The sequence below is a fragment of the Pseudomonas sp. Pseusp9 genome (assembly GCF_059491265.1).
In genome coordinates this window covers 4,424,192-4,480,955 of record NZ_CP168500.1, presented here as the reverse complement: position 1 = coordinate 4,480,955, position 56,764 = coordinate 4,424,192, and the positions used below count along the sequence as shown (strand labels likewise).

General features: G+C 60.3%; 47 protein-coding genes and 1 pseudogene (2 of these 48 cut by a window edge). 27 read left to right on the top strand and 21 right to left on the bottom strand.

Annotated features, from left to right (window positions below):
• Window positions 1-2,440: the 5' portion of an aconitate hydratase AcnA gene (gene acnA / locus ACEN8E_RS20285; RefSeq protein WP_495589601.1), read on the bottom strand. The gene continues 302 nt to the left of window position 1, outside the view; 2,440 of the gene's 2,742 nt are visible here — the first part of the coding sequence; it begins with the start codon at window positions 2,438-2,440; its stop codon lies off the left edge, out of view.
• Window positions 2,441-2,738: 298 nt separating this feature from the next.
• Here acnA and rlmM point away from each other — a divergent pair, with 298 nt between their 5' ends.
• Together rlmM and tusA are read left to right on the top strand one after the other, a co-directional pair.
• A complete protein-coding gene (gene rlmM / locus ACEN8E_RS20280) occupies window positions 2,739-3,812 on the top strand; it encodes a 23S rRNA (cytidine(2498)-2'-O)-methyltransferase RlmM (RefSeq protein WP_495589600.1) in 1,074 nt (357 codons plus the stop codon).
• Window positions 3,813-4,004: 192 nt separating this feature from the next.
• Entirely contained in the window at window positions 4,005-4,256 is a 252-nt protein-coding gene (tusA, locus tag ACEN8E_RS20275) for a sulfurtransferase TusA (protein WP_057400193.1), read from the top strand.
• 145 nt (window positions 4,257-4,401) lie between these two features.
• Here the strand turns inward: tusA and ACEN8E_RS20270 are convergent, their stop codons facing one another.
• Entirely contained in the window at window positions 4,402-5,796 is a 1,395-nt protein-coding gene (locus tag ACEN8E_RS20270; RefSeq protein ID WP_495589599.1) for an MATE family efflux transporter, read from the bottom strand.
• 255 nt (window positions 5,797-6,051) lie between these two features.
• On the opposite strand from ACEN8E_RS20270, the gene pdxB reads away from it, so the two are divergent.
• Window positions 6,052-7,194 (top strand): 4-phosphoerythronate dehydrogenase PdxB, encoded by a 1,143-nt coding sequence (pdxB, locus tag ACEN8E_RS20265; RefSeq protein WP_495589598.1) that lies wholly within the window; start codon window positions 6,052-6,054, stop codon window positions 7,192-7,194.
• A 64-nt stretch (window positions 7,195-7,258) separates the two neighbouring features.
• On the opposite strand, the gene ACEN8E_RS20260 is transcribed toward pdxB, so the two are convergent.
• A complete protein-coding gene (locus ACEN8E_RS20260) occupies window positions 7,259-8,221 on the bottom strand; it encodes an IS110 family transposase (protein WP_495589339.1) in 963 nt (320 codons plus the stop codon).
• A gap of 379 nt (window positions 8,222-8,600) precedes the next feature.
• On the bottom strand, window positions 8,601-8,780 hold the full coding sequence (locus ACEN8E_RS20255) for a PA1571 family protein (protein ID WP_413421401.1): 180 nt from the start codon (window positions 8,778-8,780) through the stop codon (window positions 8,601-8,603).
• Window positions 8,781-9,031: 251 nt separating this feature from the next.
• On the opposite strand from ACEN8E_RS20255, the gene ACEN8E_RS20250 reads away from it, so the two are divergent.
• On the top strand, window positions 9,032-10,819 hold the full coding sequence (locus ACEN8E_RS20250) for an ABC transporter transmembrane domain-containing protein (protein WP_495593360.1): 1,788 nt from the start codon (window positions 9,032-9,034) through the stop codon (window positions 10,817-10,819).
• A 99-nt stretch (window positions 10,820-10,918) separates the two neighbouring features.
• Here the strand turns inward: ACEN8E_RS20250 and ACEN8E_RS20245 are convergent, their stop codons facing one another.
• Window positions 10,919-12,847: a transglycosylase SLT domain-containing protein gene (locus ACEN8E_RS20245; RefSeq protein ID WP_495589597.1), complete on the bottom strand. Its 1,929-nt coding sequence runs from the start codon at window positions 12,845-12,847 to the stop codon at window positions 10,919-10,921.
• 213 nt (window positions 12,848-13,060) lie between these two features.
• Between ACEN8E_RS20245 and ACEN8E_RS20240 the strand changes: the two genes are divergently transcribed.
• Window positions 13,061-14,980: an ATP-binding cassette domain-containing protein gene (locus ACEN8E_RS20240; RefSeq protein ID WP_495589596.1), complete on the top strand. Its 1,920-nt coding sequence runs from the start codon at window positions 13,061-13,063 to the stop codon at window positions 14,978-14,980.
• Window positions 14,981-15,168: 188 nt separating this feature from the next.
• On the opposite strand, the gene ACEN8E_RS20235 is transcribed toward ACEN8E_RS20240, so the two are convergent.
• Window positions 15,169-15,609 carry a universal stress protein gene (locus ACEN8E_RS20235; protein ID WP_046041383.1) on the bottom strand — a complete coding sequence of 147 codons (441 nt, stop codon included), beginning with the start codon at window positions 15,607-15,609 and terminating at the stop codon, window positions 15,169-15,171.
• Between the two features lie 104 nt (window positions 15,610-15,713).
• Between ACEN8E_RS20235 and ACEN8E_RS20230 the strand changes: the two genes are divergently transcribed.
• Entirely contained in the window at window positions 15,714-16,151 is a 438-nt protein-coding gene (locus tag ACEN8E_RS20230) for a hypothetical protein (protein ID WP_495589595.1), read from the top strand.
• Between the two features lie 16 nt (window positions 16,152-16,167).
• On the opposite strand, the pseudogene ACEN8E_RS20225 reads toward ACEN8E_RS20230, so the two are convergent.
• A pseudogene (locus ACEN8E_RS20225) lies at window positions 16,168-16,245 on the bottom strand (outer membrane lipoprotein carrier protein LolA); the annotation flags it as partial.
• A gap of 526 nt (window positions 16,246-16,771) precedes the next feature.
• On the opposite strand from ACEN8E_RS20225, the gene fadB reads away from it, so the two are divergent.
• The 6 genes from fadB to ACEN8E_RS20195 all read left to right on the top strand — a co-directional run bounded on the left by fadB (window position 16,772) and on the right by ACEN8E_RS20195 (window position 24,316).
• Window positions 16,772-18,919 carry a fatty acid oxidation complex subunit alpha FadB gene (fadB, locus tag ACEN8E_RS20220; protein WP_495589594.1) on the top strand — a complete coding sequence of 716 codons (2,148 nt, stop codon included), beginning with the start codon at window positions 16,772-16,774 and terminating at the stop codon, window positions 18,917-18,919.
• Between the two features lie 29 nt (window positions 18,920-18,948).
• Window positions 18,949-20,124, top strand: coding sequence for an acetyl-CoA C-acyltransferase FadA (fadA, locus tag ACEN8E_RS20215; protein ID WP_093217731.1), 1,176 nt, complete (start codon window positions 18,949-18,951; stop codon window positions 20,122-20,124).
• A gap of 98 nt (window positions 20,125-20,222) precedes the next feature.
• Window positions 20,223-20,459: a DUF1653 domain-containing protein gene (locus ACEN8E_RS20210; protein ID WP_007986363.1), complete on the top strand. Its 237-nt coding sequence runs from the start codon at window positions 20,223-20,225 to the stop codon at window positions 20,457-20,459.
• A 114-nt stretch (window positions 20,460-20,573) separates the two neighbouring features.
• Window positions 20,574-23,201: a type I DNA topoisomerase gene (gene topA, locus ACEN8E_RS20205; protein ID WP_495589593.1), complete on the top strand. Its 2,628-nt coding sequence runs from the start codon at window positions 20,574-20,576 to the stop codon at window positions 23,199-23,201.
• Window positions 23,202-23,463: 262 nt separating this feature from the next.
• A complete protein-coding gene (locus tag ACEN8E_RS20200; protein ID WP_495589592.1) occupies window positions 23,464-23,988 on the top strand; it encodes a DUF6586 family protein in 525 nt (174 codons plus the stop codon).
• A gap of 94 nt (window positions 23,989-24,082) precedes the next feature.
• Window positions 24,083-24,316 carry a hypothetical protein gene (locus ACEN8E_RS20195; RefSeq protein ID WP_008023011.1) on the top strand — a complete coding sequence of 78 codons (234 nt, stop codon included), beginning with the start codon at window positions 24,083-24,085 and terminating at the stop codon, window positions 24,314-24,316.
• 93 nt (window positions 24,317-24,409) lie between these two features.
• On the opposite strand, the gene sulA is transcribed toward ACEN8E_RS20195, so the two are convergent.
• Window positions 24,410-24,886 (bottom strand): SOS-induced cell division inhibitor SulA, encoded by a 477-nt coding sequence (gene sulA / locus ACEN8E_RS20190; RefSeq protein ID WP_495589591.1) that lies wholly within the window; start codon window positions 24,884-24,886, stop codon window positions 24,410-24,412.
• Between the two features lie 10 nt (window positions 24,887-24,896).
• On the bottom strand, window positions 24,897-25,505 hold the full coding sequence (lexA, locus tag ACEN8E_RS20185) for a transcriptional repressor LexA (RefSeq protein WP_007974043.1): 609 nt from the start codon (window positions 25,503-25,505) through the stop codon (window positions 24,897-24,899).
• 229 nt (window positions 25,506-25,734) lie between these two features.
• Here lexA and ACEN8E_RS20180 point away from each other — a divergent pair, with 229 nt between their 5' ends.
• From ACEN8E_RS20180 to ACEN8E_RS20170, 3 genes are all read left to right on the top strand, one after another.
• A complete protein-coding gene (locus ACEN8E_RS20180) occupies window positions 25,735-26,442 on the top strand; it encodes a TetR/AcrR family transcriptional regulator (RefSeq protein ID WP_057400206.1) in 708 nt (235 codons plus the stop codon).
• 170 nt (window positions 26,443-26,612) lie between these two features.
• The gene (nagZ, locus tag ACEN8E_RS20175) at window positions 26,613-27,611 is read left to right on the top strand and encodes a beta-N-acetylhexosaminidase (RefSeq protein WP_495593359.1); all 999 of its coding nucleotides are present in this window, start codon (window positions 26,613-26,615) and stop codon (window positions 27,609-27,611) included.
• A gap of 12 nt (window positions 27,612-27,623) precedes the next feature.
• Entirely contained in the window at window positions 27,624-28,361 is a 738-nt protein-coding gene (locus ACEN8E_RS20170) for an S-methyl-5'-thioinosine phosphorylase (protein WP_495589590.1), read from the top strand.
• Window positions 28,362-28,500: 139 nt separating this feature from the next.
• Here ACEN8E_RS20170 and ACEN8E_RS20165 read toward each other — a convergent pair whose 3' ends face one another.
• Genes ACEN8E_RS20165 through mfd form a run of 3 tightly spaced genes read right to left on the bottom strand, consistent with a single transcriptional unit; the run spans window position 28,501 to window position 35,244 of the window.
• Complete coding sequence (locus ACEN8E_RS20165) at window positions 28,501-31,194, bottom strand: SNF2-related protein (RefSeq protein ID WP_495589589.1); 2,694 nt, start codon at window positions 31,192-31,194, stop codon at window positions 28,501-28,503.
• Between the two features lie 11 nt (window positions 31,195-31,205).
• Window positions 31,206-31,784 carry a CsiV family protein gene (locus ACEN8E_RS20160; protein ID WP_495589588.1) on the bottom strand — a complete coding sequence of 193 codons (579 nt, stop codon included), beginning with the start codon at window positions 31,782-31,784 and terminating at the stop codon, window positions 31,206-31,208.
• Window positions 31,785-31,794: 10 nt separating this feature from the next.
• Window positions 31,795-35,244, bottom strand: coding sequence for a transcription-repair coupling factor (gene mfd / locus ACEN8E_RS20155; protein WP_495589587.1), 3,450 nt, complete (start codon window positions 35,242-35,244; stop codon window positions 31,795-31,797).
• Window positions 35,245-35,607: 363 nt separating this feature from the next.
• Between mfd and ACEN8E_RS20150 the strand changes: the two genes are divergently transcribed.
• From ACEN8E_RS20150 to sthA, 3 genes are all read left to right on the top strand, one after another.
• Window positions 35,608-37,071, top strand: a complete 1,464-nt coding sequence (locus ACEN8E_RS20150; RefSeq protein ID WP_495589586.1) for a glyceraldehyde-3-phosphate dehydrogenase — start codon at window positions 35,608-35,610, stop codon at window positions 37,069-37,071.
• A gap of 212 nt (window positions 37,072-37,283) precedes the next feature.
• Complete coding sequence (locus ACEN8E_RS20145; protein ID WP_495589585.1) at window positions 37,284-38,309, top strand: FAD:protein FMN transferase; 1,026 nt, start codon at window positions 37,284-37,286, stop codon at window positions 38,307-38,309.
• A 207-nt stretch (window positions 38,310-38,516) separates the two neighbouring features.
• The gene (gene sthA, locus ACEN8E_RS20140) at window positions 38,517-39,911 is read left to right on the top strand and encodes a Si-specific NAD(P)(+) transhydrogenase (RefSeq protein ID WP_007984277.1); all 1,395 of its coding nucleotides are present in this window, start codon (window positions 38,517-38,519) and stop codon (window positions 39,909-39,911) included.
• A gap of 42 nt (window positions 39,912-39,953) precedes the next feature.
• On the opposite strand, the gene ACEN8E_RS20135 is transcribed toward sthA, so the two are convergent.
• Entirely contained in the window at window positions 39,954-40,676 is a 723-nt protein-coding gene (locus ACEN8E_RS20135) for a glycerophosphodiester phosphodiesterase (RefSeq protein WP_495589584.1), read from the bottom strand.
• A 14-nt stretch (window positions 40,677-40,690) separates the two neighbouring features.
• Window positions 40,691-41,272, bottom strand: coding sequence for a PilZ domain-containing protein (locus ACEN8E_RS20130; protein ID WP_495589583.1), 582 nt, complete (start codon window positions 41,270-41,272; stop codon window positions 40,691-40,693).
• Between the two features lie 94 nt (window positions 41,273-41,366).
• Here ACEN8E_RS20130 and ACEN8E_RS20125 point away from each other — a divergent pair, with 94 nt between their 5' ends.
• The 3 genes from ACEN8E_RS20125 (at window position 41,367) to ACEN8E_RS20115 (ending at window position 44,616) form a co-directional block, all read left to right on the top strand.
• The gene (locus tag ACEN8E_RS20125; protein ID WP_495589582.1) at window positions 41,367-42,617 is read left to right on the top strand and encodes a lipoprotein-releasing ABC transporter permease subunit; all 1,251 of its coding nucleotides are present in this window, start codon (window positions 41,367-41,369) and stop codon (window positions 42,615-42,617) included.
• 7 nt (window positions 42,618-42,624) lie between these two features.
• Window positions 42,625-43,308, top strand: coding sequence for a lipoprotein-releasing ABC transporter ATP-binding protein LolD (gene lolD / locus ACEN8E_RS20120; protein ID WP_178076692.1), 684 nt, complete (start codon window positions 42,625-42,627; stop codon window positions 43,306-43,308).
• A gap of 63 nt (window positions 43,309-43,371) precedes the next feature.
• Entirely contained in the window at window positions 43,372-44,616 is a 1,245-nt protein-coding gene (locus ACEN8E_RS20115) for a lipoprotein-releasing ABC transporter permease subunit (RefSeq protein ID WP_495589581.1), read from the top strand.
• A gap of 74 nt (window positions 44,617-44,690) precedes the next feature.
• Here the strand turns inward: ACEN8E_RS20115 and ACEN8E_RS20110 are convergent, their stop codons facing one another.
• From ACEN8E_RS20110 to ACEN8E_RS20100, 3 genes are all read right to left on the bottom strand, one after another.
• Window positions 44,691-45,653, bottom strand: a complete 963-nt coding sequence (locus ACEN8E_RS20110; RefSeq protein ID WP_495589505.1) for an IS110 family transposase — start codon at window positions 45,651-45,653, stop codon at window positions 44,691-44,693.
• Window positions 45,654-45,892: 239 nt separating this feature from the next.
• Window positions 45,893-47,242 (bottom strand): heavy metal sensor histidine kinase, encoded by a 1,350-nt coding sequence (locus ACEN8E_RS20105; protein ID WP_495589580.1) that lies wholly within the window; start codon window positions 47,240-47,242, stop codon window positions 45,893-45,895.
• Window positions 47,242-47,922 carry a heavy metal response regulator transcription factor gene (locus ACEN8E_RS20100; RefSeq protein ID WP_085716743.1) on the bottom strand — a complete coding sequence of 227 codons (681 nt, stop codon included), beginning with the start codon at window positions 47,920-47,922 and terminating at the stop codon, window positions 47,242-47,244. The genes ACEN8E_RS20105 and ACEN8E_RS20100 overlap by 1 nt, the downstream gene beginning before the upstream one ends.
• A 155-nt stretch (window positions 47,923-48,077) precedes the next feature.
• Between ACEN8E_RS20100 and copI the strand changes: the two genes are divergently transcribed.
• Window positions 48,078-48,614, top strand: a complete 537-nt coding sequence (gene copI, locus ACEN8E_RS20095; protein ID WP_495589579.1) for a copper-resistant cuproprotein CopI — start codon at window positions 48,078-48,080, stop codon at window positions 48,612-48,614.
• A gap of 61 nt (window positions 48,615-48,675) precedes the next feature.
• The gene (gene queF / locus ACEN8E_RS20090; RefSeq protein ID WP_495589578.1) at window positions 48,676-49,506 is read left to right on the top strand and encodes an NADPH-dependent 7-cyano-7-deazaguanine reductase QueF; all 831 of its coding nucleotides are present in this window, start codon (window positions 48,676-48,678) and stop codon (window positions 49,504-49,506) included.
• A gap of 173 nt (window positions 49,507-49,679) precedes the next feature.
• Here the strand turns inward: queF and ACEN8E_RS20085 are convergent, their stop codons facing one another.
• Both ACEN8E_RS20085 and pcrP read right to left on the bottom strand, forming a co-directional pair.
• Window positions 49,680-49,943: a DUF4404 family protein gene (locus tag ACEN8E_RS20085; protein WP_495589577.1), complete on the bottom strand. Its 264-nt coding sequence runs from the start codon at window positions 49,941-49,943 to the stop codon at window positions 49,680-49,682.
• A gap of 122 nt (window positions 49,944-50,065) precedes the next feature.
• A complete protein-coding gene (gene pcrP / locus ACEN8E_RS20080) occupies window positions 50,066-50,686 on the bottom strand; it encodes an HAD superfamily inactivated hydrolase PcrP (RefSeq protein WP_495589576.1) in 621 nt (206 codons plus the stop codon).
• Window positions 50,687-50,887: 201 nt separating this feature from the next.
• Here pcrP and ACEN8E_RS20075 point away from each other — a divergent pair, with 201 nt between their 5' ends.
• From ACEN8E_RS20075 to rssC, 3 genes are all read left to right on the top strand, one after another.
• The gene (locus ACEN8E_RS20075) at window positions 50,888-51,577 is read left to right on the top strand and encodes an MlaA family lipoprotein (RefSeq protein ID WP_495589575.1); all 690 of its coding nucleotides are present in this window, start codon (window positions 50,888-50,890) and stop codon (window positions 51,575-51,577) included.
• Between the two features lie 408 nt (window positions 51,578-51,985).
• Window positions 51,986-53,167, top strand: a complete 1,182-nt coding sequence (rssB, locus tag ACEN8E_RS20070; protein ID WP_043302549.1) for a two-component system response regulator RssB — start codon at window positions 51,986-51,988, stop codon at window positions 53,165-53,167.
• Entirely contained in the window at window positions 53,167-53,649 is a 483-nt protein-coding gene (gene rssC, locus ACEN8E_RS20065) for an anti-sigma factor antagonist RssC (RefSeq protein WP_008020659.1), read from the top strand. Before rssB ends, rssC begins: the two co-directional genes overlap by 1 nt.
• A gap of 215 nt (window positions 53,650-53,864) precedes the next feature.
• Here the strand turns inward: rssC and tal are convergent, their stop codons facing one another.
• Both tal and dusA read right to left on the bottom strand, forming a co-directional pair.
• Window positions 53,865-54,791: a transaldolase gene (gene tal / locus ACEN8E_RS20060; protein ID WP_495589574.1), complete on the bottom strand. Its 927-nt coding sequence runs from the start codon at window positions 54,789-54,791 to the stop codon at window positions 53,865-53,867.
• 178 nt (window positions 54,792-54,969) lie between these two features.
• Window positions 54,970-55,980 carry a tRNA dihydrouridine(20/20a) synthase DusA gene (gene dusA / locus ACEN8E_RS20055; RefSeq protein WP_495589573.1) on the bottom strand — a complete coding sequence of 337 codons (1,011 nt, stop codon included), beginning with the start codon at window positions 55,978-55,980 and terminating at the stop codon, window positions 54,970-54,972.
• A gap of 102 nt (window positions 55,981-56,082) precedes the next feature.
• Between dusA and ACEN8E_RS20050 the strand changes: the two genes are divergently transcribed.
• Window positions 56,083-56,764 carry the 5' portion of a tyrosine-type recombinase/integrase gene (locus ACEN8E_RS20050; RefSeq protein ID WP_102698819.1) on the top strand. The gene runs 443 nt beyond the window's last position, so 682 of the gene's 1,125 nt are visible here — the first part of the coding sequence; its start codon is at window positions 56,083-56,085; its stop codon lies beyond the right edge, outside the window.

Genomic DNA, 56,764 nt, shown 5'->3' with positions numbered 1-56,764 from the left:
CGATGACCGCTTTGACTCCCAGCAGGTTGGTGCCTTTGGCCGCCCAGTCGCGACTCGATCCGGTGCCGTATTCCTGGCCGGCGATCACCACCAGCGGGGTGCCCGAAGCCTGATAGCGCATGGCGGCGTCGTAGATCGGCATTTTCTCCCCGGTGGGAATATAGCGGGTGTTGCCGCCTTCCTCGCCGCCGAGCATTTCGTTGCGTATGCGGATGTTGGCGAAGGTGCCGCGCATCATCACTTCATGATTGCCGCGTCGCGAGCCATAGGAATTGAAGTCCCGCGGCTCCACGCCTTTGTTGCGCAGGTATTGCCCTGCCGGGCTGTCGGCCTTGATGTTGCCGGCGGGGGAGATGTGGTCGGTGGTCACCGAGTCGCCGAGCAGTGCGAGGACGCGCGCGCCGCTGACGTCCCTGACCACTGGCGGTGGACCGCCGATGTCGTCGAAAAACGGCGGATGCTGGATGTAGGTCGAGTCGTCCTGCCATATATAGGTCGCCGCTTGCGGGACTTCAATCGCCTGCCATTGCTCGTCACCGGCAAACACTTCGGCGTATTCCTTGTGGAACATCGCGGTGTTGACCTGATTCACCGCGTCGGCAATTTCCTTGCTGCTTGGCCAGATGTCCCGCAGGTAAACCGGTTTGCCGTCCTTGTCATTGCCCAGCGGCTCGCGGCTGAGGTCGGTGCGTACCGTGCCCGCCAGCGCATAGGCGACCACCAGCGGCGGGGAGGCCAGCCAGTTGGTTTTCACCAAGGGATGCACCCGGCCTTCGAAGTTGCGATTGCCCGAGAGCACGGAAGCCACGGTGAGGTCGGCTTGCTGGATGGCTTTTTCGATGGGCTCCGGCAGCGGCCCGGAGTTGCCGATGCAGGTGGTGCAGCCATAGCCGACCAGGGCAAAGCCCAATTCATCGAGGTATTGGGTCAGGCCGGCCGCCTTGTAGTAGTCGGTGACCACTTTCGAGCCCGGTGCCAGCGAGCTCTTCACCCACGGCTTGCGTTTCAGGCCTTTTTCCACGGCTTTCTTCGCCACCAGCCCGGCGGCCATCATCACGCTCGGGTTGGAGGTGTTGGTGCAGGAGGTGATGGCGGCAATCACCACCGCGCCGTTTTTCAGGCGATAGGTCTGGCCTTCGTGGTGGTAATCCGCTTCACCGGCCAGATCGGCGTTGCCGACCGCAACGCCGCCACCGCCTTCACTTTCCAGGCGGCCTTCTTCCTTGCTGGTGGGTTTGAATTGCAGGTCGATGAAGTCACTGAAGGCTTGGGCGACATTCGGCAGCGACACCCGGTCCTGCGGGCGTTTTGGCCCTGCCAGGCTGGCTTCGACGCTGCCCATGTCCAGCGCCAGGCTGTCGCTGAACAGCGGTTCCTGCCCGGGCAGGCGCCACAGGCCCTGAGCCTTGCTGTAGGCCTCGACCAGTTGCACCGTTTCCAGGGGCCGGCCGGACAGGCGCAGGTACTCCAACGTTACGTCGTCTACCGGGAAGAAACCGCAGGTGGCGCCGTATTCCGGGGCCATGTTGGCGATGGTCGCGCGGTCGGCCAGCGGCAGGTCGGCGAGGCCGTCGCCGTAGAACTCGACGAATTTGCCCACCACGCCTTTCTTGCGCAGCATCTGGGTGACGGTCAGCACCAGGTCGGTGGCGGTGATGCCTTCCTTGAGCTTGCCGGTGAGTTTGAAACCGATCACTTCGGGAATCAGCATCGACACCGGTTGCCCGAGCATCGCCGCTTCCGCCTCGATACCGCCGACGCCCCAGCCGAGCACGCCGAGGCCGTTGATCATGGTGGTGTGGGAATCGGTGCCCACCAACGTGTCGGGGAAGGCATAGGTATGGCCGTCCTCGTCCTTGGTCCAGACCGTGCGGCCGAGGTATTCAAGGTTCACCTGGTGGCAGATCCCGGTGCCCGGCGGCACCACGCTGAAATTGTCGAAGGCGCTCTGGCCCCAGCGCAGGAACGCATAACGTTCGCCATTGCGCTGCATTTCGATGTCGACGTTCTGTTCGAAGGCGCTGCTGCTGGCGAACTTGTCGACCATCACCGAGTGGTCGATCACCAGGTCCACCGGCGACAACGGGTTGATCCGCTGCGGATTGCCGCCAGCCTTGGCCATCGCTGCGCGCATGGCGGCCAGATCGACCACGGCGGGAACGCCGGTGAAATCCTGCATCAACACCCGTGCCGGGCGGTACTGGATTTCGCGGTCGGAGCGACGCTCCTTGAGCCAGGCAGCAATCGCCTTGAGGTCGGCGCCGGTGACGGTTTTTTCGTCCTCCCAGCGCAGCAGGTTTTCCAGCAGGACTTTCAACGACATCGGCAGCTTGTCCAGCTCACCCAGGCTTTTGGCGGCAGCGGGCAGGCTGAAGTAGTGGTAGGTCTTGTCGCCGACTTGCAGGGTTTTCAAAGTCTTCAGGCTATCGAGGGACGGCATTGCAATCACTCCTTTAAGTCCGCACGGCTACGGACAGAGGGGACGGGCAGAGCATTAAACCTAGCCCTGTTTTCGGTAGCTGGCTAATAACCGGACTCTATCGACAAGCTCCAGTTCCCGATCTCGGCTATCATGCGCCGGTTTTCGTGACAGGCTTTGCTTCAGGGCAAGCGGTCTCTCTTTGTGGGAGCGCGCCTGCTCGCGATGGACGTAAACGATAACGAGGGCTGCCTGAATGAACGCGGCGCCCTCACATCCATCGCGAGCAGGCTCGCTCCTACAGGGTCCAGGAGTAACAATGAACACCCTATTCATGCATTGCCGGCCGGGCTTCGAAGGTGAAGTCTGTTCCGAGATTTCCGACCTTGCCGCTCGGCTGAACGTGGCCGGTTATGCCAAGGCCAAGGCGGCAACCGCCTGTGCCGAGTTTGTCTGCACCGAACAAGACGGCGCCGAGCGCCTGATGCGCGGGCAGCGTTTCGCCGAACTGATCTTCCCGCGCCAGTGGGCCCGGGGGATTTTCATCGATCTGCCGGAAACCGACCGCATCAGCGTGATCCTCGATCATATGGCGGACTTTCCGCTGTGCGGCAGCCTGTGGCTGGAAATGGTCGATACCAACGACGGCAAGGAGCTGTCGAATTTCTGCAAGAAATTTGAAGTGCACCTGCGCAAGGCGCTGATGGCCGCTGGCAAATTGGTCGAGGACGCGCACAAGCCGCGTCTGCTGCTGACCTTCAAGAGCGGCCGTGAAGTGTTCATGGGCCTGGCCGAGTCGAACAACTCGGCCATGTGGCCGATGGGCATTCCCCGCTTGAAGTTTCCACGGGAGGCGCCGAGCCGTTCGACCCTGAAGCTGGAAGAGGCCTGGCACCACTTCATCCCGCGTGACCAGTGGGACGAGCGCCTGCACAGCGACATGACCGGCGTCGACCTGGGGGCCGCTCCCGGTGGCTGGACCTGGCAACTGGTCAACCGCGGCATGCTGGTGACCGCCATCGACAACGGCCCGATGGCCGAAAGCCTGATGGACACCGGTCTGGTGCAACATCTGATGGCCGACGGTTTCACCTTCAAGCCCAAGCAGCCGGTGGACTGGATGGTCTGCGACATCGTCGAGAAGCCGGCGCGCAACGCCGCGATGCTGGAAGAGTGGATCGGTGACGGTCATTGCCGCGAGGCGGTGGTCAACCTCAAGCTGCCGATGAAGCAGCGTTACGCCGAAGTGAAACGGTTGCTGGAGCGTATTGCTGATGGTTTCAAGGCGCGGGGCATCAAGGTCGAGATCGGCTGCAAGCAGCTGTACCACGACCGCGAGGAAGTGACCTGCCATTTGCGTCGGCTGGACGTGAAGAAACCCAAGTCCCGTTGAAACACCGCAACCCCCTGTAGGAGCGAGCCTGCTCGCGATGGACCTGAGAGCGCATTGGGGTGTCAGGCATCCAGCGTTATCGTTGACGACCATCGCGAGCAGGGCTCGCTCCTACAAGGGGGCGGCGTAATGCCACAGGTGACCGAACGCCCGGCAATGCGCGACAATGCCGGCCAGTTTCAGGAGTTAATCATGAGTGAAATGCTTGATACGCCGGTAGACGGCACCCTCGACGCCACCGGCCTCAACTGCCCCGAGCCGGTGATGATGCTGCACCAGCACATTCGTGACCTGGTGCCAGGCGGCCTGCTCAAGGTGATCGCCACCGACCCGTCGACCCGACGCGACATTCCCAAGTTCTGTGTGTTTCTCGACCACGAACTGGTGGGGCAGCACGAGGAGGAAGGTACCTACCTCTACTGGATTCGCAAGAAGTCTGTTTAAGCTCGCATCATGACGCCACTGTAGGAGCGAGCTTGCTCCGGGCGGCGTTCCGACGATGGACTCGAGAGCGCCGCGTTTAACCAGCAAGCCCGCGTTTTCGTTAACGACCATCGCGAGCGAGCTCGCTCCTACAGGATTGCTGCGATCAACCCAGGCTGTTACGAATCCGTTTGCGCGCACTGAGCGTCAGGCGGATCGACAGCATCAGCGCCGCACAGCTCAAACCGGCAATCAACCCTTCCCACAGCCCGCTCGGGCCGCTGGCCGGACCGAACCAGTCGGTCAGCCCCAGCACGTAACCGACCGGCAGGCCGATGCCCCAATAGGCGAACAAGGTCAGGATCATCGTCACCCGGGTGTCCTGGTAGCCACGCAACGCGCCCGCGCAAATCACCTGGATGGCATCGGAAAACTGATACAGCGCGGCATAGACAATCAACATCGACGCAATCTGGATCACGTTCCTGTCAGGTGTGTAGATCGAGGCGATAGGTTCGCGCAGAAGCAGGATCAGGCTCGCCGAGAACGCCGCGAACACCAGTGCTGCGCCGAGCCCGACCTTCGCCGCGAAGCGCGCCTGCCAGGGATTGCCGGCCCCCAGTGCCTGACCCACCCTCACCGTTACCGCCATGCCCAGCGAGTAAGGAATCATGAACAGCAAGGAGCTGATATTGAGGGCGATTTGATGCCCGGCCACCACGGTGGAGCCGAGACTGCCGATCAACAGGGCAATGACCGCGAAGATGCTGGACTCGGCGAAAACCGCGATACCGATCGGCAGGCCAATCCCGACCAGGCGCTTGATCACCGCCCATTGCGGACGGTCGAAGCGTACCAGCACACGGGTGCGGGCATAGAAGGGCGCCCAGAACGTCCAGCCGGCCATGCTCAACGCCATGAACCACATCACGATGCCGCTGGCCCAGCCGCAACCGACACCGCCCAGGGCCGGTGCACCGAAGTGGCCATAGATCAACGTGTAGTTCAGCGGGATGTTCAGCAACAGGCCGCACAGGCCAATGGCCATGCTCGGACGGGTCCGCCCCATGCCGTCGCTGTAGCAGCGCAGTACGTAATAAAAAGCCATGCCCGGCAAGCCGAAGGCGATACCGTGCAGGTAACCCATGCTCGGCTCGATCAATTGCGGGTCGACTTTCATCCAGTGCAGGATCGGCTCGGCGCTGAGTAGCAGGCCACTGCCGATCAACCCGACACACAAAGCGAGCCACAACGCCTGGCGCACCAGTGGCCCGATCTGGTCAAACTGCCCGGCACCATAACGTTGTGCGACCTTGGGTGTGGTCGCCAGCAGGACGCCGGACATCAACAGGTAGACCGGAATCCAGATCGAGTTGCCCAAGGCCACGGAGGCCAGGTCCCGCGGGCTGACGCGGCCGGCCATCACTGCATCGACGAAGCCCATGGCCGTGGTGGCCAGTTGCGCGATCATGATGGGCAGGGCCAGGCCAAGCAGGCCCTTGAGCTCCAGGCGAACCGGGGTCGTGCGTGAGGCGGCGGTAGTGTCAGTCACGGAATTCACAAGCGAAGCGTCCAGAGGTTTTGATGCGCAAGGCTGCGCATTCTACGCGTTGACGCATCGGTCAGGAAAAGACTGTGTTGGGTATTTGTAATCGCACCGCTCTCCCTGTAGGAGCGAGCTCGCTCGCGATGGATGTGAGGGCGCCGCGTTCATTCAGGCAGCCCTCGTTATCGTTAACGCCCATCGCGAGCATGCTCGCTCCTACACAGGGATGCATTCTGCGCCTACACTGCCAACCCGCCAAAGGAGCCTGCCATGCTGATTGTTGCCGACGAAAATATCCCCCTGCTCGATGCTTTCTTTGAAGGTTTCGGTGAAATCCGCCGGATGCCGGGCCGCGCCATCGACCGTGCCACGGTCGAGCAAGCCGATGTGCTGCTGGTGCGTTCGGTGACCAACGTCAACCGCGCGCTGCTCGAAGGCAGCAAGGTGCGCTTTGTCGGGACGTGCACCATCGGCACCGATCATCTGGATCTGGATTACTTTCAGCAGGCCGGTATCACCTGGTCCAGCGCACCGGGCTGCAATGCCCGCGGTGTGGTCGACTATGTGCTCGGCAGCTTGCTGACCCTGGCCGAAATCGAAGGCGCCGACCTGACCCGGCGTACCTACGGTGTGGTCGGTGCCGGTGAAGTGGGCGGCCGGCTGGTCAAGGTCCTGCAGGGCTTGGGCTGGAAGGTGCTGGTGTGCGATCCACCACGGCAAGCGGCTGAAGGCGGTGACTACGTCAGCCTCGAGCAGATCATCGAGTCGTGCGACGTCATCAGTCTGCACACGCCATTGACCAAACAGGGCCCGCTATCGACCTGGCATCTGTTCGATGAAAAACGTCTGAACCAGCTCAGGTCCGGCACCTGGCTGATCAATGCCAGTCGCGGCCCGGTGGTCAACAACGCGGCACTGCGCAATGTGCTGCTGGAGCGCGAAGACCTGCAAGCGGTGCTCGATGTCTGGGAAGGCGAGCCTGAAGTCGACGTGGCGCTCGCCGAACTGTGCGTGCTGGCAACGCCGCACATTGCCGGTTACAGCCTCGATGGCAGGCAGCGGGGGACTGCGCAGATCTATCAGGCGTATTGCGACTTCTTCGGACAACCGGCCCGCGTCAACCTGAGCGATTTGCTGCCGGCACCGTGGCTGTCGCACGTGACCCTGGATGCGCGTACCCATCCGGCCTGGGCGTTGGCGATGCTGTGCCGTGGCGTGTATGACCCGCGCCGTGACGATGCGGATTTCCGTCGCAGCCTGGTCGGCAGTGTCAGCGAACAGCGTGCGGCATTCGATGTGCTGCGCAAGCAATACCCGTCGCGCCGTGAGATCGACGGGTTGCAGGTGCGGATCGAGGGTGACTCGGCTGAGCTGCGAAGGATTGTGGCGGCGTTGGGGGCGACGGCAATCTGATAGACCGCGGCGGTCTCGCTCCCACACTGGATCTTCATGCACCACAAATCCCCTGTAGGAGATTCTATGTTGCAGGGGAACCCTGTTGCTTTAAATTTGGCTGGTATTCGCTCTGATTTTTCATGAGGGCGAATGCCACCCGACAGAGCTTGCGGGCGAGGATGACCAGAGCCTGAGTTCTGGCCAGGCCTCTTGCCAAGTAAGACTCATAGAGCGGTTTCCAGACGGGAGACCGGCAAGCCGCCATTGCTGCATTGTGCGCAAGACGCCGCAGCTCCCCATCGCCTTTTTTGCTCAAGTGGCGCGGGCTGTGCTTCTTTCCTGAGTCCTTCGGCCTCAGGTCCATTCCCAAAAAGGCAATAAACGCATCGGCACTGGCGAATTGACCACGCATAAAAGTGGCTGCCAGACCCGTGGCCGTGAGCTCGCCAATCCCTTCAATCGCTTGGCAACGTCTGATGTTTTCGGTGATCCCGGCCTCTTGGCTGGCTTTGCGCAGCAATTTCTGAATAGCCTGATCAGTCTGTTTGAAGTGCTCCAGCTCTTGGGCCAGAAGGTCTTTGAGAAGGGGCTCACTCGACCAACTCAGCATGATGCTAACCCGGGCTTTCATCAGTTCTGCACGTTTGTTGAGGAGGCTTTTCAACACGGTGTAGAGCTTCGGAGGTGGATTCCAGATGCGAAGCCGATCCTGCTCACTGGTCAGGTAACGTGCCAGCAAACGCGCATCACAGGGGTCGGTTTTTGCTCGCTGGCCAATGCTTTCGCGGTAGTGGCTCACCCGATAAGGGTCCACAACGTAAACTCGGTGCCCCATGCCATGGGCCAGTTCAGCGGTATCCAGGTGGTAGAGACTGGTGGCTTCCAAGGCAATCGAGCTTTGCGCCGGCAGGGATTTGAGCCAGCGCCCAATAGCTGTGCGATCGTTGTTGATGAACTGAGTGATTTTCAGATCTTCGCGGTAAACGACGATTTCTGCCTTGGCCACATCGACACCAACCACCGTTGGCGAGGTAAGGATTGTCATGACGAATCCTCGGAGCTAGGGTTTAAGTGCTTGTCGGGGTCTACCGTAGCGCTGGCTTGCCTCTATCGTCGGTATTAACCGATGAATTCCTTATCGGCGCTTTAGGTAGAAAGGGCGGAACGAGAAGTCTCCCACGGTCCGTACTGGCTAGAGTCGGAATCGAGCTTTTAGTCCCGCCCACCCCTTCAAGTCTAAACATACAAGCGAGCCTTGCTCGCGATGAACCTGAGAGCACAACGGGGTGTCAGGTTTCCCTCGTCATCGTTGACAACCATCGCGAGCAGGGCTCGCTCCTACAGAGAGCGGGGCTAATTGCCTTTTTTGCCGGCAATAAAAAACCCGGCCAACAATGGGCCGGGTCAAGAAGACGGTGGCTATATCACTTTTGTTCGGCAGGTTTGACCAATCGTTTTTCCAGCTCGCGGCAAGCGGTCTGGATCATCTTTTCAGTGATCGGTACTTCGCGGCCCTGCTCGTCAATAATCGAGCAACCCAGAGACTGGTCTGGTTGCGTGCGGATCACTTGAATCTTGTCATCGCTGCTGTGTTGCAAGGACATGGCCTGTCTCCTCATCAGGTTGTGCGTTTACTGTAGATCCGCCAGGTGACCGGGCTATGACAACTCCCTGCGATCTTTCCGGGGGGACAAGACCAGTCCAACAGAAATGCCACGACGTGGCTAGCCGAACTTTAGACCAATAGCGTCTAGCCTCTAGTGTTGGCGGACATAATTAACCTGACTCATTGTGATTTGCAGGGAGCCACCCCATTGAGCGGTGTAGGCTGACTCTATTGACTGCTTTGTTCTGGATGAATGCGATGCTCACTGTTCGTCACCGTCGTGCCTTTCGCCTGGCCAGCCGTTTCATCGCGCCCTATCGCTGGCAGGCCTTCGGCGCCTTGCTGGCGTTGATCGTCACCGCTGGCATCACCTTGTCCATGGGGCAGGGCATTCGCCTGCTGGTGGACAAGGGGTTCATGACCCAGTCACCGCATCTGCTCAACCAGTCCATCGCCCTGTTCATGTTGCTGGTCATGGGGCTGGCGATCGGTACATTCGTACGGTTTTACCTGGTGTCGTGGATCGGCGAGCGCTGTGTCGCCGACATCCGGCGTCAGGTGTTCAATCATCTGATTTATCTGCACCCCGGGTTCTACGAAGACAATCGCAGTTCCGAAATCCAGTCCCGCCTGACCGCCGATACCACGCTGCTGCAGTCGGTCATCGGTTCTTCGCTGTCGCTGTTCTTGCGCAATCTGTTGATGGTGATCGGCGGGATCGTCCTGTTGTTCATCACCAACCCCAAGCTCAGCAGCATCGTGGTGGTGGCCTTGCCCCTGGTGATTACGCCGATCCTGATCTTCGGACGCCGGGTGCGTAACCTCTCACGCCTGAGTCAGGACCGGATTGCCGATATCGGCAGTTATGTGTCGGAAACCCTTGGCCAGATCAAGACCGTGCAGGCCTACAACCATCAGGCCCAGGACGAGGGGCGGTTTGCCGTGACGGTGGAGGAGGCCTTCAATACCGCGCGCAAGCGAATCTTCCAGCGGGCGTGGCTGATTACCCTGGTGATCGTGCTGGTATTGGGCGCGGTCGGGGTGATGCTCTGGGTTGGCGGCATGGACGTCATCGCCGGGCGAATTTCCGCTGGCGAGCTGGCGGCGTTCGTGTTCTACAGCCTGATCGTCGGCAGTGCGTTCGGCACCTTGAGCGAGGTGATCGGTGAATTGCAGCGGGCGGCCGGCGCGGCCGAACGGATTGCCGAGTTGCTGCGCTCGGAAAACATCATTCTGCCGCCGGTGTCCGGTACGGTGACACTGCCGGAGCGGGTCGACGGCCACCTGCAATTGCAGAATGTGCGGTTTTCCTACCCGTCGCGGCCGGAAAGTTATGCTGTCGACGGCTTGAACCTGACCGTCAATGCCGGTGAGACGTTGGCGCTGGTCGGTCCATCAGGGGCCGGGAAATCGACGGTGTATGACTTGCTGCTGCGTTTTTACGACCCGGCCGAGGGACGTATCCTGCTCGATGGCGTGCCCTTGACTCAACTCGACCCGCTGGATCTGCGCCGTTGTTTCGCCCTGGTGTCGCAAACCCCGGCGCTGTTTTTCGGCAGCATTGAAGAAAACATTCGCTATGGCAATCCGAAGGCGACGTCGGCCGAGGTGCAGGAAGCGGCAAAAATCGCTTACGCCCATGACTTTATCGAAGCGATGCCCAATGGTTACCAGACGCATCTGGGGGATGGGGGGCTCGGCCTGTCCGGCGGCCAGCGCCAACGCCTGGCCATCGCCCGCGCGTTGCTGGTGGACGCCCCGATCCTGCTCCTCGACGAAGCCACCAGCGCCCTCGACGCCCAGAGCGAACACCTGATCCAGCAGGCGTTGCCGAGCCTGATGAAAAACCGTACCACCCTGGTGATTGCCCATCGCCTGGCCACGGTGAAAAACGCCGACCGGATCGCGGTGATGGATCAGGGGAAGCTGGTGGCGGTGGGGACGCATCAGCAACTGATTGCCAGCAATGCGTTGTATGCGCGGTTGGCGGCGTTGCAGTTCAGTGATGGATTGATAAACGCTGGGGAACTCTTGTAGGGGCGAGCCTGCTCGCGATGGTCGTCAACGATGACGCGGGATGCCTGGCACCCAGCGGCACTCTGATGTCCATCGCGAGCAGGCTCGCTCCTACAGTGATCATTGATCGTCGAAGTAGCGCTCATGCCAATCCACGATCGGCTGTGGCGAATTGAGCTTCTGACCGTAGATCACCGAGTACGACAATACGTTTTGCACGTACTGGCGGGTTTCGTCGAACGGGATGCTTTCCACCCACACGTCGAAACTCAGGTGGTCGGCACCGCGCAGCCATTGGCGTACGCGGCCGGGGCCGGCGTTGTAGGCAGCGGAGGCAAGCACGCGGTTGCCGTTGAACTGACTGTGCACCTGGCTCAGGTAAGCGGCGCCGAGCTGGATGTTCTTGTCCGGATCGAACAATTGCTGTGGCGAGCTGTAGGGAATGCTGAACTTGCGTGCGGTTTCCTTGGCAGTGGCGGGCATCAGTTGCATCAGGCCCGAGGCGCCGACTCCGGAACGGGCGTCGTCCATGAACGCACTTTCCTGGCGGGTGATGGCGAACGCCCAGCTCGGATGCAGGCCGCGGTTCTTCGCTTCGCGGACCAGGGTTTCTCGGTGAGCCATCGGGAAGCGGATATCCAGGTCATCCCAATACTGCGCCTGACTGATGGTGCGGATCGCCGGGAAGTACCATTTCAGGTCATAGGCCAGCTTGGCCTGGGCGACCATTTCGTCGCGGCTGAAGTGACGGCTGACGTAATACCACTCGCGGCGACCATCGACGACCTGCCCGCGGGCGTGCAGCTCCAGGGCGCGGCGCACGCCGGGGGTGTTGCGCACCTTGTTGATGGTGGCCTGGCTGAGCACCAGCGGTTTGTTGAGCAGGGAGTAGGGCGACTGTGAGCGATCGGCGGCAAGGAAACCGTAGAAGTCGCGTTCGCGGGCCAGGCTTTTATAGAGCGTCTGCGCTTCCGGATTCTGCGGTTGCGCCAGTTCCAGACTACGGGCCTGCCAGTAGCGCCAGCGGTTGGTGGTGGCCAGATCCTGAGGCAGGCGGCGGGTCAACTGATAGGCATCGTCCCAGCGCGCCAGGCGCAGGAGCAGGCGCAAGCGCCATTCGGAAACCGTGTTGTCGCGCAGCTCGGGGTCGTATTTGGTCATGACATCCAGTGCACGGCTGTCGAAGCGTCGTGCGAGGGTCAGGCCGATTTCCCGGGCGATCGCCACTTTTTCATCCCGGGAGAAGTGCATGCTGCTGGCGTAGCCATCAAGCAGGTCCATGGCCTTGTCCGGGTCCTGGCGAGCCAGGCGGCGCAGGCCGAGGCTGACAACGTCGGACATGGCTTCATCGGCCGGGGTGAAGCGTGACGGCTGATTGAGCAGTTCCGGTTTCTGTGCGACGTCCACCAGCAAGCGACCGCGAGGGGCGAGGTTGGTCATGCCGTTGACCAGGCTGTTGGCCAGCGGGTAGTTGCGCGCCTGGGCGGCGAGTTTGGCGCGCTCCCAGCGTTTCTGCTCGGTCAACTGGCCGTCTGCGGCCCACATGCCGAACACGGCATCGCAGGCTTCGGGTTGGGATTTACCGGTCAGCCAGAGCTTTTCAGTGTTGGCATAACCTTCGGATTTGAGGTTATGGCTGATCTGGTACTGCGCATTCAGGCAGTCCAGTTCGGTGAAGTTCATCTTGTGGTCGTAATACCTGACGAAGGTCGCCCAGTCGTCCCGCTCCGCCAACCAGCGCAACCAGCGTAGTTTCATCCAGTTGGCCTGGGGCAGGTCACCGTGTTCGGCGAGGAATTTCTCGATTTCGGCGTTGCTCGCGGTTTTCAGGCGCGCGGTCAGCTCGTCGTAGGCCAGGTACGGTTCCAGTGGATAATCGGCGAGGGCCTGGCTGTAACGGAAGTACGGGCCGCTATCGCCCTTGGCCAGGGCGCGTTTGGCTTCATCGTAATATTGGCGTTGGGTGGAAAGGTCCACCGCCTGGGCGGATTGAACGGCAGCGGCAGAGAGAAGAAAGCAGGATAAAAGTCTGAAGAGGCGACTGCGCATGAGACGTCCGGGCAGAGAAATCATGACAAGTGCGGGCCGGGCCCGCACTGAATTGTCTGTAGCTTAGCCTTTTGCCAGCAGCCGGCGAAAGCTTTGCGGGTCTTCGCGCATCAGTTCGCAACATTTGTCGTTCAGAGTACTGCGAGAGTGAAATTGCCGGCCTTCTGAAGCCTCAAGTCAGGTAGAATGCGCGCCCGGTTTTTGGAGAAGCTCATGACCCTGCTCAAATTCAGCGATGTGTCCCTTGCTTTCGGCGCTATGCCGTTGTTGGACAAGGTGTCCTGGCAGATCGCCCGTGGTGAGCGGGTGTGCATCATCGGCCGCAACGGCACTGGCAAGTCCAGCATGATGAAGCTCGTCAAGGGCGACCAGAAGCCCGATGACGGCTCCGTTTGGCGCGCACCCGGGCTCAAGATCGGCGAATTGCCGCAAGAATTGCCGGTAGCCGACGAGCGGACAGTGTTCGACGTGGTGGCCGAAGGCCTGGATGGCGTCGGTGCGTTGCTCGCCGAGTATCACCACCTGAGCCAGAACATCGTCACCGATGCCGATCTGGACAAGCTGATGCACGTCCAGCACGACCTCGAAGCCCGCGATGGCTGGCGCTTGCAGACGCTCGTCGACAGCACCTTGAGCCGCCTGCAACTGCCGGCCGACAAGACCCTGGCCGAGTTGTCCGGCGGCTGGCGTCGTCGCGTCCTGCTGGCCCAGGCCCTGGTGTCCGAGCCGGACCTGCTGCTGCTCGACGAGCCGACCAACCACCTGGACATCGGTGCCATCGCCTGGCTTGAAGAAGCGCTGAAGGATTTCCAGGGCGCCGTGCTGTTCATCACGCACGACCGTTCTTTCCTGCAGAACCTGGCGACCCGCATCCTCGAACTGGATCGCGGCGGCCTGATCGACTGGAACGGCGACTACGCCAGTTTCCTCGTGCACAAAGAAGCCGCACTGGCCGCCGAAGAAACCGCCAACGCCTTGTTCGACAAGCGCCTGGCCCAGGAAGAAGTGTGGATTCGCCAGGGCATCAAGGCCCGTCGTACCCGCAACGAAGGCCGCGTACGTGCGCTCAAAGCCTTGCGTGTCGAGCGCAGCGAGCGTCGTGAGCGTACCGGCAAGGCCAACATCCAGCTGGAAACCGCCGACAAGTCCGGCAAGCAGGTGATGGTGCTCGATAACGTGAGCTTCGCTCACCCGGACGGTCCGTTCCTGATCAAGGACTTCTCCATGGTGCTGCAGCGCGGCGACCGTATCGGTCTGCTCGGCGCCAACGGTACCGGCAAGACCACGCTGCTGAAGCTGATGCTCAGCGGCTTGCAGCCAACCAGCGGCAAAGTGGAAGAGGGCACCCGGATCGATGTCGCCTACTTCGACCAGTTGCGCCATCAGCTGGACCTGGAAAAAACCGTGATCGACAACGTCGCCGAAGGTCGCGACTTCATCGATATCGACGGCCAGAGCCGCCATGTACTGAGCTACCTCGGCGACTTCCTGTTCAGCCCGCAGCGTGCGCGCACGCCAGTCAAAGCGCTGTCCGGTGGTGAGCGTGCCCGCCTGTTGCTGGCCAAGTTGTTCAGCAAGCCGGCGAACCTGCTGGTACTCGACGAACCGACCAACGACCTCGACGTCGAAACCCTCGAATTGCTCGAAGAGGTCCTGCTGACCTTCAACGGCACCGTACTGATGGTCAGCCACGACCGGGCATTCCTCGACAACGTGGTCACCAGTACCCTGGTCTTCGAAGGTGAAGGCAAGGTTCGCGAATACGTCGGTGGCTACCAGGACTGGCTGCGCCAGGGCGGCTCGCCGCGCCTGCTGGGCGTGACCGAGAGCAAGTCTGGCAAGGCCGACCTGAACTCCGCCGTGGTGAAGGCCGAGCCTGCGCCGGTGGCGGCAGTGGTCGAAGCACCTGTGGCGAAGAAAAAGCTCAGCTACAAGTTGCAGCGCGAGCTGGAAGCGTTGCCGGGGCAGATCGAAGCCATGGAGCAGCAGATTGCCGCCGTTGAAGCACAGATGGCAGATGCGGGCTTCTATCAGCGTCCTGCTGCCGAAACGGCTGCGGTGATTGCCCAGCTGGAGCAGTTGCAGGCTGAGCTCGACATCATGGTCGAGCGTTGGGCCGAGCTGGATGCCTGATTGATCCGGCAATAAAAAAGCCCGGCTTCACACACGTGAACGCCGGGCTTTTCATATGCAATGCAATCAATTCCCTGTAGGAGCGAGCTCGCTCGCGATGAACCTGAGAGCGCCGCGGGGTGTCAGGCTGCCCGCGTCATCGTTGGCGACCATCGCGAGCCAGCTCGCTCCTACAGGGTGGCGTGTAGTCAGCTTTTGTTTTGCAGGCGCACCGCCAGTACATCGCAAGGCGCGCCATGCAATACGTCATTGGCGGTGGAGCCCAGCAGCAGTGCCAGGCCGTGCCGGCCATGGCTGCCCACCACGATCAGGTCGCAGGTTTGCTCCTTGGCCAGGTGGTGAATCTCCTGGCGTGGCTGGCCGTAGGTCAGATGGCTGTATTCCCTGGAGAGCTCTGGATATTTGAGGATCAACCGGTCGAGGCGCTCTTTGGCCTGGTCGAACTGCTGTTGTTGCAGTTGTGACAGGTCCATCGGCACGTCGCCACCGAAGGCCATGGCCATCGGTTCGACAATGTGCACCAGTGACAATTTCGCGCCGTTGCTCACCGACAGCTCGCGAGCGCGGTGGATCACAGGGTCGCACTCTTCGGTCAGATCTACAGCGACCAGAATATGGTTGTAGGGCATGAGGTGCTCCTCCTGAGGATTGCAATATTGGTAAGTATGGCTGGTTTCAAGCGCATTGGTTCCAAAGTGACACAATGGGCTCATCAAGAATCGGGAGTACAGATATGACGGTCTGGATAGTGGTGTCAATCCTGCTGGTGGTACTCAGCCCGCTGGCATGGTTGCGCCCTTCACGTGCCCAGAGTGGGCGTATCGCCCTGCGCATGGAGGCCCGGCGCATTGGCCTGGCCATGCAACTGGCGCCTCAGGAATGGCCGCACTGGCTGAGCCAGGAGCCGCCAAGCCCGTGCGCCCAGTACCATCGCCCGCGCCGCGGCAGTCAGCCGGCGTGCTGGAGCTACTGGCAAAAATCACCGGGGCTGTGGGTGAATCAATGGCAGGAAGCCTGCGAGGATCAAGCGCTGCTCAATCATTTCGAAAAATTGCCAGGTAACGTCTACAAGGTCGAGGCTGACAAACAGATCATCGCTTTGTATTGGGGCGAGAAGGGCGAGGCCGAGGTATTGCAGCACATCGACGCCACCCTCAAGGCGCTGGCCTGAAACCCGACCCCCCTCATGTAGGAGCGAGCCTGCTCGCGATGAACCTGAGAGCACCACGGGGTGTCAGGTATCCCACGTCATCGTTGACGACCATCGCGAGCAGGCTCGCTCCTACAGGTGTTTTTCGCAGGCAATAAAAAGCCCGACATTCATCATCGGGCTGGAGTTGGCCAGGCAGGCCGGTAAAAACGGTGTGGGCTGATCTTGCGCTGGGCGTTCGCCGAAGCGTTCAACTTTTTCCCCTGGTTTCGCCAGCGTAGCTCGTTAAACACGGGCTGCAGCGAATTAGGGCGATTTTTCTAAAGATTGATCTTATGAATGACTCCACATGCAGCCGCATGTTGCAGGCCTTCGTCTTACAGAAATGACCGCAAAGTCGCTTTTCAACCCGCATTCTGGGCGATTGACAATTGGCGGAAATTCCGTGAAGGTGGCGTACCCAAATCAAACGGGCGTATGAATTGAGCGTTTGTATTTCAGACCGCTCCTACAGAATCCCGACTATCGCGTTGGCGGGTGTGCCGGGCAGATTGGCGTAGCATCGACGTTTAAAGTCCTGCCAAGCCGGTCGCCTGCTTCCGACGTGTACTGTTCAGCTTCCATATCGTGGAGATCAGTTGATGATTTACGAAGGTAAAGCCATCACGGTTAAGGCTCTTGAAAGTGGCATCGTCGAACTGAAGTTCGACCTCAAGGGTGAGTCCGTCAACAAGTTCAACCGTCTAACCCTGAACGAACTGCGTCAGGCCGTAGACACCATCAAGGCAGATGCTTCGATCAAGGGCGTGATCGTCAGCAGTGGCAAGGACGTGTTCATCGTCGGTGCCGACATCACCGAATTTGTCGACAACTTCAAGCTGCCGGATGCAGAACTTGTTGCTGGCAACTTAGAAGCCAACAAAATTTTCAGCGATTTCGAAGACCTCAACGTCCCGACCGTCGCCGCGATCAACGGCATCGCGCTGGGTGGTGGCCTGGAAATGTGCCTGGCGGCGGACTACCGCGTCATGTCCACCGCGGCCAAGATCGGTCTGCCGGAAGTCAAGCTGGGCATCTACCCGGGCTTCGGCGGTACTGTGCGCCTGCCGCGCCTGATCGGTGCCGACAATGCCATCGAGTGGATTGCCGCCGGCAAGGAAAACCGTCCTGAAGACGCGCTGAAAGTGGGCGCTGTCGACGCAGTGGTTGCTCCAGAGCAGCTGCAGGACGCCGCGCTGGAACTGATCAAGCGCGCCATCTCCGGCGAGTTCGACTACAAGGCCAAGCGCCAGCCAAAGCTGGAAAAGCTGAAGCTGAACGCCATTGAACAAATGATGGCTTTCGAAACCGCCAAAGGTTTCGTGGCCGGCCAGGCTGGCCCGAACTACCCGGCGCCGGTCGAAGCGATCAAGACTATCCAGAAAGCCGCGAACTTCGGTCGCGACAAGGCGCTGGAAGTCGAAGCTGCCGGTTTCGTCAAGCTGGCCAAGACCTCTGCCGCGCAGAGCCTGATCGGCCTGTTCCTGAACGATCAGGAACTGAAGAAAAAGGCCAAGGCCTACGACGAAATCGCCAAGGACGTGAAGCAGGCTGCCGTATTGGGCGCCGGCATCATGGGTGGCGGTATTGCCTATCAGTCGGCTTCCAAAGGTACGCCGATCCTGATGAAGGACATCAACGAGCACGGTATCGAGCAGGGTCTGGCCGAAGCCGCCAAACTGCTGGTCGGCCGCGTTGAAAAAGGCCGCATGACCGCCGCGAAAATGGCTGAAGTGCTCAACGGCATTCGTCCAACCCTGTCGTACGGTGATTTCGGTCACGTGGACCTGGTGGTGGAAGCGGTCGTCGAAAACCCCAAGGTCAAGCAGGCCGTACTGGCTGAAGTTGAAGACAAGGTCAAGGAAGACACCATTTTGGCGTCCAACACCTCGACCATTTCCATCACCTTGCTGGCCAAAGCCCTCAAGCGTCCGGAAAACTTCGTCGGCATGCACTTCTTCAATCCGGTGCACATGATGCCGCTGGTGGAAGTGATCCGTGGCGAAAAGTCCAGCGAGCTGGCGGTCGCGACCACCGTTGCCTACGCCAAGAAAATGGGCAAGAACCCGATCGTCGTCAATGACTGCCCGGGCTTCCTGGTCAACCGCGTGCTGTTCCCGTACTTCGGCGGTTTCGCCAAGCTGGTCAGCGCCGGTGTGGACTTCGTCCGTATCGACAAGATCATGGAAAAATTCGGCTGGCCAATGGGCCCGGCCTACCTGATGGACGTGGTCGGCATCGACACCGGCCACCACGGTCGTGACGTGATGGCCGAAGGCTTCCCGGACCGCATGAAGGACGACAGTCGCTCGGCCGTTGACGTGCTCTACGAAGCCAAGCGCCTGGGCCAGAAGAACGGCAAGGGCTTCTACGCCTACGAGACCGACAAGAAGGGCAAGCAGAAGAAAGTCGCCGATCCGTCGGTGCTGGAAGTGCTCAAGCCGATCGTTTACGAGCAGCGTGAAGTCACCGATGAAGACATCATCAACTGGATGATGATCCCGCTGTGCCTGGAAACCGTGCGTTGCCTGGAAGACGGCATCGTCGAAACCGCTGCCGAAGCCGACATGGGTCTGGTCTACGGTATTGGTTTCCCTCCATTCCGTGGCGGTGCGCTGCGCTACATCGACTCGATCGGTGTGGCAGAGTTCGTTGCCCTGGCTGACCAGTACGCTGATTTGGGCGCGCTGTACCACCCGACCGCGAAGCTGCGCGAAATGGCCAAGAACGGCCAGAGCTTCTTCGGTTAAGCGCCCCCAACTAGAGTGAGAGTGAACTTATGAGCTTGAATCCTAGAGACGTCGTGATTGTCGACTTCGGTCGTACTCCGATGGGCCGCTCCAAGGGCGGCATGCACCGCAACACCCGCGCCGAAGACATGTCGGCGCACCTGATCAGCAAACTGCTGGAACGTAACGTCAAGGTCGACCCGAACGAAGTCGAAGACGTGATCTGGGGCTGTGTGAACCAGACCCTGGAGCAGGGCTGGAACATCGCGCGCATGGCGTCGCTGATGACCCAGATCCCGCACACCTCGGCCGGCCAGACCGTCAGCCGCCTGTGCGGCTCGTCGATGAGCGCTCTGCACACTGCCGCGCAAGCGATCATGACCGGCAATGGTGACGTATTCGTCGTTGGCGGCGTCGAGCATATGGGCCACGTGAGCATGATGCACGGTGTCGATCCGAACCCGCACATGTCGCTGTACGCGGCGAAAGCCTCGGGCATGATGGGCCTGACCGCGGAAATGCTGGGCAAAATGCACGGCATCACTCGCGAGCAACAGGACGCTTTCGGCGTGCGCTCCCACCAACTCGCCCACAAGGCGACCGTGGAAGGCAAGTTCAAAGACGAAATCATCCCGATGCAGGGCTACGACGAGAACGGTTTCCTGAAAACCTTCGACTACGACGAAACCATTCGTCCGGAAACCACCCTGGAAAGCCTGGCGGCGCTGAAGCCGGCATTCAATCCTAAAGGTGGTACCGTGACTGCCGGTACTTCGTCGCAGATCACCGATGGTGCTTCGTGCATGATCGTGATGTCGGCGCAGCGCGCACAGGACCTGGGTATCCAGCCTCTGGCAGTGATTCGCTCGATGGCGGTGGCGGGTGTGGATCCGGCAATCATGGGCTATGGTCCAGTACCGGCCACACAAAAAGCATTGAAGCGCGCGGGTCTGGGTATCGCCGACATCGACTTCTTCGAGCTCAACGAAGCTTTCGCCGCACAGGCCCTGCCAGTGCTGAAAGATCTGAAAGTGCTCGACAAGATGAACGAGAAGGTTAACCTGCACGGTGGCGCGATCGCCCTGGGCCACCCGTTCGGTTGCTCCGGTGCGCGTATCTCCGGCACTTTGCTCAATGTGATGAAGCAGAATGGCGGCACCTTCGGGGTGGCCACCATGTGCATTGGTCTCGGCCAAGGCATCTCCACCGTCTTCGAACGCGTTTAAGCGTTCCGTTGATGGAAGCCGGGGCCAAGTGCCCCGGTTTTTGTTTTTCCGGGTTTATTTTGTTTTTTATTTGAAAAAATTTGAGTGAGGGCCAAAGCATGCCGATACAACCTGGGCTCTACCAACATTACAAAGGTCCGCAGTACCGCGTATTCAGTGTTGCGCGGCATTCGGAAACCGAAGAAGAAGTGGTCTTCTATCAAGCCCTGTATGGCGATTACGGCTTTTGGGTGCGTCCCTTGAGCATGTTCCTGGAGTCCGTCGAGGTTGACGGTGAACAGGTGCCACGCTTTGCTCTGGTGCAGGCCGAAGAAAGCCTTTTTACCAAGCCATAAGCTGAGTTCGCGCAATACCCTGCGCTTGACCTCACCTTGTTGCCACTATATATAGCGGTGCCGCGTCAGGCGCCAATCGCCTTTCACTTCTCGAATTCAGGAATTTTCTGATCCATGGGCAAATCGCTGGTCATTGTGGAATCCCCGGCTAAGGCCAAGACCATCAACAAGTATTTGGGCAACGAATACGTGGTGAAGTCGAGTATCGGCCATATCCGAGACCTGCCCACCAGCGGTTCGGCTAGCGCCAGCAAAGAGCCAGCCGCCAAGCGCGGCAAGGCTGCTGCGGGTGAAGCGCCGGCACTGTCGCCGAAAGAAAAGGCGCGCAAGCAGCTGGTCGCGCGCATGGGGGTCGATCCCGATCATGGCTGGAAAGCCAAGTACGAGATCCTCCCGGGCAAGGAAAAAGTCATCGAAGAGCTGCGCCGGCTCGCCAAGGATGCTGACACCATCTATCTCGCAACCGACTTGGACCGCGAGGGGGAAGCCATTGCCTGGCACCTGCGCGAAGCCATCGGTGGTGACGACAGCCGCTACAAGCGCGTGGTGTTCAACGAAATCACCAAGAAGGCGATTCAGGAAGCCTTCTCCCAGCCGGGCGAGCTGGATATCGACCGTGTCAATGCCCAGCAGGCGCGCCGCTTCCTCGACCGCGTCGTCGGTTACATGGTTTCGCCGCTGCTGTGGGCCAAGATTGCCCGTGGCCTGTCCGCCGGTCGCGTGCAGTCGGTTGCCGTGAAGCTGGTGGTGGAGCGCGAGCGTGAAATCCGCGCGTTCATCCCGGAAGAGTACTGGGAAGTTCACGCCGACCTCGGCACCGCCAAAGGCGCGACCGTGCGTTTCGACGTGGCCCGCGAGAAAGGCGAAGCCTTCAAGCCGCTCAATGAAGCCCAGGCCATGGCGGCGCTGGAGAAGCTCAAGGCTTCCAGCTACAGCATCGTCAAGCGCGAAGACAAGCCGACCAGCAGCAAGCCGTCGGCACCGTTCATCACTTCCACCCTGCAGCAGGCCGCGAGCAACCGCCTGGGCTTCGGTGTGAAGAAAACCATGATGATGGCCCAGCGTTTGTACGAAGCCGGCTACATCACCTACATGCGTACCGACTCCACCAACCTCTCGGCCGATGCCGTGGCGATGGCGCGTACCTATATTGAAGGCGAGTTCGGCAAGAAGTACCTGCCGGAAACCCCCAACGTCTACAGCAGCAAGGAAGGCGCACAAGAGGCTCACGAAGCGATTCGTCCGTCCGACGCCAACACCGAGCCAAGCAAGCTGTCGGGCATGGAGCGTGACGCTGAGCGCCTCTACGAGCTCATCTGGCGCCAGTTCCTCGCTTGCCAGATGCTGCCGGCGCAATACCTGTCGACGACCGTCACCGTGGGTGCCGGTGACTTCGAGCTGCGTGCCAAGGGCCGCATCCTGAAGTTTGACGGTTACACCCGTGTCATGCCGCAAATCGCCAAGCCGGGCGATGACGACGTATTGCCGGACATGGCCCAGGGCGACGCGATGAAGCTGATCAAGCTTGATCCGACCCAGCATTTCACCAAGCCGCCGGCGCGTTACTCGGAAGCCAGCCTGGTGAAGGAAATGGAAAAACGCGGTATCGGTCGTCCTTCGACCTACGCGGCGATCATTTCGACCATCCAGGACCGCGGCTACGTGGCGCTGCACAACCGTCGCTTCTACTCGGAAAAGATGGGCGACATCGTCACCGAGCGTCTGGCCGAAAGCTTCTCCAACCTGATGGACTACGGCTTCACGGCGGGCATGGAAGAGCATCTCGATGACGTGGCCCAGGGCGAACGCGACTGGAAAAACGTGCTCGACGAGTTCTACGGCGACTTCAAGAAAAAGCTCGAAGTGGCCGAAAGCCCGGAAAGCGGCATGCGTGCCAACCAGCCGGTGATGACTGACATTCCGTGCACGACCTGTGGTCGTCCGATGCAGATCCGTACTGCGTCGACTGGCGTGTTCCTGGGTTGCTCGGGCTACAGCCTGCCACCCAAAGAACGCTGCAAGGCCACCGTCAACCTGGTGCCGGGCGATGAAATCGCTGCGGACGACGAGGGTGAATCGGAGTCGCTGGTGTTGCGTGGCAAGCATCGCTGCCCGATCTGCAGCACGGCGATGGATGCCTATCTGCTCGATGAGAAGCGCAAGTTGCACATCTGCGGCAACAACCCGGATTGCGATGGCTACGAAATCGAAGAGGGCACTTATCGCATCAAGGGCTATGAAGGTCCGAGCCTGGAGTGCGACAAGTGTGGCAGCGAAATGCAGCTCAAGACCGGCCGTTTCGGCAAGTTCTTCGGTTGCACCAATGCCACCTGCAAGAACACCCGCAAACTGCTGAAGAGCGGTGATGCGGCGCCGCCGAAGATGGACCCGGTGAAGATGCCTGAGCTCAAGTGCGAAAAGGTCAACGACACCTACATTCTGCGCGACGGTGCATCCGGCCTGTTCCTGGCGGCCAGCCAGTTCCCGAAAAACCGCGAGACCCGTGCTCCGCTGGTGATGGAAATCATCCCGCACAAGGATGAGATCGATCCGAAGTATCACTTCCTGTGCGAAGCGCCGAAGAAAGACCCGGATGGCCTCCCGGCTGTGATTCGTTACAGTCGCAAGACCAAGGAGCAGTACGTGCAGACCGAGGTCGACGGTAAGCCGACTGGCTGGAAAGCGTTCTACGACGGCGGCAAGTGGAAAGTCGAAGACAAGCGTCCGGCAGCCAAGGCTTAAAGCCGCCAACCCCCTGTAGGAGCGAGCTCGCTCGCGATGGTCGTCAACGATAACGCGGGCCTTCAGAATGCCCGCGTTGCTCTCAGGTCCATCGCGAGCAAGCTCGCTCCTACAGGAAGCCGGCACCATCGCCATTAAAGGCCGTATGGAAACCCTCGGGTTTTCATGCGGCCTTTTTGTTTTGTGCTTGCGGTCGGATCGGCTGATCCATGACACTGTCAAACCTGCATGAAGCAATTATTTCGTTGTGGAGGCTGCCGTCATGGCCCACGAACTTTATACCCGCACCAATCAGAAGATTTACTTCGCCGGCTTGTCGCTGGAAGCACTGGCCCGTACTGAAGAAAGTCGGGCGATGAATTCGCTGGCGCTGATCCAGGCCGGGCGCGAATCCGCGCTGTTTCACCTGTACGGCGCGCTGTTGGGCCTGTGTCACGAAATCGCCGGTTTCTATCGCTTGCCTCAGGCCAATGCGCCCCGTGCAGAGTTGTTGCTGACTCGCGAGGTGCTGGAATCCATCGCCATTCCGGAAATGGCCGAGATGGTCGAGCTGGCCAATAACCCGGAAACCTGGCTGGCCAGACTGTTGGCCGCCCATGCTGCGCTGTTTCAGCCGCCACGCGCGCCGCACAAGCCGAAAGGAGACGTGACCCAGCCACTGATTCAGGCTGTCAATCTGGATGAAGAGGACGCACCGGAGGAGCTGAGCCGGGAGGAGCTGGAGAGCTGGCGTCAGAACCTGAAAGCGTTGGCGATCCGGTTTCGTGAAGGGTTGAACGAGTGCTGACACTCGCAGTCGGGTAATGACATCTGGTCAAGATCCCAAGCGAAGCCCGAGCGATGCCTATATAATCCCCGCCTTTCGTGGAGAACAGTCCTTTATGCCAACGTCCTTTCTAGAAATTGTCGAGTTACCAGACGGCCGTATCGAGCTGCGCAGGGCCGAGGACGAGGGTTCTCTGGTTACTTTGGATTTCTCCGAGGACGCCAAAGCGTTCCTGCAAGGGCAGCACGTGGAAGTCGCCAAGGCGATGTTGAGCGTCGGTGTGCAGATGGCAGGTCGCCTGGTTGAAGGCGAATTCGACAAGGAAGAGGGGACGCGGGTTCTTCATTGATCCCCGCCTGTCGTTTTTCTTGATCTCGCTCCTCATCGGCTTCTCTGCCCCTGGAGAAGCCTCGCGCGGTGAAGCCCGCGTCTTGCCTGTCAGTTAACCCAATCGAATATTCAGGCTCTGAGCGTCCCCGGTGCGGGCGGCGCTGATCAGTTGTTGCCGCGATTGGGGGCTCAACGGGTTGATCCAGCTGACCACCGTGTGGCTGCGCCCCAGGCGCAGCGCTTCGCAGGTCAGTTGCTGGGCGCTCTGGGTGCCTCTGGGTTGCAGCAACAGGATACGTTCGCGGTTGAGGCCGGCATCTCGCAGCCAGGCTTGAGTCAGGCTGGCGGGCGGCGCGATCAATGTCAGCCAGCGTGCGTCCTGGTCCTGGCTCAATTCCCTGAGGATGGGTGCCAGAAGGCTCAGGCAGTTCCCGGCTGCACCACGCAGTGACAGCTCGCTGAAAACGTCAGGTTCGGCGCTCCAGGGGGACTCGACTACGTCTTTCAGAATCGGCGTCAATGGCTGTGCCATGAACGCTTCGAACAACGACAGTTGGGCTTGCTGTGGTGATGTCTGTGGGAACTGCATGGTGCCTCCTTTAGCGGCGAATGACGCCGACACTCAAGCCTTCGATCACCAGTTCCTGATCTTGTAGGTTCACTTCGATAGGGGCGAACTCGGGGTTCTCGGCGATCAGCCAGACTTTGCTGCCGTCGCGCTTGAAACGCTTGACGGTCACTTCGTCGCCGATTCGCGCAACCACGATCTGGCCGTTACGGGCTTCGCGGGTGGTGTGGACCGCCAGCAGGTCGCCGTCGAAAATGCCGACATCCTTCATGCTCATCCCGTGGACGCGCAGCAGGTAGTCGGCACGCGGATGGAAGAAGGCAGGGTTGATGTTGCAGGACTCTTCGATGTGTTGTTGCGCAAGAATCGGGGCGCCGGCTGCGACCCGGCCAATGATCGGCAGGGTGGAGTCGTCGGCCTTGGCTTCGAAGCCAGGGATGCGAATGCCACGGGAGGCGCCAGGCGTCATCTCGATTGCACCCTTGCGGGCCAGCGCCTTGAGGTGTTCTTCCGCCGCATTGGGTGACTTGAAACCCAGTTCCTGAGCGATTTCCGCGCGGGTAGGAGGATATCCGTTGTCTTCCAGGCAGCGTTTGATGAAAGCCAGAATCTCTGCTTGTCGTGGCGTCAGCTTTAGCATATTGATCGCTCTGTTTTTTTATACAGTGACTGGGATTATATACAGTGGAGCGGTCTTGGCAATGCTCCATTTTTCACTCGCCGCCGGACGGTCAATCAGTCAGTGGATTGAAGCTTTGTCGTTGTGTGGTTAAATGTCTGACCGACCATTCCCAAAACGGACTGTCAGACTTGACAAGGCCCAGGCTGAAACGTATGTTTCAAACAAGTGTTTGTCAGGCGGAGTAGCCATGGCCCAGTCGGAAACCGTTGAACGCATTCTTGATGCCGCCGAGCAGTTGTTCGCGGAAAAAGGCTTCGCGGAAACCTCGTTGCGTCTGATCACCAGCAAGGCAGGTGTCAACCTGGCGGCGGTGAACTATCACTTCGGTTCGAAGAAGGCGTTGATCCAGGCGGTTTTCTCGCGGTTCCTCGGGCCGTTCTGCATCAGTCTCGATAAAGAGCTGGAGCGGCGTCAGGCCAAGCCTGAAATCAGGCCGACACTTGAAGAGTTGCTGGAAATCCTCGTCGAGCAGGCACTGGTGGTGCAGCCGCGCAGTGGCAACGACCTGTCCATCTTCATGCGTTTGTTGGGGCTGGCGTTCAGTCAGAGCCAGGGGCACTTGCGCCGTTATCTGGAAGACATGTACGGCAAGGTGTTCCGCCGCTATATGATGCTGGTCAACGAAGCGGCGCCGCGTATTCCCCCTATCGAACTGTTCTGGCGCGTGCACTTCATGCTCGGTGCTGCAGCGTTCAGCATGTCCGGTATCAAGGCCTTGCGCGCGATTGCTGAAACCGACTTCGGCGTGAACACCTCGATCGAGCAGGTCATGCGGCTGATGGTGCCATTCCTGGCCGCCGGCATGCGCGCCGAATCCGGTGTGACGGATGCGGCCATGGCCACTGCCCAGTTGCGTCCGCGCAGTAAATCGACACCGGTTGCCGCCAAGGTTTAACCGTACACGGGTGGGCGCGGCAGCTGACATCCGCTAAGCTAGCCGCCCATGCCGACTCTGTTTCTGAACCCGTTTCCCATCGATACCGCCGACCTGCCGGGCACAGCCCCCGGCGGCGAATCCGTGTGGGGCGGGTTTTCTGTTATCAAGGAAAAACTATGACTGCTGGCTTGCAAGGCTCGTTGATGGTGGACGTCGCCGGTACCTGGCTGACGGCTGAAGATCGCCAATTGTTGCGCCAGCCCGAAGTGGGCGGCCTGATCATCTTTGCCCGTAACATCGAGCATCCGCGGCAAGTGCGTGAGCTGAGTGCAGCCATTCGGGCCATTCGTCCCGACCTGCTGTTGGCGGTGGATCAAGAGGGTGGCCGCGTGCAGCGCCTGCGTCAGGGGTTCGTGCGGTTGCCCGCCATGCGCGCCATTGCCGACAACCCGAACGCCGAATACCTGGCCGAGCAGTGTGGCTGGATCATGGCGACCGAAGTGTTGGCCGTTGGCCTGGACCTGAGTTTCGCCCCGGTGCTCGACCTCGATTACCAACGCAGCGCCGTCGTCGGCACCCGTTCGTTCGAAGGTGATCCCGAGCGCGCGGCCTTGCTCGCGGGTGCTTTCATCCGCGGGATGAACAGCGCGGGCATGGCGGCCACCGGCAAGCACTTCCCCGGTCACGGCTGGGCCGAAGCGGATTCCCACGTCGCAATCCCGAATGATGAACGCAGTCTCGATGAGATCCGCGCCAACGACCTGGTGCCGTTTGCCAGATTGAGCAAGCAACTGGCCGCGGTCATGCCCGCCCATGTGATCTATCCACAGGTCGACGCCCAGCCGGCCGGTTTTTCCCGTCGCTGGTTGCAGGAAATCCTGCGCGGCGAGTTGCAGTTCGACGGAGTGATTTTCAGTGATGACCTGTCCATGGCGGGGGCTCACGTGGTCGGCGATGCCGCCAGTCGAATCGAGGCAGCGCTGACTGCCGGTTGCGACATGGGCCTGGTGTGCAACGACCGTGCGGCCGCCGAGCTGGCCCTGAGTGCTGCCCAGCGGCTGAAGGTCAAGCCATCCGGGCGTATTGCGCGGATGCGCGGCCAGTCGTTCGCCAGCACCGATTACCGTCAGGACCCGCGCTGGCTGACCGCTGTCGGCGCGCTCAAAGAAGCTCAATTGATTGATTAAGGACTGTTCGTTATGACGGTTTACGCAATTATCGGTGGCACTGGCCTGACTCAGCTCGAAGGCCTGAGCATTCGTCAGTCACTGACAGTGGACACGCCTTACGGTGCACCCTCGGCCGACGTTCAGATCGGCGAATATGCCGGCAAGGAAGTACTGTTCCTTGCACGTCATGGTCATCCGCATCGTTTTCCGCCGCATCAGGTCAACTACCGCGCCAACCTCTGGGCGCTGAAGCAGGCCGGGGCGCAGGCGATTCTTGCGGTCAATGCCGTGGGTGGCATTCATTGCGCCATGGGCACAGGGCATTTCTGCGTGCCGCATCAGTTGATCGACTACACCAGCGGTCGTGAGCACACTTACTTTGCCGATGATCTGGAGCACGTCACCCATATCGACTTCAGCTATCCCTACAGCGAAGCGTTGCGCCAGCAACTGATCGCGGCATTGGCGGCGGAAGGCGTGGGTTACAGCAGTCATGGCGTGTATGCGTGTACTCAAGGGCCGCGCCTGGAGACGGTGGCTGAAATCGCCCGGCTGGAGCGTGATGGCTGCGACATCGTCGGTATGACGGGTATGCCGGAAGCGGCCCTGGCCCGCGAACTGGAGCTGGATTACGCCTGCCTGGCGCTGGTGGTGAACCCGGCGGCGGGCAAGTCGACGGCGGTGATTACCATGGCCGAGATCGAGCAGGCCTTGCAGGATGGCATGGGCAAGGTGAAATCGACGTTGGCGCGGGTGCTCAAGGGCTGATCAGTCGATACACCGAGTCGACCCCTTCGCGGGCAAGCCCGCTCCCACAGGTTCAGTGTCGTTCGCAGAGATCGTGTTCGACGCGGTCACTGTGGGAGCGGGCTTGCCCGCGAAGAGGCCGGATCAAACACTGCAAATCTCAGCGTTTTTCGAGGTTTTTCGGCAGCGGCGCAAACAGCGCCTCGATATCATCGTTCTGCAGTTTCCAGTCCCCGGCCTGGCGCCCATCCAGCACGCCGGCCGCGAGGTCGGATTTTTCCTTTTGCAGGTGCTGAATCTTTTCTTCCACCGTACCGCGGGCAATCATTTTGTAAACGAACACCGGCTTCTCCTGGCCGATGCGATACGCCCGGTCGGTCGCCTGGTTTTCCGTCGCAGGGTTCCACCACGGGTCGTAATGAATCACCGTGTCCGCTTCGGTCAGGTTCAGGCCTACGCCACCGGCCTTGAGGCTGATCAGAAAAATCTGACGCTTGCCGCTCTGGAATTCCTTCACGGGTGTGCGGCGGTCACGGGTCTGGCCGGTCAGCAGGGCGTAGGCCACGCCGCGTTTGTTCAGTTCGTCTTCGATCAGCGACAGCATTGAGGTGAACTGGGAGAACAGCAGGATCCGCCGGCCTTCCTCGAACAGTTCCTCGAGCATTTCCATCAGGCTGTCGAGCTTGCCTGACGTGCTGCCACGGCTCGGCAGGGTCGCCTCGTTGACCAGGCGCAAATCGCAGCACACCTGACGCAGCTTGAGCAGCGCTTCCAGAATGATGATCTGGCTGCGGGCCACGCCTTTGCGGGTAATCTCGTCGCGGACTTTCTTGTCCATGGCCAGGCGCATGGTCTCGTAGACATCGCGTTGGGCCTCGTTGAGCTCGACCCAGTGGATGATCTCGGTTTTCGGTGGCAACTCGGTGGCCACCTGTTCCTTGGTGCGGCGCAGCAGGAACGGCTTGATCCGGCCGTTGAGGTGCTGAAGCCTGACTTCGCTGGTGCGCTTTTCAATCGGCACGCGGTAATCGCGGTTGAAGCTTTTGACGTCGCCCAGCCAGCCGGGCAGGAGGAAGTGAAACAGCGACCACAGTTCACCGAGATGGTTTTCCAGCGGTGTGCCGCTCAGGCACAGGCGCTGCCTTGCATTGAGCTCGCGGGCAGCCTGGGCGGCCTTGCTGCCGGGGTTCTTGATGTATTGCGCTTCGTCCAGCACCAGTATGTGCAAGGGCTGCGCCGCGAGGCGTTCGACATCCTTGGGCAGCAGCGCATAGGTGGTCAGGATCAGGTCGTAATCGGCCAGCTTGTCGAAATGCTTTTTGCGGCTGGCACCGTACAGCGCCAGTACTTTGAGCTGCGGCGTAAAGTGCGCCGCTTCATCGAGCCAGTTGGGGATCAGGCTGGTCGGCATCACGACCATGCACGGCCGATCGAGGCGCCCGGCGTTTTTCTCGCTCAGAACGTGCGCCAGTGTCTGCAGGGTTTTGCCCAGGCCCATGTCGTCCGCGAGAATTCCACCCACTTCCAGCTGCCGCAGTGATTGCATCCAGCTCAGGCCTTCGAGCTGATAGGGGCGCAGCGTCGCATTCAAACCGTCCGGGGCGGCGGCCGTGTGGTCCTTGATGTCGCGCAGGCGCTGGGCAAAGGTGCGGATCTGGTCTCCACCCTCCCAGAGCAGTGGCATGTCTTCCAGCGGGTTCAGGCGTGTGGCATCGGCCTTGCTCAGGCGCAGCGTGGTTTCGCCGGGCTCCTGCAGGTAGAACTCGCCGAGTGTCGCCAGCACCGGCTTCAAGCGGCCGAAGGGCAGGGCGACTTGCAACGGGCCGTGCTCGGAGTTCGGGCGATTGGGGATATTGACCAGGATCAGCTCGTCGTCGCGTCGTCGGGCAAGGCGTTCCGGGTTGAGGATTTCGGTGTGGGAGCGCATCAGGTTGAGCAGGATCGGCAACAGGCTCAGGCGTTCGCCGTTGACGATGATCCCCAGCTCCAGGTCGAACCAGTCGCGCTCCGGCACCTGTTCGACCGTGGCGTACCAGTCGTCTACCGCCGTCAGGTCGAAACCGAAGTCTTCGTCGATCTGCAATTCCCAGCCGTGGGTGCGCAACTTCGGCAGTTCATTGAGGGTGAAGGTCAGCCAGGCGCTGTCATTGACCATCTCGAACAGCTCGCCGGCGCTTTCCGGCAAGGCCTTGCTTTGCCGGGTGGCCACTTTGAAGCCGAGGATTCGCAGCTGTTCGCGGTAGGACTGTTCCACTTCCGGGTGGCGTTTTATCCGCAGCGTCTGGGTTTCCTGGCGAATCAGGATGTCGGCGTTTTTCTGACCGGAAACGTATTCGTCGAGATAACTGAAAGACAGCGCCGCGCGATGCTGAATGTAGCGCTGCATTCGACCGTTGCGCGGTTCGAACGCACTGAACTCGATGCTGGCCAGCCACAGGCGCGGAATGGGTTGCACATTGTCCACCAGCACTTGTGGCGGGGCTTTCGGGCTGCGGTTTTCCAGGACTGCCTGGAGTTTTTCCAGGAGTTCGGCGTCTTTGGCGGCGGCGGGGTAGTCGAGGGTTTCCTGCACTTGCAGGAGCACCGCTGCGCAATGTTTGCAGTTGTTGTGGACCGGGCAGGAGCATGTGGCGTCGACCATCAGCAAAGTGCCCTTGGCTGACTCGCGCAGGCGAATGGTCTGACGGTAAACGTTACTGCCAGAGCCTTCGCAGGCGGCGATGATCGTGGCGTCGCCGGCTTCAACGATCCTGACACGATTCTCCAGCGCGTAGCGGCGGCCACGCTCCAGGCTCTGTTCCTTGAATCGGCTGACCCAGGACGGCGCCAGGGGTTTGCTCAGGGTCGCGGACATAGGGACTTCAATCAGTCCGGAATTTCTTCGGGAGCTGGGCGAGGGGCTGGGGCGGTCAGCGAGGTGATCTTGATCAGCAGGCCGAGGTGCCCGTTGTCGAGGAAGTTCAACTGGCCGTTCTTGGTGTGGCTTTCCTGTTTCAAGCGCTCGCTGGCAGTCACCATGCCATTGGCATCGATCTGATTGACCCAGAAGTCGGCGTCGACGTCGGTAAAGCGTCCCAGCTTCATGTTCAGCGTGCCCTCGATCGGGAACTGACCATATTGTTCCTTGCCGTCGCTGATCGCCACTTTGCTGGCAGCTTCGCCGAGGGTCTGTTGCCAGGCCTTGTGCAGCAACACCGTGTAGTCGGCGCTGCTGGTGAGCTTTTCCACTTCGCCATTGAGGCTTGGCGTACGCAGGCTGTCGGGGCTGACGGACTGGGCGCCAGCCGCCCAGTCTTCCGGCGCGGCACGGCTGACAATCGCCGGCACGGCGTTTTGACGGACCAGAATCATTTCGACCTGATACAGGTCATCGGCAAATGCCGTGGGTGCAGCCAGTGCTGGCATCAACAGGGTCAGCAAGGTCAGTGAACGAAACAGGCGCATGCGGCGTCCTTCAAGCAGTTTTCGGAACGAGGTGCTCGAAGAGCGCCTCTACAGTATTAAAGCGCTCTTCCGGGCGCTCCATCGGAACCATGAACTTGAACATCGTGGCGCCTTCGAATTTGTAGCGTTTTGGCTGGCTCTGGATCAGCTTGATCAGGGTCAGCGGGTCGACCGGCGTCTGTGCGGCGAACTCGACGCGACCGCCTTGCGGGCCGCCATCGACTTTCTTGATGCCCAGTTGCTCGGCCTGCAGTTTCAATGCAGTGATGCGGATCAGGTTCTTGGTCGGTTCCGGCAACAGGCCGAAACGATCGATCATCTCCACCTGCAAATCCTTGAGGCCGTCTTCATCGGTGGCCGAGGCAATGCGCTTGTAGAGAATAAGGCGGGCGTGGACATCCGGCAGGTAATCTTCCGGAATCAGCGCCGGTACCCGCAAGTTGACTTCCGGGCCACCGCCCAGCGGTTGATCGAGGTTCGGCTGCTCACCCTTGCGGATCGACTTCACTGCGCGCTCGAGCATTTCCATGTACAGCGTGAAACCGACAGCCTGGATCTGCCCGCTCTGGCCGTCACCGAGCAGTTCGCCGGCACCACGGATTTCCAGGTCGTTGGTGGCGAGCACGAAGCCCGCGCCGAGATCCTGGGTGTTGGCAATCGCTTCCAGGCGCTTTTCCGCGTCCGGGGTGATTTGCTGGCGCGGTGGGGTCAGCAGGTAGGCATACGCCTGGTGGTGACTGCGTCCGACCCGGCCACGCAACTGGTGCAACTGCGCCAGGCCGAACTTGTCGGCGCGCTCGATGATGATGGTGTTGGCGCTCGGTACGTCGATGCCGGTCTCGATGATGGTCGAGGCGATCAGCACGTTGAAGCGCTTGTGGTAGAAGTCGCTCATCACCTGTTCGAGTTCGCGCTCACGCATCTGCCCGTGACCGATGCCGATTCGTGCTTCCGGTACCAGCTCGGCAAGATCGGCGGCGCATTTCTCGATGGTCTTCACATCGTTGTGCAGGTAGTAGACCTGACCGCCACGCAGCAGCTCACGCAGCAGGGCCTCTTTGACCGTGCTCTTGTTCTGCTCCATGACAAAGGTGCGCACCGAAAGGCGGCGTGCCGGCGGCGTGGCGATGATCGACAGGTCACGCATGCCCGACACCGCCATGTTCAGCGTGCGCGGAATCGGCGTGGCGGTCAGGGTCAGGATGTCGACTTCGCTGCGCAGCGCCTTGAGCTGTTCTTTCTGGCGCACGCCGAAGCGGTGTTCCTCGTCGATGATCACCAGGCCCAGGTTTTTGATCTTGACGTCGTCCTGCAGCAGCTTGTGCGTGCCGATGACGATGTCGATCTTGCCTTCGGCCAGGTCCGCGACCGCTGCGTTCACTTCCTTGGCCGACTTGAAGCGGCTCATCACTTCCACGGTCACCGGCCAGTCGGCGAAGCGGTCGCGGAAGCTGTTGTAGTGCTGTTGGGCGAGCAGGGTGGTCGGCACCAGGATCGCCACTTGCCTGCCGCCATGCACGGCAATGAACGCGGCGCGCATCGCCACTTCAGTCTTGCCGAAGCCAACGTCGCCGCACACCAGGCGATCCATTGGCTTGGGCGCGAGCATGTCGTCGCGCACCGCTTCGATGGTGGTTTGCTGGTCCGGGGTTTCCTCAAACGGGAAACCCGCGCTGAAGGTGGCGTAGTCGGCTTTCGGGTCGGCGAACGCGTAGCCTTCACGGGCTGCGCGGCGTGCATAGATGTCGAGCAACTCGGCGGCCACGTCGCGAACCTGTTCGGCGGCCTTGCGCTTGGCTTTCTGCCAGGTTTCGGAGCCGAGGCGGTGCAGCGGGGCCAGGGCGTCGTCGCTGCCGGTGTAGCGGGCGATCAGGTGCAGGTTGGCCACCGGCACATACAGCTTGGCGCCTTCGGCGTATTCCAGGGCAAGGAATTCAGCGGTCTGGCTGTCGATTTCCAGGGTCGCCAGGCCCAGGTAGCGGCCGACACCGTGGTCGATATGCACCACCGGCGCACCTTCGCGCAATTCGGTGAGGTTCTTGATGACGGCATCGTTGTTGGCATCGGCGCGCTTTTCGCGGCGGCGACGCTGCATCACGCGCTGGCCGAACAACGGGCTTTCGGCAACCAGGGCCAGCGCCGGGTCGTCGAGCTGCAGGCCTTCATCGAGTGGCGCGATGGTAATCGCCAGGCGTTCCTTGCCGGCGACAAAGTCCGGCCAGCTGTCGACGGTTTTCGGTCGCAGCTTCAGGCGTTCCAGCAGCTCCAGCAGCACTTCGCGGCGGCCTGCCGATTCGGCGGTAAACAGCACGCGACCGGGGAACTGGTCGAGGAAACCCGACAGCGCCGCCAGCGGCTGGGTGGCCTTGGCTTCGATGGCCAGGTTCGGCAATTCCCGCGCGGGAAAACGCTCACGGCCGGAACCGCTTTCCACGTCCTGTTGGCTGGCGACCACTCGTGGCCAACTCTTCAGGCGGGCGAAGCAGTCTTCCACCGGCAGGAACAGCTCGGCGGGCGGCAATAAAGGACGGGATGGATCGACGCGACGCTCTTCGTAGCGATTGCGCACGTCGTTCCAGAAGTTTTCCGCCGCTTGCTCGATGCCTGGCAATGAGAACACTTGCGTGTCCTGGGGCAGGTAATCGAACAGCGTGGAGGTTTCTTCAAAGAACAGCGGCAGGTAGTACTCGATGCCGGCGGGGGTAATTCCGCTGTTGAGGTCCTGGAAGATCGGGCAACGGCGGAAGTCGACATCGAAGCGCTCGCGGAACCGGGCCTTGAAGCGGGTAACGGCTTCTTTCTCCAGCGGGAATTCCTTGGCCGGCAGCAGCTTGACCGAGTCCACCTTGTCGATGGAGCGCTGGTTCTCCGGGTCGAAGGTGCGCAGGGTCTCGATTTCGTCGTCGAACAGGTCGATGCGATACGGCAGCTTGCTGCCCATCGGGAACAGATCGATCAGCGAGCCGCGTACGGTGAATTCGCCATGCTCGTACACGGTATCGACATAGCGATAACCGGTGGCTTCAAGCCGGGTGCGCATCTGTTCGACATCGAGCTTCTGGCCGACATCCAGCACCAGGCTGCTGCCAAGCAGGAATTTGGTCGGCGCCAGGCGGTGCAGGGCAGTGGTGATCGGTACCACCAGCACCCCGTGGCTCAGCTCCGGCAATCGATACAGCGCGGAAATTCGCTGGGAAATGATGTCCTGGTGCGGCGAGAACAGGTCGTAGGGCAGGGTTTCCCAGTCGGGAAAGTGCAATACGGGCAAATCCGGGGCGAAGAAACCCAGCTCCTGTTCCAGCCGTTCGGCACTTTGGCTGTCGGCGGTCAGCAGCAGGGTAAAGCGCTTGGCAGCGCTGGCGGCCTCGGCAATGGCCAGGCTCAGGGCGGCACCGGGCAGGTTGCCCCAGTGCTGTTTACCTGCCGCGGCAGGGAGAAGCGGTAGACGCAGAACGGGCACGGAAGGTTGAGCTCCAAGCGTTGCGACAAAGTCGGTAATTGTAGCGGTCTACGATGCCGCCTGTCAGTTGCTGACTGTGTCTAAAGCACGGGTTTGGCGAAATGTAGTGGTAAAGACAAAATTCTGCGCTTTTTTACCTGAAATTAATGAATATGTAGTGGCAAAAACAACGAGTGTTACGGAGGGTTACGGATAAGGAGACTTGGGCTCCAAAAAATTGACTGCGCTGAAAGCCCCGGTTTTATTGGGCTGGAGCGCGGCGTAATTTTTTTGAACGACGAATTGTTACGTAAAGCACGACGGGCGCGCATTGCTACCGCTGTCACTCGGCGGCATAATGTAGCCCCTTTTTTCTGCCCCTACATGTGGAAGGTTCCCGTGACTCAGAAGCCCGACCAGTGTCTTGGTGAATGGATCGACCGTGAAGCACTCGCAGAAGCGATGATTCCGCTTATCGGTCAGCTCTACCGCAATAACAACGTGGTGAGCTCGATCTATGGCCGCAGCCTGATCAACCGCTCGGTGATTTCGATCCTCAAAGCACACCGCTTTGCCCGTCATCGCCAGACCGACGAAACCGAACTCTCCGTCCACGAAACATTCCCGCTGCTCAAAGCGATGAGCGAGCTCAAGCTCGGCGCCGCCTCGGTAGACCTGGGCAAGCTGGCGGGCAAATACAAGGCCCAGGCCAATGGTCGTACTGCCGAGCAGTTCGTCCGTGAAGAACTGGCCGACGTGGTTGGCCAGCAGAACGCTTCCGCCCGCAAAGGCACCGACGTTGTCCTGTACGGCTTCGGTCGTATCGGCCGTCTGCTGGCACGCATCCTGATCGAGAAAACCGGTGGCGGCGACGGCCTGCGCCTGCGTGCCATCGTTGTGCGCAAGGGTGCCGAAAACGACCTGGTCAAGCGCGCCAGCCTGCTGCGTCGTGACTCGGTGCATGGTCCGTTCGACGGCACCATCACCATCGACGAAGCCAGCAACACCATCACCGCCAACGGCAACCTGATCCAGGTTATCTACGCCAAGAGCCCGGCCGAAGTCGACTACACCCAGTACGGCATCGAAAACGCGCTGATCGTCGACAACACCGGCGTATGGCGTGACGCTGACGGCCTGGGCCAGCACCTGGCCTGCCCGGGCGCTGCCCGCGTGATCCTCACCGCACCTGGCAAGGGCGCGCTGAAGAACATCGTGCACGGCATCAACCATGGCGACATCAGCCCTGACGACAAGATCATCTCGGCGGCTTCCTGCACCACCAACGCCATCGTGCCGGTGCTCAAGGCAGTCAACGACAAGTACGGCATCGTCAACGGCCACGTCGAAACCGTTCACTCGTTCACCAACGACCAGAACCTGATCGACAACTTCCACAAGGGCAGCCGTCGTGGCCGCGCCGCGCCGCTGAACATGGTCATCACCGAGACCGGTGCCGCCACTGCAGCCGCCAAGGCGCTGCCAGTGCTCAAGGGCAAGCTGACCGGCAACGCGATTCGCGTTCCTACGCCGAACGTGTCGATGGCCATCCTGAACCTGAACCTGGAAAAGGCCACCACTCGCGAAGAGATCAACGAGTACCTGCGCCAGATGGCCATGCACTCGGAACTGCACAAGCAGATCGACTACGTGAGCTCCCAGGAAGTGGTTTCCACTGACTTCGTTGGCTCGCGCCACGCAGGCGTAGTGGACGCTGAAGCGACCATCACCCAGGATAACCGCGTTGTTCTGTACGTCTGGTACGACAACGAGTTCGGTTACAGCTGCCAGGTGGTTCGCGTGATGGAAGACATGGCCGGTGTAAACCCGCCAGCATTCCCGCGCTAAGCCTTAGCTGCACATGAAAACGCCCCGACCCTGGTCGGGGCGTTTTTGTTTGTGGGTTTGCGTAGGAGCGAGCTTGCTCGCGAAAAAATCACAGGTGGCGCGGTTCTCCAGGCAGCGCGCGTCATCTTCACGTCCTTCGCGGGCGAGCCCGCTCCTACAGAGGTGGCGCATAATGGCGTGCCATGGTGTTGTGTCAGGGGCGTGATTGGGAGATGCAGTACTTGTTGATCAAATGGCGGAGCATTTTCTTTGTACTGTTCGGCATGTTGGCGGCCTGCGGCAACGGCGACGCCCTGGAAACCCTGGGCGGTCCGACCATGGGCAGCACCTGGTCGATCAAGTACGTCCGTCACGCCGGTCTTCCCGCACCGGCAGTCGTCCAGATAGAGGTCGAAAGGATCCTGGCCGAAGTCGACCGGCAAATGTCGACGTACCGCAGCGATTCCGATATCGAACGCTTCAACGCATTGCCGGCCAACCGCTGTCAGGTGATGCCGGCGCCGATCCTCGAACTGGTCCGCGTAGGCGAGCAGCTGTCAGTGCAAAGCGATGGTTCCTACGATTTGACCGTGGAGCCGTTGCTGAATCTCTGGGGATTTGGCCCGCAGGCCCGTGAGGAAAAGGTCCCGACCGCCGAAGCGCTCGTCGAAACCCGCAAACGCGTCGGTCACCAACATTTGCGCATCGACGGCGACCAGCTGTGCAAGGACGCCGCCGTCGAGGTCGATTTCAACAGCATCGCAGCCGGTTATGCGGTGGACACGATTGCCGCAAGACTCGAGGCAATGGGCATTCACGATTACCTCGCCGAGGCGACGGGTGAGCTCAAGGCGTCCGGCAGGAAGGCCGACGGTTCGCCATGGCGCATCGCCCTGGAAGAGCCTCGGGATGACCGGCAGGTCGCCGAACGCGTCGTGCTTGTCGATGGTTATGGCTTGTCCACCTCCGGCGACTACCGGAACTATTTCGAGCAGGGTGGCCAGCGTTTTTCCCACACCTTCGATGCGCGTACCGGTGCGCCGGTCTCACATGGCCTGGCATCCGTCACGGTGATTCATCCTTCGGCGTTGATGGCCGATGGCTTATCGACGCTGTTGCTGATTCTCGGTCCGGAGCGCGGTTGGGACTACGCAGAAAAACACGATATCGGCGCATTTTTTGTGATTCGTGCCGATACAGGTTTCGTCACACGCAGCAGTCACGCTTTTGAACGCCTAAGTGGCAAAAAAACCGAGTGATTGTGGCGATTCGAGCATTGAAAACTGGCGTTGTAGTGCAGGCAAAAGTAGCCTACGACGCGACCAAGGGTTAATGTGCGCGGCGTTGACGCTTCTATAGACTGTGTCCGGGTTCTGCACAGGCCCCAAATTGTTCCTTCATGCCACAGATTGGCGTGATTTAGCCGCAGGTGCCGAGGGTGCCGCGGCCTGTTCTGAGGAGTACGCATGGCTGTCTACAACTACGACGTGGTGGTGTTGGGTTCCGGCCCGGCGGGGGAAGGCGCGGCAATGAACGCCGCCAAGGCAGGGCGCAAGGTGGCGATGGTCGATAGCCGTCGCCAGGTCGGCGGCAACTGCACTCACTTGGGCACCATCCCGTCCAAGGCACTGCGTCACTCGGTGCGGCAGATCATGCAGTTCAACACCAACCCGATGTTCCGGGCCATTGGCGAGCCGCGCTGGTTCTCGTTCCCGGACGTGCTGAAAAGCGCCGAGAAAGTCATCTCCAAGCAAGTCGCTTCGCGTACCGGCTACTACGCCCGTAACCGCGTCGACGTGTTCTTCGGCACCGGCAGCTTCGCCGACGAGCAAACCATCGAAGTGGTCTGCGCCAACGGCGTGGTCGAAAAACTGGTGGCCAAGCACATCATCATCGCTACCGGTTCGCGTCCATATCGCCCGGCGGACATCGATTTCCACCACCCGCGTATCTACGATAGCGACACCATCCTCAGCCTCGGCCACACCCCGCGCAAACTCATCGTTTACGGCGCTGGCGTGATCGGTTGCGAATACGCCTCGATCTTCAGCGGCCTGGGTGTGCTGGTCGAGCTGGTGGACAACCGTGGTCAATTGCTCAGCTTCCTGGATTCGGAAATCTCCCAGGCCCTGAGCTATCACTTCAGCAACAACAACATCACGGTTCGTCACAACGAAGACTACGACCGTGTCGAAGGCGTGGACAACGGCGTGATCCTGCACCTCAAGTCCGGCAAGAAGATCAAGGCCGACGCCTTGCTCTGGTGCAACGGCCGTACCGGCAACACCGACCAGTTGGGTCTGGAAAACATCGGCGTGAAGGTCAACAGCCGTGGCCAGATCGAAGTCGACGAGGCGTACCGCACTTGCGTGCCGAACATCTACGGCGCCGGTGACGTGATCGGCTGGCCAAGCCTGGCCAGTGCCGCCCACGACCAGGGCCGTTCGGCTGCCGGCAGCATCGTGGACAACGGTAGCTGGCGCTTTGTGAATGACGTGCCGACCGGCATCTACACCATTCCGGAGATCAGTTCGATCGGCAAGAACGAGCAGGAGCTGACCCAGGCCAAGGTGCCTTACGAAGTCGGCAAGGCGTTCTTCAAGAGCATGGCGCGTGCGCAGATCGCCGGCGAGCCGCAAGGCATGCTGAAGATCCTGTTCCACCGCGAGACCCTGGAAGTGCTGGGTGTTCACTGCTTCGGTTATCAGGCGTCGGAGATCGTGCACATCGGCCAGGCGATCATGAACCAGCCGGGTGAATTGAACACGCTCAAGTACTTCGTCAACACCACGTTCAACTACCCGACCATGGCCGAAGCCTATCGGGTAGCGGCATACGACGGCCTCAACCGGCTTTTTTGAGCGGCTCCGGCCGGTGGCCTGAGCCGGCCGGGGAGACCGATTTCAGCAATTCTCGAGCGTGGCGGTGGCCAAACCGGGAAAGTCTGTAATCAGGCTGTCAACGCCGAAGTCGGCGAGTCTGCGCATCAGCGCAGGCTCGTTGACGGTCCACACCGACACATGCAGCCCCTGACGCTGCGCCCGTTGCAGGCGTTCCGGCGTGCACAGGGTCCAGTTCAGCGCCAGAATCTCACAGCCATAACTGGCCGCGACCTTCAGCGGGTCGAGCCAGGCGTACTCGGCCACCAGCCCCCGGGGCACATCCGGTACCAACTCCAGCGCGGCCTTGAGCACTTCACGAGAGCTCGAGGTGATAGTCACCTTGTCCATCAGGCCATGACGCTGGACCATTTCGCGAATCGCCAGCACGGTGGTCGCGGCACGCATGCGTGATGCGCTTTTGACTTCCAGCTGCCAGTGATCGAAGTCGCATTTCTCGAACAGTTCTTCCAGTGTCGGAATCGGGCAGGGCTTGATCCAGCCCGGGCCACCCTTGCGTGCGTCATAGGTTACAAGCTCGGCCGCCGTGTGTTCGACGACCTTGCCGCGACGGTCAGTGGTGCGTTTGAGGGTCGGGTCGTGGATGACCATCAGCTCGCCGTCCATGGACAGGTGCAGGTCCAGTTCGCAGCGACGCACGCCGTGCTTGAGACATTCCTGAAAGCTGGTCAGGGTGTTTTCCGGTGCTTCGCCCTTGGCGCCGCGATGGCCGTAGATGAGGGTCACGGTTCTTCCTTAAATTAATTGCCTGATTCGAGTTGTTCGCGGGCCAGACGTCGTTCCTGGGCCTGCTTTTGCAAGATGTGGCGGGCCAGCAGTTGGCGCTGGGCGTCGGTCAGGTGTTCGAACTCGGTGCCGACGTCATAGCCGTCGCCCTTGCGGTCGCAATGGGTGACGCGAGCGCGCAGCAGCAGGCCCAGGGCTTGCGGCATCAGCACCAGCTTGACCGACAGGCGTGCGCCGGCGGCAATGGGCGATGAATGCTGAAAGTCGATGCCGCCTTCGGAGATGATCACCGGCTGCGGTTCGCCGATTTGCCCGAGCACAGTGATGGCGATCACCTGGCTCAGCAGATCGATGCGTTTGTTCTGGGATTTGAGGAACGCCGCTATGGTCCGGTCGCGTTCGCTGATCTGGCGCAACAGGTGTTGCGACTCGAATTCGCTCAGGTGCAGTTCGCTGAGCAAGTTGAAGAGCGGGGAAGCATCCTGCAACACTTCCTGGCCTGCCGCTTCCGTAGCGGACAGGGGCCGAATTTCCAGTGCGATCGTATCCTCGATACGGTAGTATTCGCGGCGATCTTCTTCATCTAATGTCGACATGGCGAACCCATGGTAGCGGCGGTGGTCTGAGTGTAAAGCTGGTTATCGACCCCCGCCACAAGGACGTTCCTTTTCCCTCCGAACAAGCCCCGACATGTTCAGACCTCTCTTCGTATTTATCGGCACGCGTTACACCCGTGCAAAACGTCGCAATCATTTTGTGTCATTCATTTCCCTGACTTCGATGATCGGGCTCGCCCTTGGCGTGGTCGTGATGATCGTGGTGCTGTCGGTGATGAACGGCTTCGATCATGAGATGCGCACCCGCGTGCTGGGCATGGTGCCCCACGCGACCATCGAGTCCGGCGAGCCGATCAGCGATTGGCAAAACCTGGCGGCCAAGGTCAGGCAGAACCCGCAGGTGACGGCCGTGGCGCCGTTTACGCAAATGCAGGGTTTGCTGACCAACAACGGCAAGGTCTCGAAAGTGCTGCTCAATGCCATCGACCCGGCGCAGGAGCGCCAGGTGTCGATCATCGATCACTTCATGACACAGGGAAAACTCGACGATCTGGTACCGGGCGAGTTCGGCATCGTCATCGGTGACAAGGCCGCGGCCAAGCTCGGTGCGGCCATCGGCGACAAGCTGACTTTCGTCGCCCCGGAGGTCACCGTGACTCCGGCGGGGATGTTCCCGCGCATGAAGCGCTTTACCGTGGTCGGCATTTTCCATGTCGGTGCCGGTGAGCTCGATGGCTATCTCGGCGTCACCAACCTGCAGGATCTGGCCCGGCTGCATCGCTGGAAACCGGATCAGGTCCAGGGCCTGCGCCTGAAGTTCGACGACCTGTTCCAGGCACCACGCACTGCGTGGAGCATCGCCCGTGATCTAGGCGAAGACCGTTTCTACGCCCGGGACTGGACCCGTACCCACGGCAACCTGTACCAGGCGATCCGTATGGAAAAAGCCATGATTGGCCTGTTGCTGCTGCTGATCGTTGCCGTCGCCGCGTTCAACATCATTTCCACGCTGGTGATGGTGGTGAACGACAAGAAGGGCGACATCGCGATCCTGCGCACACTGGGCGCCACGCCGGGCACGATCATGCGTACGTTCATGGTGCAGGGCACCGTGATTGGCGTAGTCGGCACGGCCATCGGCGCCGTGGTCGGCATCTTCGCCGCGTTGAATGTCAGTGCAGCGATCTCGGCCCTCGAAGGCCTGATCGGTCACAAGTTCCTCAACGCCGACGTGTACTTCATCGATTACCTGCCGTCGCAGGTGCAGAGCCAGGACGTGGTGATGGTCTGCTCCGCGGCGTTGGTCCTGAGTTTCCTCGCCACCCTGTATCCAGCCTGGCGTGCCGCGCGCACCCAGCCGGCGGAGGCGCTACGTTATGAGTGAGTCGGGCATGAGTGATAAAGCAATCTTGAGCTGCCGCAACCTGGGCAAATCCTACGAGGAAGGTCCGGAGTCGGTGGAGGTCCTGGCCGGGCTGCAGCTGGAAATGCACCCGGGCGAGCGTGTGGCGATTGTCGGCAAGTCGGGCTCGGGCAAAAGTACCTTGCTCAATCTGCTGGGCGGCCTCGATACACCGACCAAGGGCAGCGTCTGGCTCGACGGTGAAGAACTGTCGGCGCTGAGCGAGAAGAAACGCGGCCTGTTGCGCAATCGCGCCCTCGGCTTCGTCTACCAGTTCCACCACCTGCTGCCGGAATTCACCGCCCTGGAAAACGTCTGCATGCCACTGCTGATCGGCAAGACGGCGATCCCTGAAGCGCGTCAGCGGGCCACGGCGTTGCTGGAGCGGGTAGGGCTGGGCCATCGCCTGGAACACAAGCCGGCCGAACTGTCCGGTGGTGAGCGCCAGCGTGTGGCCATCGCCCGCGCCCTGGTGAACAAGCCGGGCCTGGTGATGCTCGACGAGCCGACCGGCAACCTCGACGCCCACACCGCCCAGGGCATCCAGGACTTGATGCTGGAACTCAGCACCTCGATGCGCACGGCGTTCCTGGTGGTGACCCACGACATGAACCTGGCCCGCCAGATGGATCGCGTCCTGCACCTGCAGGAAGGCTGCCTCACGCCCATCTGATTGGCTGAAACCCGATGCCTGAAAAGGTGTCGGGTCTTTTATTCTTATACGGTGCCCCAGCGAATGTTCAGACCGTTATCGATCTTTATCGGCACGCGCTATACCCGCGCCAAGCGCCGCAATCGCTTTGTTTCCTTCATCTCGATGACCTCGATGATCGGCCTCGCCCTCGGCGTACTGGCGATGATCGTGGTGTTGTCGGTGATGAACGGCTTTCAGCGCGAAATGAGCTCGCGCATCCTCGGCATGGTGCCTCACGCCAGCATCGTCGGCGTCAACCCGATTGATGACTGGAAGCCGGTGGCAGCGGCGGCGATGAAAAACCCGCAAGTGACGGCGGCGGTGCCGTTCACCGAGATGGAAGGCATGCTCTCTTACAAGGGCACGATGCAGCCCATCCAGGTCAGCGGTGTCGACCCGGCGCTGGAAGGCCAGGTGTCGATTGTTGCCAAGCACATCGTCCAGGGCAGTCTCGAAGCCCTGAAGCCGGGCGAATTCGGTGTGGTGATCGGCGAGATCACGGCGCGCCGCTTCCGCTTGAACGTCGGTGACAAGATCACCCTGATCGTGCCGGAAGTCAGCAATGCGCCGGGCGGCATTACCCCGCGCATGCAACGACTGAATGTGGTCGGCGTGTTCAAGGTCGGCGCCGAACTGGATGGCACGATGGCACTGATCCACATGGCCGACGCCGCGCAGATGCAACACTGGGACTCGAACCAGGTGCAGAGCGTGCGCCTGGCGGTGAAGGACCTGTATGCCGCGCCACAAGTGTCGAGTGACATCGCCACCGGGTTGGGCGCCGCCTACAAGGCTGACGACTGGACCCACACCCAGGGCAGCCTGTTCAGTGCCATGAAAATGGAAAAGACCATGATCGGCCTGCTGTTGCTGATGATCGTCGCCGTGGCGGCGTTCAACATCATCGCGACCCTGATCATGGTGGTGAATGACAAGGGCGCGGACATCGCGATCCTGCGTACCATCGGTGCCACGCCGCGGGAGATCATGGCGATCTTCATGGTGCAGGGCACCGTGATCGGCATCGTCGGCACCCTGATCGGCGGTGTGTTGGGCGTGATCGCCGCGTTGAACGTCAGCGCGATGGTGGGCTGGGTCGAACGGGTCACCGGGCAGCACATCTTCAGTTCCGATGTGTATTTCGTCAGCAACCTGCCGTCCGAGCTGCAAGGCGCGGACGTGGCGCTGATCTGCACGGCGGGCTTCGTCATGAGCTTCCTGGCCACGGTTTACCCGGCATGGCGGGCGGCGAAGATCGAGCCGGCTACCGCTTTGCGGTATTCGTAATCCGATATACCGCTTTCGCGAGCAGGCTCGCTCCCACATTAGATCTGAGTCAACTCGGTCAATTGTGGGAGATTCTATGTTGCAGGGGAACCCTGCAGCCTTAAATTTGGCTGGTATTCGCTCTGATTTTTCATGAGGGCGAATGCCACCCGACAGAGCTTGCGGGCGAGGATGACCAGAGCCTGAGTTCTGGCCAGGCCTCTTGCCAAGTAAGACTCATAGAGCGGTTTCCAGACGGGAGACCGGCAAGCCGCCATTGCTGCATTGTGCGCAAGACGCCGCAGCTCCCCATCGCCTTTTTTGCTCAAGTGGCGCGGACTGTGCTTCTTTCCTGAGTCCTTCGGCCTCAGGTCCATTCCCAAAAAGGCAATAAACGCATCGGCACTGGCGAATTGACCACGCATAAAAGTGGCTGCCAGACCGGTGGCCGTGAGTTCGCCAATCCCTTCAATCGCTTGACAACGCCTGATGTTTTCGGTGATCCCGGCCTCTTGGCTGGCTTTGCGCAGCAATTTCTGAATAGCCTGATCAGTCTGTTTGAAGTGCTCCAGCTCTTGGGCCAGAAGGTCTTTGAGAAGGGGCTCACTCGACCAACTCAGCATGATGCTAACCCGGGCTTTCATCAGTTCTGCACGTTTGTTGAGGAGGCTTTTCAACACGGTGTAGAGCTTCGGAGGTGGATTCCAGATGCGAAGCCGATCCTGCTCACTGGTCAGGTAACGTGCCAGCAAACGCGCATCACAGGGGTCGGTTTTTGCTCGCTGGCCAATGCTTTCGCGGTAGTGGCTCACCCGATAAGGGTCCACAACATAAACTCGGTGCCCCATGCCATGGGCCAGTTCAGCGGTATCCAGGTGGTAGAGACTGGTGGCTTCCAAGGCAATCGAGCTTTGCGCCGGCAGGGATTTGAGCCAGCGCCCAATAGCTGTGCGATCGTTGTTGATGAACTGAGTGATTTTCAGATCTTCGCGGTAAACGACGATTTCTGCCTTGGCCACATCGACACCAACCACCGTTGGCGAGGTAAGGATTGTCATGACGAATCCTCGGAGCTAGGGTTTAAGTGCTTGTCGGGGTCTACCGTAGCGCTGGCTTGCCTCTATCGTCGGTATTAACCGATGAATTCCTTATCGGCGCTTTAGGTAGAAAGGGCGGAACGAGAAGTCTCCCACGGTCCGTACTGGCTAGAGTCGGAATCGAGCTTTTAGTCCCGCCCACCCCTTCAAGTCTAAACATACAAGCGAGCCTGCTCGCGAAGAGGCCGGAACTGCTGGCCTCAATCTCCTTTTGGTAACTCGATCACAAACCTGGTCCATCCACGCTCCGATTCACAACGAATCTGCCCGCCATGGGCGCGGATGATCGACCGGGTGATCGCCAACCCCAATCCCGCATGTTCACTGCTGCCTTCGCGGCGTGCCGGGTCAGCCCGGTAAAAACGGTCGAACAAGCGCGGCAGCAACTGCGGATCGATGCCTTCTCCCGAGTTTTCCACCCGCAGGCTCAGGCCATCGGGTTGCTCGTCAATCGTGACCTGTACCGTGCCCTGGGCCGGGGTGAAACGCAGCGCGTTGTCCAGCAGGTTGGACAGCGCCCGTCGTAACATGCTGCGGTCTCCTTCCATGTGTCCAAGGCCTTCGCGGCTAAGCGTGACCTGGGCGTCTTCCGCCAACGGCGCAAAGAACTCCAGCAGCAGGTCTGTCTCTTGCGCCAGTTCCAGCGATTCGCGTTTTGGGACCAACAGTCCATGGTCAGCCTTGGCCAGGTAGAGCATGTCGTTGACCAGTTGCGCCATCCATTGCAGTTCTTCGAGGTTGCTGTGCAGGGCTTCGCGGTAGTCCTCGATGGGGCGGGGGCGGGTGAGGGTGACCTGGGTGTGGGTCAGCAGGTTCGACAGTGGCGTGCGCAGTTCATGGGCAATGTCGGCGGAGAACGCCGACAGGCGTTGAAACGAGTCATCGAGGCGTCCGAGCATGGCGTTGAAGTTGTGGGCCATTTCCGCCAGTTCCGGCGGCATGTTGTCTTCCGGCAACCGCGAGTTCAACGATTGTGCGCAAACACCGCTGGCGACCGCACTGATCCGGCGCAACGGGCGCAAGCCGCTGCGTGCCGCCCAGGCGCCCAGCAGTGCGGTGGCCAGGGCTGACAGGCCGACGGTCAGCCAGATCAAATGCTGCATGCGTTGCAGAAAGTGCTGGTGGTGGGTGATGTCCAGCAACAAGGTCAGTTGCGCTGATTCAGGTTTGTCCGGGAACAGCGGCGCATTCAGGACGCGATAATCTGTACCCTCGTGGCTCACGGTCGACAATCCGGGCTGGCTCGGCAGTGCCTGTGGCAGGTTTGTCGAGCTGTCGTACCAGCGCCGGCCGTCGCTGCCTGTGATTCGCAGGGACAGGTCAGCCTGGCGGCTCAGTTCCTCCGCCAGCTTCACTTGGCTGTCACTCGACTGAAAGTCGTGCAGGGCCCGGCGCAAGCCAATCAACTTGCCGTCCAGCAACTGCTGGTCGAGCTCAATGAAATGCGCCTCGCTGGCGCGGCTGAACAGCACCCCGGCGAACAACGACACCACGGCGGTGCATGCGGCAAACAGCAGGGCCAGCCGGCTGCTTAGTGAAAGGCGGCGCATCAGGCGGGGCGCTCTTCAAGGACATAACCCATGCCGCGCACGGTGTGGATCAGCTTGTTGGGGAATTCATCGTCGATCTTCAGGCGCAGGCGACGGATCGCCACCTCGATGACATTGGTGTCGCTGTCGAAATTCATGTCCCAGACCTGGGACGCAATCAGCGACTTGGGCAGGACTTCACCCTGGCGGCGCAGGAGCATTTCCAGCAGGGCGAATTCCTTGGCGGTCAGGTCGATACGCTGGCCGCTGCGTTCGACCCGGCGACGGATCAGGTCCAGGCGCAAATCGGCCAGTTGCAGGCTGGTTTCCTGCGGCGTGGCGCTACCGCGACGCAACAGGCTGCGCACTCGCGCCAGCAGCTCGGAAAAGGCAAACGGCTTGACCAGATAATCGTCGGCGCCCAGTTCGAGGCCGTGAACCCTGTCCTCCACGGCGTCACGCGCGGTCAGAAAAAGGACCGGCGTGTCCAGGCCAGCGCTGCGCACCGCTTGCAGAATCTGCCAGCCATCACGACCGGGCAGCATCACATCGAGAATCAGCAGGGCATATTCGCCGCTGAGGGCCAATTGCTGGCCGGTGCTGCCGTCGGCCACCAGTTCCGTGTTGAACCCGGCCTCGGCCAGGCCCTGGCGCAGGTAATGGCCGGTTTTCGGTTGGTCTTCGACGATCAGCAGTTTCATGGGCGACTCATGGCAAATGGAACGAATGCTTTATACCGTGTGAAGCATTCGTACAGGTCAACCTGACAAAGTTGTAATCTGGTTGTCAGGTTGCGGGCAGCGCCGACAGTTTAGAGTTTTGTGCATGCCGAGCCTTATCTTGTTGGAGTATGACGATGTTTTTACGTAAATCCGTGGCGCAAATCCTGTGTTTGCTGGCGCTGAGTTCACCGGTATGGGCGGACGCCGGGCAGACCTACGATTTCGGCCAGCCGGCCCCGGCAGCCAAGGCGACCCGCAGTGTCGAGGTGGTCATGGGCGACATGTCCTTCACACCGAAGGCGATCGACATCAAAGCCGGGGAAACCGTGCGCTTCGTGCTGGTCAATAAAGGGCAGTTGTTGCATGAGTTCAATCTCGGGGATGCGGCGATGCATGCCAGGCACCAGCAGGAAATGTTGCAGATGCAGCAGAGCGGCATGCTGACGCCGACCGGCATGAAAGCAATGGACCATGGCGACATGGCCGGCATGGATCACGGCAAAATGGATCACGGCATGCAGCATGATGACCCGAACAGCGTGCTGGTGGAGCCGGGCAAGACCGCCGAGCTGACCTGGACCTTCAGCAAGGCCACCAACCTCGAGTTTGCCTGCAACATCCCCGGTCATTACCAGGCCGGCATGGTCGGTAAACTGACTGTCAGTCAGTAAGCACTCAAAGGCGGGAGCAAAGGCTGGTAGAATCCGCTGATTCTTCAGTCAGGTTTCCGTCATGCATCCCGCAGCCGAACACTCGCCGCTGGGCAAGTCCAGCGAATACATCGCCACTTACACGCCGTCCTTGCTGTTCCCGATCCCGCGCACCGCGAAGTGGGCGGAACTGGGCCTGACGGCGCAAACCCTGCCGTACAAAGGCGTAGACTTCTGGAACTGCTTCGAGCTGTCGTGGCTGCTGCCGTCGGGCAAGCCCGTGGTGGCGATCGGCGAATTCAGCATTCCGGCGGATTCGCCGAACATCATCGAGTCGAAGTCGTTCAAACTGTACCTCAACTCCCTGAACCAGACGCCCTTTGCCGATACCGCGAGCCTTGAGGCCACGCTGGCCGGGGATTTGTCGGCGGCTGCCGGCAAGCCGGTGGGGGTGCGCATTCGCAGCCTCAAGGATGTCGAGAGCGAAGGCGTCGTGGCGTTGCCGGGCGTGTGCATCGATGAGCTGGATATCAGCGTCAGCAACTACGAGCATCCACGTCCGGAGCTGCTGCGTTGCGATGATTCGCGCATTGTCGAAGAGTGCGTGCACAGTCATTTGCTCAAGTCCAACTGCCCGGTCACCAGTCAGCCGGACTGGGGCAGCGTGGTGGTGGAGTACCGTGGCGCGGCGCTGGATCACGCGAGCCTGCTCGAGTACATCGTCAGCTTCCGCCAGCATTCGGATTTCCATGAGCAATGCGTAGAGCGGATCTTCCTTGACCTGCAGCGGTTGCTCAAGCCGGAGAAATTGACGGTGTATGCGCGTTATGTGCGCCGTGGCGGGCTGGATATCAACCCGTATCGCAGCACTGAAGAAGTGCAGCTGCCGAACCACCGCCTGGTCCGCCAGTAAAGTTCCAATTGTGGGAGCGAGCCTGCTCGCGATGGCTGAGTGTCAGACAGCATTGATGTTGGGTGTGCCGACCTCATCGCGAGCAGGCTCGCTCCCACAAGGGATTGCATTGCCAAATGCGAAAATGAAAAAGCCCTGCTATCGCCAGCAGGGCTTTTTGTCTCAGGCGGGGTTCAGATTCCCATATTGGCCAAGGCCTGCCCGATGTTGCGCAGGGTGCCGGCAAGAGTCGGATGTTCGAGTTCGAAGCGCTCGACAGCCAGGTTGACGCCATCGGCGAGGCTGGAGTCCTGGGTTTTGGTTTCAAGCTCAAGCTGCAGTTCAATCTGCTGCATGAGCGCGCGCAAATCCTCACGCTCGGCTTCGGTCAACGGAGGATTCTGTTCCAATTGCTCGCGCAGGGCATTGAGCTGTTCTTGCAGTTCGCGGGCAGGCATGGCGTTCTTCCTTTTCTCGATAGGCACTGGCATAGACCGCAGCGACGCGCCAAGGTGGCACGCCAAAGATCCATGGCTTCCCTTTAGATTAATCCACTCGCGCGCAACCTGCATGATCTCGGTCAGGGCTTTTCGCCCTTGAGTCGACGCAAGCTGATATCAGCCAGGCAGGTATCGAGTTCACCGAGGTGATCGATCACCGAATGCACGCCCAGGCCGAACAGTTGCATCGTGGCCTTGGCGCGTTTGATGTCGCGCTCCTGTTGACTCAACGCGTGCCATGCCTGGGGCGTCAGCCCGCACAGCGAGCCGCAGGACGCCAGGCCGATGGTCCACAACCCGGCATTGAGCCCGGCTTGCAGCAAGCGGGGCTCACCGCTCACCAGCACACAACCGTCGAGTCGGTTGACGTTCAGGGTCATCAAGGCTTGCCAGCAGGCATTCGGGGCGGGCCATGGATTGTATGTTTCTGGATGTTGCGAGGGTTTGATCCACTCCGGCAGCGCAGCGGCCAGGGAGTGGCTGAGGGCAGGGGGCAGTTCATCGAGCCAGGCGCAGGGGATTTGCTGGTGCTGCAAGCTGCGCAGGCTATCCAGTGCGCCGGGTGTGGTCTCGGCGTGTTCGGCCGAGTGGCTGCCGTGCCGGTGCGTGTGCGCGCCGAAATCCACCAGGCAGCCGCTGAGGCCGAACAGTACGGCGGTCAGGCTGGGGGCAGTTTGGGGCAAGGCTTTGGCGAGCGGCATGAGGACGTCCCTGAAATAGCCTGAAAGCTAGCGGGCGACGGTGACAGTTGAGTGACATTGTTGTGAATCGCTCACTTTTGGCACGACTCTTTCGGTGTGGAGTTCGTGCAAAGTGCCTTAAACGGCGTTTACGTCTTATACTTGCCAACTTATTGCCTGGGCCAAGCGCCCGAGCCGGTACCGACCAAGGAGTTTTTTTCTATGCGCTGGAGCAATCATCTAGCCAGGATTTGTGTATGCGCCAGTGCGATGCTGGTTCCGTTCGTTGCCCAGGCGGCCACGGAAGAGGATCCTTGGGAAAGCGTCAACCGCCCGATCTACAAGTTCAACGATGTGATCGACACCTACGCGCTGAAGCCTCTGGCCCAGGGCTACCAGTACGTGACGCCGCAGTTTGTCGAAGACGGCGTCCACAACTTCTTCCGCAACATCGGCGATGTGCGCAACCTGGCCAACGATATCCTGCAGGCCAAACCTCGCGCCGCAGGCGTTGATACCGCACGAATCATCTTCAACACCACCTTCGGCTTGCTGGGCGTCATCGATGTCGGCACCAGGATGGGCCTGCAGCGCAATGACGAAGACTTCGGTCAGACCCTGGGCTACTGGGGTGTCGGCAGCGGCCCTTACGTGATGCTGCCACTGCTGGGGCCAAGCACCTTGCGTGATGCGCCGTCCAAGTACGTCGACAGCTATACCGGTGCTTATCGTTACGTCAACGACGTGCCTGTGCGTAACTCGTTCTTCGGCCTGGACATCATCGATACCCGTGCCAACTTGCTGTCGAGCGAGAAGCTGATCACCGGTGACAAGTACACCTTCATTCGTAATGCGTACTTGCAGAACCGTGAATTCAAGGTGAAAGACGGTCAGGTTGAAGACGATTTTTAACCGCGACCGGTAAATTGAAAAGGCGACCCTTCAAGGTCGCCTTTTTTGTTCGCGAAGCGCGGGTGGATCGGAATCGATCCGCATAAGGATGAAATCGCGTATTTCGCCGTAGGCCTGGCCGGTATGACGCATGGGTTCGATCCTTCCATTGGGTTACGGATTTGTCTGTTCTTATAACTCTCGGTGATTTGACAAATAAAGACGTCAAGCGACCATCGGCGTGAGCTTGAAACGCCCCGCGGATGGGAGTACCGTCTGCGCCTTAGAAGGGCACCTCTGGTGAACACGTGTGTAGGGCAAATGCCCGAAAGCGGTGCGGCAGAGAGGCTAGAAAGCGAATCCAGTAGTCTGCGCCGGGCAAATGTCCCCGCCTGCTACGCCAACCTAATTCTGGCGCCGTTTGCCCACATGCCAAAAACCAGTGCCACGCTGCTGATAATCGATGATGACGAAGTAGTGCGCGCGAGCCTCGCCGCCTATTTGGAAGACAGTGGATTCAGCGTCTTGCAGGCCAGCAATGGTCAGCAGGGTCTTCAGGTATTCGAGCAAGACAAGCCCGATTTGGTCATCTGCGATCTGCGCATGCCGCAGATGGGCGGACTCGAACTCATCCGCCAGGTCACCGAGCTGTCGCCGCAAACGCCGGTGATTGTGGTTTCGGGTGCGGGCGTGATGAACGACGCAGTCGAAGCCTTGCGCCTGGGCGCAGCAGACTACCTGATCAAGCCTCTCGAAGATCTGGCCGTGCTCGAGCACTCTGTGCGCCGGGCTCTGGATCGTGCGCGCCTGTTGCTGGAGAACCAGCGCTACCGCGAGAAGCTGGAGAAGGCCAACCGCGAGCTCGCCGCCAGCCTGAACCTGCTTCAGGAGGACCAGAACGCCGGTCGCCAGGTGCAGATGAACATGCTGCCGGTCAGCCCTTGGGCCATCGACGAGTTCAAGTTTGCTCACCAGATCATCCCGTCGCTGTACCTGTCGGGTGATTTCGTCGACTACTTCCGGGTCGACGAGCGCCGGGTAGCCTTTTATCTGGCGGACGTTTCCGGCCATGGCGCCTCTTCAGCCTTCGTCACCGTGCTGTTGAAGTTCATGACCACGCGCTTGCTGTTCGAGTCCAAGCGCAGCGGCACGTTGCCGGAGTTCAAGCCTTCAGAGGTTCTTGGTCATATCAACCGGGGCCTGATCAGTTGTAAGCTGGGTAAACACGTCACAATGGTCGGTGGAGTCATCGACGAGGAGACCGGTTTGTTGACCTATAGCATCGGCGGTCATCTGCCGTTGCCAGTGTTGTACACGCCAGACAGTGTTCGTTATCTGGATGGGCGTGGTCTGCCGGTGGGCCTTTTCAACGAGGCCACCTACGAAGACCACGTGCTGGAACTGCCACCGACGTTCAGCCTGACGCTAATGTCTGATGGCATTCTGGATCTTTTGCCAGAACCCACACTCAAAGAAAAAGAAGCGGCGTTGCCCCAACGGGTCAAGGCTGCGGGCGGCACCCTGGATGGGTTGCGGCAGGTTTTTGGATTGGCCACGCTAGGGGAGATGCCGGATGATATCGCCCTGTTGGTGTTGAGCAGGAATCTTTGATGAGTACCGGTAGAATCCAGTTCGCCGAGCAGGATGGCACCTTCGTCCTGAAGTTCATCGGTGAAGTTCGCCTGACCCTGTGTTCGGCGTTGGATGCGACTATTGAGCGAATCTTCAGCGCATTGAATTTCAACGCGATCGTGATCGATCTGACCGAAACCCGCAGCATCGACAGCACCACACTTGGCCTGCTGGCCAAGCTGTCGATCCTGTCGCGGCAGAAAGTCGGCCTGCTGCCGACCGTCGTCACCACCCACGAAGACATCACGCGTCTGCTGCAGTCCATGGGCTTCGAACAGGTGTTCAACATCGTTGACAAGCCTGTACCGTGCCCGGAATGCCTGGACGACCTGCCAGACCAGGATCAGTCCGAAGAAGTGGTGCGGATCAAAGTGCTCGAAGCGCACAAAATCCTCATGGGCCTGAACGACACCAATCGTGAAGCCTTCCATGACCTGGTGAATGCGCTGGAGCGGCACTGATTCCCTGATGTGATGTGGGCCGCACCGGCCCCTTCGCGAGCAGGCTCGCTCCCACAGGTTCTTCGTTTAATACGCGTTCTTCGTCACGGCACAGACCCCCTGTGGGAGCGAGCCAGCTCGCGAAGGCATTTGTGCCAACAGCACAAATTACCCTGCAGCCACAAAAAAGGGCGAACCCACCAGGGTTCGCCCTTTTTGCATTGCTCCCGCTCAGATCACAGCTTGGCCTGCAACAACGCCTCGAGCTTCTCCTGATCCCGCGCGAACTGACGAATGCCTTCAGCCAGTTTTTCGGTCGCCATCGCATCCTCGTTGGACAGCCAGCGGAACTGCGATTCGTTGAGGCTCAGGCGTGCTTCACCGGCATGGCCCGGCACCAGCTTGCGCTCCAGCTTGCCGGTATCCGCCGCCAGCTTGTCGATCAGGTCCGGGCTGATGGTCAGGCGGTCGCAGCCGGCCAGTTGTTCGATCTGGCCCAGATTGCGGAAGCTCGCGCCCATGACCACGGTCTTGTAGTCATTGGCCTTGTAGTAGTTGTAGATGCGCGTCACCGACTGCACGCCCGGATCATCCGCGCCGGTGTAGTCGTTGCCGTTGGCTTTCTTGTACCAGTCATAGATACGGCCCACGAACGGCGAAATCAGGAACACCCCTGCATCGGCACAGGCGGCGGCCTGGGCGAAGGAGAACAGCAGGGTCAGGTTGGTCTGGATGCCTTCCTTTTCCAGGATCTCGGCAGCGCGGATGCCTTCCCAGGTGGATGCGATCTTGATCAGTACGCGGTCGCGGCCAATGCCAGCCTTGTCGTACAGCTCGATCAGGCGATGCGCGCGCTTCAACATGGCGTCAGTGTCGAACGACAGGCGTGCATCCACTTCGGTGGAAATACGGCCCGGGATCACTTTCAGGATTTCTTGCCCCACGGCCACGCCAAAACGGTCGCTGGCCAGGCCCACATCGCCCTTGCAGTCTTTGACGCTGGCGTTCAGCAGCTCGGCATACGCAGGAATGGCCGCGGCCTTGAGCAGTAGTGAAGGGTTGGTGGTGGCGTCCACGGGTTTAACGCGAGCGATAGCTTCGAAGTCGCCGGTGTCGGCAACCACGGTTGTCATTTGTTTGAGTTGTTCCAGCTTGGAAGTCATGAGCGTGCTCTGTCCTATGGGTCTGATGACATTACCCGAGCGCTGACAGCCACTCAAGGGCGTGTACGTGTATCGACGGCCCCTGCGGCAACAACCTGAAAACGGCTGTTTGAAAGGCGGGGCGTGGTATCGAAGAATTCGATGCCGAAACGCCCCACAGGTTCAACGAGAGCGACCGTTAACGCCCTTCGAGCAACGCCGCTGCCTGATCCAGCAGCGCCAGCGGATCTTTCGCCTTGTGAATGTCCACCGACAGCAGCTGCCGAAACTTGCGTGCGCCCGGAAATCCGGTGCCCAGTCCAAGCACATGCCGGGTGATGTGATGCATCGAACCACCTGCAGCGATATGCGCCGCAATATAAGGCCGCAACTGCGCCAGCGCCTCGGCACGGCTGATCACCGGTTCCGCGCTGCCAAACAGCTGTTGATCCACCTCGGCCATCACATAAGGGTTGTGATACGCCTCGCGGCCCAGCATCACGCCGTCGAAGGTCTGCAAATGCTCGTGGCAGGCTTCCAGCGTCTTGATCCCGCCGTTCAGAATAATCTCCAGTTCGGGAAAATCCGTCTTCAACCGCGCGGCCACGTCATAACGCAGAGGCGGAATGTCGCGGTTTTCCTTTGGCGACAACCCCTCCAGAATCGCAATCCGCGCATGCACGGTAAAACTCGTGCACCCGGCATCCCGTACCGTGCCGACGAAATCACACAGTTCGTCGTAACTGTCCCGCCCATTGATCCCGATCCGATGCTTCACCGTCACCGGAATCTCTACCGCATCACGCATCGCCTTCACACAATCGGCCACCAACTGTGGATGCCCCATCAGGCACGCGCCGATCATATTGTTCTGCACCCGATCACTCGGGCAGCCGACATTCAGGTTCACCTCGTCGTAACCGTGGTCCTGCGCCATCCGCGCACACGCGGCCAGGTCCAGCGGGACACTGCCGCCGAGTTGAAGGGCGAGCGGGTGTTCGGCTTCGTTGTGACGCAGGAAGCGCTCGTGATCGCCGTTGAGCAGGGCACCGGTGGTGACCATCTCGGTGTAGAGCAGGGCGTTTTTCGACAGCAGACGCAGGAAGAAGCGGCAGTGGCGGTCGGTCCAATCCATCATGGGCGCAACGGAAAACCGTCTAGACACTGTAGAGCCTGCGTTTACTGGGTATGTAGCTGATTTCTGTACCATTTTACTCTACGGGTTTTGAGCTGGTTTTCAGGGGTAAATGGGCGTTTTTTGAAGGTCATTGGTACAATGTACCAACCCCTTCAGCAAATGTACCAGTTGACTATGGCCACGATCAGAGCACGGAAACGCACGGACGGCAGCATCAGTTACACGGCACAGATACGCCTGTTTCGCGATGGTGCGCAAGTTTACCAAGAGAGCCAGACCTTCGCCCGAAAACAGGCCGCCCAAGCGTGGGTACGCAAGCGCGAGACAGAGCTGGATCAACCCGGTGCTATCGAAAGGGCTCACCGCAAAGGCGCCACGATCAAGGAAATGATCGATCGCTACCTGGTCGAAATGGAAAAAGTGCGCCCATTGGGTAAAACCAAACTTGCCACGCTCAAGGCAATCAGTGAATCGTACCTGGGCAAGCTCAACGACCAGGACATCAATAGTCAGCAACTGGTGGAGTATGCGTTATGGCGGATGGGTAAAGAGGGTGGAAGCGTCCAGCCCCAGACGGCCGGTAATGATCTTGCTCACCTTGGTGCGGTGCTTTCCATTGCTCGGCCTGCTTGGGGATACGAGGTTGACGCGCACGCGATGGCCGACGCCCGAAAAGTGCTGAAAAAGCTTGGCTACAACATGAAAAGCCGCGAGCGCGACCGGCGTCCTACCTTGGATGAGTTAGACAAGCTGCTGACACACTTCCGCGGCATTCAATCCCGCCGGCCAACCTCGATCAATATGCTAAAGATGACGGGATTTGCGTTGTTCTCGACGCGGCGACAGGAGGAAATTA

What these genes read in the sequence shown, in the direction of transcription:
- lolD (WP_178076692.1), top strand. Translation starts at nt 42,625, where the DNA reads ATGAGTGATAAAGCAATCTTGAGCTGCCGCAACCTGGGCAAATCCTAC.
- ACEN8E_RS20130 (WP_495589583.1), bottom strand. Translation starts at nt 41,272, where the DNA reads ATGTCGACATTAGATGAAGAAGATCGCCGCGAATACTACCGTATCGAG.
- fadA (WP_093217731.1), top strand. Translation starts at nt 18,949, where the DNA reads ATGAGCTTGAATCCTAGAGACGTCGTGATTGTCGACTTCGGTCGTACT.
- queF (WP_495589578.1), top strand. Translation starts at nt 48,676, where the DNA reads ATGCATCCCGCAGCCGAACACTCGCCGCTGGGCAAGTCCAGCGAATAC.
- tal (WP_495589574.1), bottom strand. Translation starts at nt 54,791, where the DNA reads ATGACTTCCAAGCTGGAACAACTCAAACAAATGACAACCGTGGTTGCC.
- rssB (WP_043302549.1), top strand. Translation starts at nt 51,986, where the DNA reads ATGCCAAAAACCAGTGCCACGCTGCTGATAATCGATGATGACGAAGTA.
- ACEN8E_RS20240 (WP_495589596.1), top strand. Translation starts at nt 13,061, where the DNA reads ATGACCCTGCTCAAATTCAGCGATGTGTCCCTTGCTTTCGGCGCTATG.
- pdxB (WP_495589598.1), top strand. Translation starts at nt 6,052, where the DNA reads ATGCTGATTGTTGCCGACGAAAATATCCCCCTGCTCGATGCTTTCTTT.
- ACEN8E_RS20105 (WP_495589580.1), bottom strand. Translation starts at nt 47,242, where the DNA reads ATGCGCCGCCTTTCACTAAGCAGCCGGCTGGCCCTGCTGTTTGCCGCA.
- ACEN8E_RS20200 (WP_495589592.1), top strand. Translation starts at nt 23,464, where the DNA reads ATGGCCCACGAACTTTATACCCGCACCAATCAGAAGATTTACTTCGCC.
- ACEN8E_RS20195 (WP_008023011.1), top strand. Translation starts at nt 24,083, where the DNA reads ATGCCAACGTCCTTTCTAGAAATTGTCGAGTTACCAGACGGCCGTATC.
- ACEN8E_RS20145 (WP_495589585.1), top strand. Translation starts at nt 37,284, where the DNA reads ATGCAGTACTTGTTGATCAAATGGCGGAGCATTTTCTTTGTACTGTTC.
- fadB (WP_495589594.1), top strand. Translation starts at nt 16,772, where the DNA reads ATGATTTACGAAGGTAAAGCCATCACGGTTAAGGCTCTTGAAAGTGGC.
- pcrP (WP_495589576.1), bottom strand. Translation starts at nt 50,686, where the DNA reads ATGCCGCTCGCCAAAGCCTTGCCCCAAACTGCCCCCAGCCTGACCGCC.
- dusA (WP_495589573.1), bottom strand. Translation starts at nt 55,980, where the DNA reads ATGGTACAGAAATCAGCTACATACCCAGTAAACGCAGGCTCTACAGTG.
- ACEN8E_RS20100 (WP_085716743.1), bottom strand. Translation starts at nt 47,922, where the DNA reads ATGAAACTGCTGATCGTCGAAGACCAACCGAAAACCGGCCATTACCTG.
- ACEN8E_RS20235 (WP_046041383.1), bottom strand. Translation starts at nt 15,609, where the DNA reads ATGCCCTACAACCATATTCTGGTCGCTGTAGATCTGACCGAAGAGTGC.
- ACEN8E_RS20150 (WP_495589586.1), top strand. Translation starts at nt 35,608, where the DNA reads ATGTGGAAGGTTCCCGTGACTCAGAAGCCCGACCAGTGTCTTGGTGAA.
- ACEN8E_RS20180 (WP_057400206.1), top strand. Translation starts at nt 25,735, where the DNA reads ATGGCCCAGTCGGAAACCGTTGAACGCATTCTTGATGCCGCCGAGCAG.
- ACEN8E_RS20170 (WP_495589590.1), top strand. Translation starts at nt 27,624, where the DNA reads ATGACGGTTTACGCAATTATCGGTGGCACTGGCCTGACTCAGCTCGAA.
- tusA (WP_057400193.1), top strand. Translation starts at nt 4,005, where the DNA reads ATGAGTGAAATGCTTGATACGCCGGTAGACGGCACCCTCGACGCCACC.
- ACEN8E_RS20250 (WP_495593360.1), top strand. Translation starts at nt 9,032, where the DNA reads ATGAATGCGATGCTCACTGTTCGTCACCGTCGTGCCTTTCGCCTGGCC.
- topA (WP_495589593.1), top strand. Translation starts at nt 20,574, where the DNA reads ATGGGCAAATCGCTGGTCATTGTGGAATCCCCGGCTAAGGCCAAGACC.
- ACEN8E_RS20110 (WP_495589505.1), bottom strand. Translation starts at nt 45,653, where the DNA reads ATGACAATCCTTACCTCGCCAACGGTGGTTGGTGTCGATGTGGCCAAG.
- ACEN8E_RS20245 (WP_495589597.1), bottom strand. Translation starts at nt 12,847, where the DNA reads ATGCGCAGTCGCCTCTTCAGACTTTTATCCTGCTTTCTTCTCTCTGCC.
- lexA (WP_007974043.1), bottom strand. Translation starts at nt 25,505, where the DNA reads ATGCTAAAGCTGACGCCACGACAAGCAGAGATTCTGGCTTTCATCAAA.
- ACEN8E_RS20165 (WP_495589589.1), bottom strand. Translation starts at nt 31,194, where the DNA reads ATGTCCGCGACCCTGAGCAAACCCCTGGCGCCGTCCTGGGTCAGCCGA.
- ACEN8E_RS20125 (WP_495589582.1), top strand. Translation starts at nt 41,367, where the DNA reads ATGTTCAGACCTCTCTTCGTATTTATCGGCACGCGTTACACCCGTGCA.
- ACEN8E_RS20255 (WP_413421401.1), bottom strand. Translation starts at nt 8,780, where the DNA reads ATGTCCTTGCAACACAGCAGCGATGACAAGATTCAAGTGATCCGCACG.
- copI (WP_495589579.1), top strand. Translation starts at nt 48,078, where the DNA reads ATGTTTTTACGTAAATCCGTGGCGCAAATCCTGTGTTTGCTGGCGCTG.
- rlmM (WP_495589600.1), top strand. Translation starts at nt 2,739, where the DNA reads ATGAACACCCTATTCATGCATTGCCGGCCGGGCTTCGAAGGTGAAGTC.
- sthA (WP_007984277.1), top strand. Translation starts at nt 38,517, where the DNA reads ATGGCTGTCTACAACTACGACGTGGTGGTGTTGGGTTCCGGCCCGGCG.
- ACEN8E_RS20075 (WP_495589575.1), top strand. Translation starts at nt 50,888, where the DNA reads ATGCGCTGGAGCAATCATCTAGCCAGGATTTGTGTATGCGCCAGTGCG.
- ACEN8E_RS20210 (WP_007986363.1), top strand. Translation starts at nt 20,223, where the DNA reads ATGCCGATACAACCTGGGCTCTACCAACATTACAAAGGTCCGCAGTAC.
- ACEN8E_RS20230 (WP_495589595.1), top strand. Translation starts at nt 15,714, where the DNA reads ATGACGGTCTGGATAGTGGTGTCAATCCTGCTGGTGGTACTCAGCCCG.
- ACEN8E_RS20160 (WP_495589588.1), bottom strand. Translation starts at nt 31,784, where the DNA reads ATGCGCCTGTTTCGTTCACTGACCTTGCTGACCCTGTTGATGCCAGCA.
- ACEN8E_RS20115 (WP_495589581.1), top strand. Translation starts at nt 43,372, where the DNA reads ATGTTCAGACCGTTATCGATCTTTATCGGCACGCGCTATACCCGCGCC.
- rssC (WP_008020659.1), top strand. Translation starts at nt 53,167, where the DNA reads ATGAGTACCGGTAGAATCCAGTTCGCCGAGCAGGATGGCACCTTCGTC.
- sulA (WP_495589591.1), bottom strand. Translation starts at nt 24,886, where the DNA reads ATGCAGTTCCCACAGACATCACCACAGCAAGCCCAACTGTCGTTGTTC.
- ACEN8E_RS20085 (WP_495589577.1), bottom strand. Translation starts at nt 49,943, where the DNA reads ATGCCTGCCCGCGAACTGCAAGAACAGCTCAATGCCCTGCGCGAGCAA.
- ACEN8E_RS20260 (WP_495589339.1), bottom strand. Translation starts at nt 8,221, where the DNA reads ATGACAATCCTTACCTCGCCAACGGTGGTTGGTGTCGATGTGGCCAAG.